Source organism: Avibacterium sp. 21-599 (assembly GCF_026226765.1).
In the GTDB taxonomy this organism is placed as follows: Bacteria; Pseudomonadota; Gammaproteobacteria; order Enterobacterales; family Pasteurellaceae; genus Avibacterium.
Map to the genome: position 1 here is coordinate 762,501 of NZ_JAKKOB010000001.1, position 57,671 is coordinate 820,171.

50 protein-coding genes and 3 pseudogenes (2 of these 53 cut by a window edge) are annotated in these 57,671 nt (G+C 40.8%); 24 read left to right on the plus strand and 29 right to left on the minus strand.

Translation table 11 applies throughout. The annotated features are described in order from the left end of the window. Positions 1-256: the start of a D-glycero-beta-D-manno-heptose 1,7-bisphosphate 7-phosphatase gene (gmhB, locus tag L5B83_RS03745; protein WP_250351140.1), read on the minus strand. 299 nt of this gene lie to the left of the window's left edge; 256 of the gene's 555 nt are visible here — the first part of the coding sequence; the start codon lies at positions 254-256; the stop codon falls past the left edge of the window. A gap of 167 nt (positions 257-423) precedes the next feature. Here gmhB and metN point away from each other — a divergent pair, with 167 nt between their 5' ends. From metN to gdhA, 5 genes are all read left to right on the plus strand, one after another. Beyond that, positions 424-1,461, plus strand: a complete 1,038-nt coding sequence (gene metN / locus L5B83_RS03750; RefSeq protein ID WP_265777623.1) for a methionine ABC transporter ATP-binding protein MetN — start codon at positions 424-426, stop codon at positions 1,459-1,461. Next, positions 1,451-2,140: a methionine ABC transporter permease gene (locus L5B83_RS03755; RefSeq protein ID WP_250351142.1), complete on the plus strand. Its 690-nt coding sequence runs from the start codon at positions 1,451-1,453 to the stop codon at positions 2,138-2,140. The genes metN and L5B83_RS03755 overlap by 11 nt, the downstream gene beginning before the upstream one ends. A 39-nt stretch (positions 2,141-2,179) precedes the next feature. Beyond that, a complete protein-coding gene (locus L5B83_RS03760) occupies positions 2,180-3,013 on the plus strand; it encodes a MetQ/NlpA family lipoprotein (RefSeq protein ID WP_265777624.1) in 834 nt (277 codons plus the stop codon). A 135-nt stretch (positions 3,014-3,148) separates the two neighbouring features. Further along, entirely contained in the window at positions 3,149-3,775 is a 627-nt protein-coding gene (locus tag L5B83_RS03765) for a YchE family NAAT transporter (RefSeq protein ID WP_250351144.1), read from the plus strand. 246 nt (positions 3,776-4,021) lie between these two features. After that, entirely contained in the window at positions 4,022-5,371 is a 1,350-nt protein-coding gene (gdhA, locus tag L5B83_RS03770; protein WP_250351145.1) for an NADP-specific glutamate dehydrogenase, read from the plus strand. 188 nt (positions 5,372-5,559) lie between these two features. Here gdhA and ilvA read toward each other — a convergent pair whose 3' ends face one another. From ilvA to ilvG, 5 genes are all read right to left on the minus strand, one after another. Continuing rightward, a complete protein-coding gene (gene ilvA / locus L5B83_RS03775; RefSeq protein ID WP_265777625.1) occupies positions 5,560-7,107 on the minus strand; it encodes a threonine ammonia-lyase, biosynthetic in 1,548 nt (515 codons plus the stop codon). Between the two features lie 10 nt (positions 7,108-7,117). Beyond that, positions 7,118-7,795 (minus strand): DUF1345 domain-containing protein, encoded by a 678-nt coding sequence (locus L5B83_RS03780; protein ID WP_250351147.1) that lies wholly within the window; start codon positions 7,793-7,795, stop codon positions 7,118-7,120. A 91-nt stretch (positions 7,796-7,886) separates the two neighbouring features. Then, a complete protein-coding gene (gene ilvD, locus L5B83_RS03785) occupies positions 7,887-9,728 on the minus strand; it encodes a dihydroxy-acid dehydratase (RefSeq protein ID WP_265762954.1) in 1,842 nt (613 codons plus the stop codon). A 71-nt stretch (positions 9,729-9,799) separates the two neighbouring features. After that, complete coding sequence (gene ilvM, locus L5B83_RS03790) at positions 9,800-10,030, minus strand: acetolactate synthase 2 small subunit (protein WP_250351149.1); 231 nt, start codon at positions 10,028-10,030, stop codon at positions 9,800-9,802. A gap of 22 nt (positions 10,031-10,052) precedes the next feature. Next, complete coding sequence (gene ilvG / locus L5B83_RS03795) at positions 10,053-11,699, minus strand: acetolactate synthase 2 catalytic subunit (RefSeq protein WP_265777626.1); 1,647 nt, start codon at positions 11,697-11,699, stop codon at positions 10,053-10,055. 369 nt (positions 11,700-12,068) lie between these two features. Here ilvG and L5B83_RS03800 point away from each other — a divergent pair, with 369 nt between their 5' ends. Both L5B83_RS03800 and crcB read left to right on the plus strand, forming a co-directional pair. Then, positions 12,069-12,887, plus strand: coding sequence for a Cof-type HAD-IIB family hydrolase (locus L5B83_RS03800; RefSeq protein ID WP_265777627.1), 819 nt, complete (start codon positions 12,069-12,071; stop codon positions 12,885-12,887). Positions 12,888-12,913: 26 nt separating this feature from the next. Next, on the plus strand, positions 12,914-13,297 hold the full coding sequence (gene crcB / locus L5B83_RS03805; RefSeq protein WP_265777628.1) for a fluoride efflux transporter CrcB: 384 nt from the start codon (positions 12,914-12,916) through the stop codon (positions 13,295-13,297). Here crcB and L5B83_RS03810 read toward each other — a convergent pair. Continuing rightward, entirely contained in the window at positions 13,257-14,246 is a 990-nt protein-coding gene (locus L5B83_RS03810; protein WP_265777629.1) for an alpha/beta fold hydrolase, read from the minus strand. The two genes, crcB and L5B83_RS03810, sit on opposite strands and share 41 nt — an antisense overlap. A gap of 502 nt (positions 14,247-14,748) precedes the next feature. Here L5B83_RS03810 and L5B83_RS03815 point away from each other — a divergent pair. From L5B83_RS03815 to L5B83_RS03825, 3 genes are all read left to right on the plus strand, one after another. Continuing rightward, entirely contained in the window at positions 14,749-15,060 is a 312-nt protein-coding gene (locus L5B83_RS03815; RefSeq protein ID WP_265777630.1) for an ArsR/SmtB family transcription factor, read from the plus strand. Between the two features lie 188 nt (positions 15,061-15,248). Next, positions 15,249-15,929 carry a DsbA family oxidoreductase gene (locus L5B83_RS03820; protein ID WP_265777631.1) on the plus strand — a complete coding sequence of 227 codons (681 nt, stop codon included), beginning with the start codon at positions 15,249-15,251 and terminating at the stop codon, positions 15,927-15,929. Then, on the plus strand, positions 15,905-16,579 hold the full coding sequence (locus tag L5B83_RS03825; RefSeq protein ID WP_265777632.1) for an alpha/beta hydrolase: 675 nt from the start codon (positions 15,905-15,907) through the stop codon (positions 16,577-16,579). The genes L5B83_RS03820 and L5B83_RS03825 overlap by 25 nt, the downstream gene beginning before the upstream one ends. 125 nt (positions 16,580-16,704) lie before the next feature. Here the strand turns inward: L5B83_RS03825 and L5B83_RS03830 are convergent, their stop codons facing one another. Together L5B83_RS03830 and L5B83_RS03835 are read right to left on the minus strand one after the other, a co-directional pair. Next, the gene (locus L5B83_RS03830; protein ID WP_265777633.1) at positions 16,705-16,920 is read right to left on the minus strand and encodes a tyrosine-protein phosphatase; all 216 of its coding nucleotides are present in this window, start codon (positions 16,918-16,920) and stop codon (positions 16,705-16,707) included. A 65-nt stretch (positions 16,921-16,985) separates the two neighbouring features. Then, positions 16,986-17,954, minus strand: coding sequence for a DMT family transporter (locus tag L5B83_RS03835; protein ID WP_265777634.1), 969 nt, complete (start codon positions 17,952-17,954; stop codon positions 16,986-16,988). 112 nt (positions 17,955-18,066) lie between these two features. On the opposite strand from L5B83_RS03835, the gene L5B83_RS03840 reads away from it, so the two are divergent. Next, positions 18,067-18,900: a LysR family transcriptional regulator gene (locus tag L5B83_RS03840; RefSeq protein ID WP_265777635.1), complete on the plus strand. Its 834-nt coding sequence runs from the start codon at positions 18,067-18,069 to the stop codon at positions 18,898-18,900. A 231-nt stretch (positions 18,901-19,131) separates the two neighbouring features. Beyond that, complete coding sequence (locus tag L5B83_RS03845) at positions 19,132-19,473, plus strand: hypothetical protein (RefSeq protein WP_265777636.1); 342 nt, start codon at positions 19,132-19,134, stop codon at positions 19,471-19,473. 603 nt (positions 19,474-20,076) lie between these two features. Here L5B83_RS03845 and L5B83_RS03850 read toward each other — a convergent pair. Genes L5B83_RS03850 through L5B83_RS03860 form a run of 3 tightly spaced genes read right to left on the minus strand, consistent with a single transcriptional unit; the run spans position 20,077 to position 23,503 of the window. Continuing rightward, positions 20,077-21,381 carry a sodium ion-translocating decarboxylase subunit beta gene (locus L5B83_RS03850; protein WP_265777637.1) on the minus strand — a complete coding sequence of 435 codons (1,305 nt, stop codon included), beginning with the start codon at positions 21,379-21,381 and terminating at the stop codon, positions 20,077-20,079. 13 nt (positions 21,382-21,394) lie between these two features. Further along, positions 21,395-23,224, minus strand: a complete 1,830-nt coding sequence (gene oadA, locus L5B83_RS03855; RefSeq protein WP_265777638.1) for a sodium-extruding oxaloacetate decarboxylase subunit alpha — start codon at positions 23,222-23,224, stop codon at positions 21,395-21,397. A gap of 24 nt (positions 23,225-23,248) precedes the next feature. Continuing rightward, on the minus strand, positions 23,249-23,503 hold the full coding sequence (locus tag L5B83_RS03860; RefSeq protein WP_250351214.1) for an oxaloacetate decarboxylase subunit gamma: 255 nt from the start codon (positions 23,501-23,503) through the stop codon (positions 23,249-23,251). Between the two features lie 187 nt (positions 23,504-23,690). Here L5B83_RS03860 and L5B83_RS03865 point away from each other — a divergent pair, with 187 nt between their 5' ends. Continuing rightward, complete coding sequence (locus tag L5B83_RS03865; protein WP_265777639.1) at positions 23,691-25,610, plus strand: ABC transporter ATP-binding protein; 1,920 nt, start codon at positions 23,691-23,693, stop codon at positions 25,608-25,610. Positions 25,611-25,791: 181 nt separating this feature from the next. On the opposite strand, the gene L5B83_RS03870 is transcribed toward L5B83_RS03865, so the two are convergent. The 9 genes from L5B83_RS03870 to L5B83_RS03910 form a co-directional block, all read right to left on the minus strand. Then, positions 25,792-26,148: a diacylglycerol kinase gene (locus L5B83_RS03870; protein WP_265777640.1), complete on the minus strand. Its 357-nt coding sequence runs from the start codon at positions 26,146-26,148 to the stop codon at positions 25,792-25,794. Between the two features lie 85 nt (positions 26,149-26,233). Beyond that, on the minus strand, positions 26,234-28,465 hold the full coding sequence (relA, locus tag L5B83_RS03875) for a GTP diphosphokinase (RefSeq protein WP_265777641.1): 2,232 nt from the start codon (positions 28,463-28,465) through the stop codon (positions 26,234-26,236). Positions 28,466-28,481: 16 nt separating this feature from the next. Beyond that, a complete protein-coding gene (gene rlmD, locus L5B83_RS03880) occupies positions 28,482-29,795 on the minus strand; it encodes a 23S rRNA (uracil(1939)-C(5))-methyltransferase RlmD (RefSeq protein ID WP_265777642.1) in 1,314 nt (437 codons plus the stop codon). A 3-nt stretch (positions 29,796-29,798) separates the two neighbouring features. Beyond that, a complete protein-coding gene (gene recO, locus L5B83_RS03885; RefSeq protein ID WP_265762983.1) occupies positions 29,799-30,509 on the minus strand; it encodes a DNA repair protein RecO in 711 nt (236 codons plus the stop codon). A gap of 175 nt (positions 30,510-30,684) precedes the next feature. Beyond that, positions 30,685-31,812 (minus strand): sugar ABC transporter permease, encoded by a 1,128-nt coding sequence (locus L5B83_RS03890; RefSeq protein WP_265777643.1) that lies wholly within the window; start codon positions 31,810-31,812, stop codon positions 30,685-30,687. Positions 31,813-31,814: 2 nt separating this feature from the next. Next, complete coding sequence (xylG, locus tag L5B83_RS03895) at positions 31,815-33,329, minus strand: D-xylose ABC transporter ATP-binding protein (protein WP_265762934.1); 1,515 nt, start codon at positions 33,327-33,329, stop codon at positions 31,815-31,817. A 73-nt stretch (positions 33,330-33,402) separates the two neighbouring features. Further along, positions 33,403-34,401 carry a D-xylose ABC transporter substrate-binding protein gene (gene xylF / locus L5B83_RS03900; protein ID WP_265777644.1) on the minus strand — a complete coding sequence of 333 codons (999 nt, stop codon included), beginning with the start codon at positions 34,399-34,401 and terminating at the stop codon, positions 33,403-33,405. A gap of 213 nt (positions 34,402-34,614) precedes the next feature. Next, positions 34,615-36,030, minus strand: coding sequence for a Na+/H+ antiporter NhaC (nhaC, locus tag L5B83_RS03905; protein WP_250351103.1), 1,416 nt, complete (start codon positions 36,028-36,030; stop codon positions 34,615-34,617). 11 nt (positions 36,031-36,041) lie between these two features. After that, a complete protein-coding gene (locus tag L5B83_RS03910) occupies positions 36,042-37,208 on the minus strand; it encodes a MalY/PatB family protein (RefSeq protein WP_250363722.1) in 1,167 nt (388 codons plus the stop codon). A 275-nt stretch (positions 37,209-37,483) separates the two neighbouring features. On the opposite strand from L5B83_RS03910, the gene xylA reads away from it, so the two are divergent. The 4 genes and pseudogenes from xylA to L5B83_RS03930 all read left to right on the plus strand — a co-directional run bounded on the left by xylA (position 37,484) and on the right by L5B83_RS03930 (position 42,891). After that, positions 37,484-38,803, plus strand: a complete 1,320-nt coding sequence (xylA, locus tag L5B83_RS03915; RefSeq protein WP_265777645.1) for a xylose isomerase — start codon at positions 37,484-37,486, stop codon at positions 38,801-38,803. A gap of 84 nt (positions 38,804-38,887) precedes the next feature. Beyond that, positions 38,888-40,333, plus strand: coding sequence for a xylulokinase (xylB, locus tag L5B83_RS03920; RefSeq protein ID WP_265777646.1), 1,446 nt, complete (start codon positions 38,888-38,890; stop codon positions 40,331-40,333). Between the two features lie 129 nt (positions 40,334-40,462). Next, positions 40,463-41,644 carry a XylR family transcriptional regulator gene (locus tag L5B83_RS03925; protein ID WP_250363725.1) on the plus strand — a complete coding sequence of 394 codons (1,182 nt, stop codon included), beginning with the start codon at positions 40,463-40,465 and terminating at the stop codon, positions 41,642-41,644. 250 nt (positions 41,645-41,894) lie between these two features. Continuing rightward, a pseudogene (locus tag L5B83_RS03930) lies at positions 41,895-42,891 on the plus strand (IS30 family transposase). A 98-nt stretch (positions 42,892-42,989) separates the two neighbouring features. On the opposite strand, the pseudogene tnpA reads toward L5B83_RS03930, so the two are convergent. The 3 genes and pseudogenes from tnpA to L5B83_RS03945 all read right to left on the minus strand — a co-directional run. Then, a pseudogene (gene tnpA, locus L5B83_RS03935) lies at positions 42,990-43,509 on the minus strand (IS200/IS605 family transposase). Between the two features lie 185 nt (positions 43,510-43,694). Then, a complete protein-coding gene (rpoH, locus tag L5B83_RS03940; protein WP_265778370.1) occupies positions 43,695-44,540 on the minus strand; it encodes an RNA polymerase sigma factor RpoH in 846 nt (281 codons plus the stop codon). 188 nt (positions 44,541-44,728) lie between these two features. Beyond that, positions 44,729-45,415 (minus strand): annotated as a pseudogene (locus L5B83_RS03945) (dicarboxylate transporter/tellurite-resistance protein TehA); the annotation flags it as partial. A gap of 52 nt (positions 45,416-45,467) precedes the next feature. Here L5B83_RS03945 and L5B83_RS03950 point away from each other — a divergent pair. After that, positions 45,468-46,031, plus strand: a complete 564-nt coding sequence (locus tag L5B83_RS03950; protein ID WP_265777648.1) for an IS1595 family transposase — start codon at positions 45,468-45,470, stop codon at positions 46,029-46,031. On the opposite strand, the gene L5B83_RS03955 is transcribed toward L5B83_RS03950, so the two are convergent. From L5B83_RS03955 to narQ, 4 genes are read right to left on the minus strand one after another with little or no spacing between them, the layout of a single operon-like run. After that, a complete protein-coding gene (locus L5B83_RS03955; RefSeq protein WP_265777649.1) occupies positions 46,032-46,319 on the minus strand; it encodes a hypothetical protein in 288 nt (95 codons plus the stop codon). After that, the gene (locus L5B83_RS03960) at positions 46,319-46,642 is read right to left on the minus strand and encodes a DUF2322 family protein (RefSeq protein WP_265777650.1); all 324 of its coding nucleotides are present in this window, start codon (positions 46,640-46,642) and stop codon (positions 46,319-46,321) included. The genes L5B83_RS03955 and L5B83_RS03960 overlap by 1 nt, the downstream gene beginning before the upstream one ends. Before the next feature lie 33 nt (positions 46,643-46,675). Continuing rightward, the gene (gene murB, locus L5B83_RS03965; protein ID WP_265777651.1) at positions 46,676-47,710 is read right to left on the minus strand and encodes a UDP-N-acetylmuramate dehydrogenase; all 1,035 of its coding nucleotides are present in this window, start codon (positions 47,708-47,710) and stop codon (positions 46,676-46,678) included. Between the two features lie 15 nt (positions 47,711-47,725). Then, positions 47,726-49,429 (minus strand): nitrate/nitrite two-component system sensor histidine kinase NarQ, encoded by a 1,704-nt coding sequence (narQ, locus tag L5B83_RS03970; protein WP_265777652.1) that lies wholly within the window; start codon positions 49,427-49,429, stop codon positions 47,726-47,728. A 314-nt stretch (positions 49,430-49,743) separates the two neighbouring features. On the opposite strand from narQ, the gene L5B83_RS03975 reads away from it, so the two are divergent. Genes L5B83_RS03975 through L5B83_RS04000 form a run of 6 tightly spaced genes read left to right on the plus strand, consistent with a single transcriptional unit; the run spans position 49,744 to position 55,249 of the window. Continuing rightward, positions 49,744-50,034, plus strand: a complete 291-nt coding sequence (locus L5B83_RS03975; RefSeq protein WP_265777653.1) for a chaperone NapD — start codon at positions 49,744-49,746, stop codon at positions 50,032-50,034. Between the two features lie 26 nt (positions 50,035-50,060). After that, on the plus strand, positions 50,061-52,541 hold the full coding sequence (gene napA, locus L5B83_RS03980; RefSeq protein ID WP_250351411.1) for a nitrate reductase catalytic subunit NapA: 2,481 nt from the start codon (positions 50,061-50,063) through the stop codon (positions 52,539-52,541). 45 nt (positions 52,542-52,586) lie between these two features. Continuing rightward, positions 52,587-53,339 carry a ferredoxin-type protein NapG gene (gene napG / locus L5B83_RS03985; RefSeq protein WP_250351412.1) on the plus strand — a complete coding sequence of 251 codons (753 nt, stop codon included), beginning with the start codon at positions 52,587-52,589 and terminating at the stop codon, positions 53,337-53,339. Then, positions 53,339-54,202 carry a quinol dehydrogenase ferredoxin subunit NapH gene (napH, locus tag L5B83_RS03990; protein ID WP_265777654.1) on the plus strand — a complete coding sequence of 288 codons (864 nt, stop codon included), beginning with the start codon at positions 53,339-53,341 and terminating at the stop codon, positions 54,200-54,202. Before napG ends, napH begins: the two co-directional genes overlap by 1 nt. A 1-nt stretch (position 54,203) precedes the next feature. Further along, a complete protein-coding gene (locus tag L5B83_RS03995; RefSeq protein WP_250351414.1) occupies positions 54,204-54,635 on the plus strand; it encodes a nitrate reductase cytochrome c-type subunit in 432 nt (143 codons plus the stop codon). Positions 54,636-54,646: 11 nt separating this feature from the next. Next, complete coding sequence (locus L5B83_RS04000) at positions 54,647-55,249, plus strand: NapC/NirT family cytochrome c (RefSeq protein ID WP_250351632.1); 603 nt, start codon at positions 54,647-54,649, stop codon at positions 55,247-55,249. Between the two features lie 515 nt (positions 55,250-55,764). Here L5B83_RS04000 and gyrB read toward each other — a convergent pair. Then, a protein-coding gene (gene gyrB / locus L5B83_RS04005) for a DNA topoisomerase (ATP-hydrolyzing) subunit B (RefSeq protein WP_250351248.1) crosses the window boundary here: on the minus strand, positions 55,765-57,671 show its 3' portion. The gene runs 526 nt beyond the window's last position; 1,907 of the gene's 2,433 nt are visible here — the last part of the coding sequence; its start codon lies beyond the right edge, outside the window; the stop codon is at positions 55,765-55,767.

A 57,671-nucleotide genomic window follows, 5' to 3' on the forward strand; every position in this document is an offset into this window, starting at 1 on the left:
TACCATCGAGATCAACACCGCGATCTGCCAGCGACCAATCCATCCATTCGGTGAGTTGTAGAAATTGTTGTTCTGTAAAATAGCCTCTTGCAATGCCCGATTGATTCGTTACCAACACCAATAAATAGCCCATTGCCTTAAGTTGTTGCAATGCCTCAATGCTTCCCTCAATAAATTGAAAGTCATCAATTTGATGGACATAACCGTGATCAATATTGATCGTCCCATCTCGATCGAGAAAAATCGCTTTATTCACCTTCTTATCCTTATTATATTAATGCTTGCTATTTTGTTGCATTATGACGTAATTTTATTCTAACTAATAGCGGAACATTCTAAAAATCTTGTGAATAAATATTGACACAGCATTCTAGACGTCTAAAATACCAAAAACTTAAATTTAAGCATATAAAAAGGGCTTATATGATTAAGCTAGAAAACCTTAGTAAAATTTTCGACATTGCGGATAAAAAAATTACCGCACTTGATAACGTCAATTTGCACGTTCCGAAAGGGCAAATTTGCGGTGTGATTGGTGCCTCAGGTGCAGGGAAAAGCACACTAATCCGCTGTGTCAATTTATTAGAACGACCAACTTCTGGTTCTGTGATAGTAAATGGCAAAGCATTAACCCATTTATCCGATAACCAACTGATTCAAGAACGACGCAATATTGGAATGATTTTCCAACATTTCAATTTGCTCAGTTCACGCACCGTCTATGGCAACATTGCCCTGCCACTAGAATTAGCAGGTGAAAGCAAAGCTGACATTAAACAAAAAGTGGAACAGTTGCTTACTTTAGTTGGATTAAGTGAAAAACGTGATGTTTACCCTGCCAATCTTTCAGGTGGACAAAAACAACGTGTTGCTATTGCGCGCGCCTTAGCCAGTGATCCTAAAGTACTCCTCTGCGATGAAGCAACCAGTGCGCTAGATCCCGCCACCACGCAAGCAATTTTAAAATTATTAAAAGAAATTAACCGCACTTTAGGTATTACTATTCTATTAATTACACACGAAATGGACGTAGTAAAACGGATCTGCGATCAAGTGGCGGTGATTGACAAAGGACGACTTGTTGAACAAGGTTCGGTGAGCGAAATTTTCTCAAATCCCAAAACTGAATTGGCACAACAATTTATTAGCTCAACATTCCACATTAATTTGCCGGAAGAATATTTGGAAAAATTATCACCAACCCCAAAACACCCGAATGCTTGGCCAATTATTAAATTTGAATTTACAGGGCGTTCCGTAGATGCCCCGTTACTTTCACAAGCTTCCAAACGTTTTGGCGTGGATTTAAGTATTCTCACCTCACAAATTGACTATGCAGGTGGGGTAAAATTTGGTTTTACCATCGCAGAAGTGGAAGGCGATGAAGACGCGATTACGCAAGCCAAAATTTATCTAATGGAAAATAATGTTCGTGTGGAGGTATTAGGTTATGTGGACTGAGTTTAGCGCTGAATTTTCCCGTCAGCTTACCCCACAAGTTTGGCAACTGATTGCCAACAGCTCTTTTGAAACAGTTTATATGAGCCTTGTGGCAACCTTTTTTGCTGTATTATTTGGCTTGCCATTGGGCATCATCACCTTTCTAACCAAAGAAGGGCAAACCCTAAATAATAAAAAATTGAACCGCACTTTAGAAATCATTATTAATGTTGGGCGTTCAATTCCTTTTATCATTTTATTATTTGACTTAATGCCCGTAACGCGTTTTCTGGTTGGCACCACCTTAGGCACCACAGCGGCAATTATTCCATTAAGTGTTGCGGCCTTGCCTTTTTACGCACGCTTAACCGTAAACGCCTTGGGCGATATTCCTACGGGGCTAACAGAAACCGCCAAAGCAATGGGAACAAACGTTTGGCAGTTAGTTACACGCTTTTATTTACCCGAAGCCTTACCAATTCTGATTAAAGCAATGACACTCACTTTAGTCACACTGATTGGTTATTCCGCAATGGCTGGCGCAGTGGGCGGTGGCGGTTTAGGTAACACCGCAATTTCTTTCGGATTACACCGCAATATGCCTTATGTGCTTTGGGTTTCAACCATTATCATCGTACTTATCGTTATGTTATGCGAAAAATACGGTAACAAATTAGCGGATCATTTCGATCATCGTTAATCTCAACATCCACTTAACTCACTAAAAAGGAAAGTAAAAATGAACTTTAAAAAATTATTCACGGTAGCCACACTTTCATCGGTTTTAGCACTAACCGCTTGTAAAGATGATAAAAAAGCAGAAACCACCGCCTCAGCACAACCTGCTACACAAAAAATTAAAGTGGGCGTAATGTCAGGGCCAGAACACCAAGTGGCGGAAATTGCGGCAAAAGTAGCGAAAGAAAAATATGGTTTAGATGTCGAATTTGTCGAATTTAACGAATATTCATTACCAAACCCAGCGGTAAGCAATGGGGATTTAGATATCAATGCAATGCAACACAAACCTTATCTTGATAAAGATTCGCAAGAACACGGCTATAAAAACCTTGTTATCGTGGGTAACACCTTCGTTTATCCATTAGCTGGTTATTCGAAAAAAATTAAAAATGTAAGCGAATTAAAAGACGGTGCCATCATTGCTGTGCCAAATGATCCAAGTAACCTTGCGCGTGCATTAATCTTATTAGAAAAACAAGGTTTAATTAAACTTAAAGACAACACAAATCTATTCGCAACCTCTTTAGACATTGTAGAAAATCCAAAACATCTACAAATTAAAGAAGTGGATACCTCTGTGGCAGCCCGTGCATTAGATGATGTTGATTTGGCGGTTGTTAATAACACTTACGCGGGTCAAGTTGGTTTAAATACGCAAGAACACGGTGTGTTTGTTGAAGATAAAGATTCGCCTTATGTAAACATTATCGTAGCGCGTGAAGACAACAAAGACAGCGACGCGGTGAAAAACTTCGTAAAAGCGTATCAAACCGATGAAGTGTACCAAGAAGCAGTAAAATACTTCAAAGACGGCGTAGTTAAAGGCTGGTAATTTTAACCCCTTTTTTCACCTTGCCCCTGACCATTCAGGGGCATTATTTTCTCATCGAAAAAACACCGCACTTTTCTTGTTCAACAAAAATGAACGCTCTATAATAGCAACCCCTTTACTTATTCCAAAAAACGTATGGACATTGCAATTTATATCCAATTTTTCGTAGGACTGATCGCACTAGTCAATCCACTGGGTGTCATTCCTATTTTCTATTCAATGACATCGGATCAAACACCAGCACAGCAAAATCGCACGGGGCTTATTACCTGCTTTTCTGTTACCGTGATTTTGTTGGTCAGCTTCTTCTTTGGCAATATGATTTTAGATGCCTTCCATATTTCCATTAACTCTTTCCGCATTGCGGGAGGTATCTTGGTGGCGATGATCGCACTGACAATGATCAACGGTAAAATCGGTGATCATAAAATCAATAAAGAAGAAAAAGCAGAAAACTTTGACGATTACAACAACATTGCCGTTGTGCCATTGGCAATGCCAATTATGGCAGGCCCCGGCTCAATCAGTGCCACCATCGTATTTGGCTCAAATCAGCATACCATTATGGATTATATTTACACCTCTCTCACCATTGCCATTTTCGGGCTATGCTGTTTTATCTTATTAAAATATTCTGAGCCATTGATTAAAAAATTAGGCAAAACAGGTTCCAATGTGATTACCCGTATTATGGGGTTAATTTTGATGTCTCTCGGAGTTGAAATTATTGTTGAAGGGATCAAAAACCTTCATCTCTTCTGATTTATTTTTTAAAGTGCGGTAGTTTATTTAGAATTTTTTCATAAACCACCGCTTTTTTTTGATAATCATCTAATCTTTTATAAAAAACCATTTTTTTACAAAAAAATATTTGCAATAGATCCCCTTTTTGTTGCATAGTAATTCCCAAGCCAACTTTCTAAGGCTTACCTAAAGACTGTACAACAGGACTTTAGCCATTCTAATAATAAATTTATCAACATCATACACACATAAAGGAAGTAAATTATGTCACAAGTTACCTCATTAGAAGAATTCTTAGCCAAAGTTGAACAACGTGATGGACACCAACCAGAGTTTTTACAAGCTGTGCGTGAAGTGTTCACTTCGATTTGGCCATTCTTAGAGAAAAACCCACAATATCGCTCACAAGCTCTTTTAGAGCGCCTTGTTGAGCCTGAGCGTTTAATCCAATTCCGCGTAGCGTGGACAGATGACAAAGGTCAAGTGCAAGTAAACCGCGCTTTCCGTGTTCAATTCAGCAGTGCAATTGGGCCATTTAAAGGCGGAATGCGTTTCCACCCTTCTGTAAACCAATCAATCCTAAAATTCTTAGGCTTTGAACAAATCTTCAAAAATGCCCTCACCACATTGCCAATGGGCGGTGGTAAAGGGGGTTCAGACTTCGATCCTAAAGGTAAATCTGATGGTGAAGTAATGCGTTTCTGCCAAGCATTAGTGAGCGAGCTTTATCGCCATATTGGCCCTGATACAGACGTTCCTGCAGGCGACATTGGTGTTGGTGGCCGTGAAGTGGGCTATCTTGCTGGGATGATGAAAAAATTATCTAACCAAGCAGGCTGTGTGTTCACAGGGCGTGGTTTATCATTCGGTGGTAGCTTAATTCGTCCAGAAGCGACAGGCTATGGCTTAGTGTATTTTGCACAAGCAATGCTTGAAGAAAAAAATCAATCTTTCCAAGGTAAAACCGTGGTTGTGTCAGGTTCAGGTAACGTTGCACAATATGCGATTGAGAAAGCCTTACAACTTGGCGCGAAAGTCGTTACTTGTTCTGACAGCTCCGGCTACGTTTATGATGAAGCAGGTTTCACCCCAGAAAAATTAGCTGCGTTGATGGAAATCAAAAATGTACAGCGCGGTCGAGTGAAAGATTATGCGGAAAAATTCGGCTTACAATATGTTGCGAACGAGCGTCCATGGAGTGTGAAAGCAGACATCGCCTTACCTTGTGCAACACAAAACGAATTAGACCTTGCTGATGCACAAAAATTAATCGCTAATGGCGTACAACTTGTGGCAGAAGGTGCAAATATGCCAACAACGATTGAAGCAACTGACGCATTACTTGAAGCTGGCGTATTATTTGGTCCGGGTAAAGCGGCAAATGCAGGTGGTGTGGCCACTTCAGGCTTAGAAATGGCACAAAGCTCACAACGTCTATACTGGACGGCTGAAGAAGTGGACGCGAAATTAAAACAAATTATGCTCGACATCCACGCTAACTGTAAAAAATACGGCACAGTGGAAGGTCAAGCTAACATCAATTATGTCACTGGTGCAAACGTCGCTGGTTTCGTAAAAGTTGCTGATGCAATGTTAGCGCAAGGGGTTTACTAATAATCCTTAAAGTGCAAAACACATTATGGACTAAGCAAGCAGAGCAAAAGGACATTAATGTATTTATTAAGATAAAGGGGGTTAAGCGCCCCCTTTATTTTCTCTGCTAATCATTTATAAACAGGTAAAAATTCATAAAAAAACCACCGCACTTTTTTACGATGGTTTTTCTTTTCCCGAGTTTTCACTTATCCTAAAAAATACTTATACGCCGGGCTATCCGTTACATCTTGATAGGTGTAAGCCAGTTCTTCCAAATGTTCGTTAAAACGAATTTCATCATTTTCATCTAATTGGAAGCCAGCAAGCACATTGCCATAATCTGCACCGTGCGCACGATAATGGAACAAGGAAATATTCCAATGTGTGCCAAGCATTTCAAGGAATTTAAGCAATGCACCTTTCTGTTCTGGGAACTCAAAACTGTATAAACGTTCTTTAGCTTGGCTTGATGAGCGTCCACCAATCATATAACGAATATGGGTTTTCGCGACATCATCATCAGACAGATCCATCACAGCATAGCCGTTTTGTTGTAGCTGGGCGATGATTTCATTTTTTTCCTTTTCACCACTGATACGCACCCCAACAAAGATACAGGCTTGCGCTTGATCGGCATAGCGGTAATTAAATTCTGTTACCGCACGATCGCCAAGCAAATGACAAAAACGCAAGAAACTGCCTTTTTCTTCGGGAATCGTTACCGCGAGCATCGCTTCGTGTTTTTCACCAATTTCACAACGCTCAGAGACATAACGTAAAGTATGAAAATTCAGGTTTGCCCCAGATAAAATATTGACTAAGGTTTCCCCTTGAATTTGATGTTGTTTGACATATTTTTTAAGCCCAGCCAGAGAAACAGCGCCTGAAGGCTCCGCAATTGCACGAACATTTTCAAAAATGTCTTTCATTGCCGCACAAATTTCATCGCCGTCCACCAACACCACATCATCAAGATATTGCTGACATAAGCGGAACGTTTCATCACCAATGCGTTTTACTGCCACCCCATCGGCAAATAATCCCACTCGTTCTAGATCCATGGGTTGCCCTGCTTTTAACGCTTGATAGAGGCACGCCGAATCTTTGCTTTCCACGCCAATCACTTTAATTTCTGGCATTAATTGTTTAATTAACACGGCAACTCCCGCTGCCAAACCGCCACCGCCAACGGGGACAAAAACCCGATCGATATTAGAAGATTGTTGTAATAATTCCAGTGCTAAGGTGCCTTGCCCGGCGATCACTAAAGGATGATCGAAAGGGGGAATGAACGTCATATTTTTCGTTTTAGCCAGTTCAATCGCTTTACTTTTTGCTTCATCGAAGTTTGCACCATAAAGCAACACATCGCCACCAAAACGACGCACTGCTTCAACTTTAATGCTTGGCGTATTCTGTGGCATCACAATTAATGCCTTTAAGCCAAGATGCTTGGCGGATAGCGCAACGCCTTGTGCGTGGTTACCTGCGGACGCGGCAATGACCCCAGCTTGACGTTGTTGTTCGTTTAATGCGGCGATCATTGCGTAAGCACCGCGTAATTTAAAACTATGCACTGGCTGGCGATCTTCACGTTTAATTAAAATGTGATTAGCTAAGCGAGAAGAGAGTTTTTCCATCGGCTGTAATGGGGTGGTTTGCGCTACTTGATAAACCACTGAACCTAATTTTAAAATGGTTTTTAAATAATCGTCCCCGCTGGGTGTTGGGCTGTTGAATGAAAGGGTTGTCATTTTATTATCCTTAAATAAAACCTGAAATAATATTAATCAGTAAAGAAAGCACGGTAACGTTAAAAATAAAGGCAACAATGCTATGAATCCCGCCTAAAATACGCCCTGCTCTTGATGAAAACATAACATCGGCGGTTTGCGCTGACGTGCCTATAATCAAGGCTGTATAAATAAAATCATAATAATTTGGCTCGGTTTGATAACCATTTTTCCCATCACTTTGGGGAATTTGTAATGGCATTGGCTCACCGCTTATTTTGCTATGGTAGAAAAGATGAGCATACCGAATGGCGAATAAAATATGAATGACTAGCCAAGAAAGAAAAATAGAAATAATAGCCACACTGATATACCACATTTTTTCCATAACGGGCAAATTTTGTGCAATACTCACTAAACGGACTAAGGCAACAAGACAAGCGACAATAATAATGCTCACAATGGCAAACATCGCTTTTGTTCCTGTTTGGCGTTCTTGTAAAAGTGCGGTCATTTTTTCGCGATGACGATGTTGCTGGCGAATTGTCCAAAATGTCCAAAATAAATACAGGCTCATTCCTATATCCCAAGAATAAATCAGATCAATGCTGATCTCGCCCTGAGAAAGCAGGCGAAAGCCTAAAAAAGCAAACACAACAAGGATCAAGCTGGTATAAAATTTAATGTGTTGCTTTAACATTTTTAGCATAATGTTTCCCTTCACGACCTAAGATTATCGGCACGATGATAAAAAATAGGTGAAAAAATGACCGCACTTTATTCCGTGCAGTCATTTTTCTTTAATCGGCTAATTTAGTGCGATCTCTCACCGCACCTTTGTCCGCAGAGGTGGCGAAGTGGCCATAAATTTTCAGTGCTAACGACACTTCACGCTGACGATTCGCTGGTTTCCAGCCTTTTGCATCTTGCTCTGCACGACGGACCGCCAATTCTTGTTCAGATACCATTAATTGAATAGAACGGTTTGGAATGTCGATCTCAATGGTATCGCCATCTTTCACTAAGCCAATTACGCCACCTGCTGCCGCTTCTGGCGAACAATGTCCGATAGATAAGCCTGATGTTCCACCAGAAAAACGCCCATCGGTTAATAATGCACAAGCCTTGCCTAGCCCCATTGATTTTAAGTAACTGGTTGGATAAAGCATTTCTTGCATACCCGGCCCGCCTTTTGGCCCTTCGTAACGAATCACCACCACGTGGCCCGCTTGCACTTTTCCACCTAAAATGCCATTAACCGCGTCTTCTTGGCTTTCAAATACAATGGCGTTTCCGGTGAATTTTAAAATCGATTCATCTACCCCAGCGGTTTTTACAATGCAACCATCTAAGGCGATATTACCTGAAAGCATTGCAAGTCCACCATCTTGGCTATAAGCAAATGCTTTACTGCGGATACAACCGTTTTCTCTGTCATCATCAAGGCTTTCCCAACGGCAATCTTGCGAAAAGGCTTGCGTGGTGCGAATGCCAGCCGGCCCTGCACGATAGAATGCTCGAATTGCTTCGTCTTGAGTTAGCATAATGTCATATTTGGCTATTTGCTCTGCCAAGCTTAACCCTAATACGGTGCGAGTTTGGTTATCCAGCAGATTCGCACGATCTAATTCACCTAAAATGGCCATTATACCGCCTGCTCTATGAACATCTTCCATATGATATTTCGCAGTATTTGGGGCAACCTTGCTTAAACAAGGCACACGGCGAGAGAGGCGATCAATGTCTGCCATCGTGAAATCCACTTCGGCTTCTTGCGCTGCCGCCAATAAATGCAGAACGGTATTGGTTGATCCCCCCATTGCAATATCTAAGCTCATCGCATTTTCAAAAGCGGCTTTCGTGGCAATCGAACGTGGTAATACAGATTCATCATCTTGTTGATAATAGTTGTGGCAAAGTTCAACAATTTGTTTCCCTGCATCTAAAAATAATTGTTTACGATCTTTATGCGTTGCCAAACAAGAGCCATTACCCGGCAAGCTTAAGCCTAATGCTTCCGTTAAACAGTTCATTGAGTTTGCGGTGAACATTCCAGAGCAAGAACCACAGGTTGGACAAGCTGAGCGTTCAATGGCTTCAACATCAGAATCGGACACATTTTTATCCGCACTTTGTACCATTGCATCGACTAAATCTAATTTAATCAATTGATCAGAGAGCTTGGTTTTTCCGGCTTCCATTGGACCGCCAGAAACGAAAATGGTTGGAATATTTAAGCGTAATGCTGCCATTAACATTCCTGGGGTAATTTTATCGCAGTTGGAAATACACACCATTGCATCGGCACAATGTGCATTCACCATATATTCTACGCTGTCGGCAATTAAATCACGAGAAGGTAGGGAATACAGCATTCCACCGTGTCCCATTGCAATGCCATCATCAACGGCAATCGTGTTAAATTCCTTCGCCACACCACCAGCTTGTTCGATCTGCTGTGCAACTAATTGCCCAATATCTTTCAAGTGAACGTGTCCCGGTACAAATTGTGTAAATGAGTTCACCACCGCAATAATGGGTTTTCCAAAATCATTTTCTTTCATTCCTGTTGCACGCCATAAGGCGCGTGCGCCCGCCATATTGCGACCTTGTGTACTGGTTGCTGAACGTAATTTAGGCATAATCTCTCCAAACTTTGACAAATTTTTAAATTAAATACAATGCGATAAAACGCAATGAGGCATTTATTTCTTCAGTTAGCCGATGAATTTAACGCAATGACATCAGGTAATTTCACTAATTGATTGACTAATAATTCCACTGCTCTTTCACTTTGCACGATGACTTGCAAGGTGATTTCTTGTTGCTGGCTTTCGGTTTGTAATTTTACCACTTCAAAACCACGATGACGCATTACGCGCAATAAACGCTCTAAGGTTTCTGGCCGTCTATTGGCACGAATTGATAATTCATACTGTTGCATAATTTTCCCCACAATTCTTTTTTTATTCTTCCAGCATATCCACATTGCAAGCATTTGGCGGAACAAGTGGCCACACGTTTTCTTCTGCTGGGATACAAATATGTAATAAATAAGCCCCTTCTGATCGGAATAAACGATCTAATGCCCCTTGCACTTCTTCCCCTGATTCAATGCGTTCACCCTGAATATCAAAGGCAGAGGCAAGGGTAACGAAATCAGGGTTATCATCAAGAATGGTATTACTATGACGAGCTTGGAAAAATAAGGTTTGCCATTGGCGTACCATACCTAAGCGTTGGTTGTCTAATAAAATGATTTTTACTGGTGTTTTGCCACGTTTAATCGTGCCAAGTTCTTGCACGTTCATCATTAATGAGCCATCACCCGTAATTAAAATCACCTCATCATTGGGACGAGCTTTTTTCGCCCCAATCGCTGCGGGCAAGCCAAATCCCATTGTGCCAAATCCTGCTGAGGTAATAAAATTTTCTGGGGCATAATGTTGCATATGCTGTGCTGACCACATTTGATGCTGTCCGACATCAGTAACCACAATGGCGTTTTTTGCTTTTTGCTGAGAAACCGTGTTAAGCAACCACCAAGGATTAATCGGCTGTTTCCCCTGATTTTCTGCATAGCGAAAATCAAACGCTTGTTTGAGTTTATTGATTTCTTTATGCCAATCAGCCAATGCTAATTTCATTGCTAAGGCGTGAAAAATCGCATTTAAATCACCACGTAAAGCCACATCAGGACGACGTAATTTACCGAGTTCAGCAATATCAATATCGCAATGAATCACTTTTGCCTTAGGGGCGAAGGTATCTAATTTTCCCGTTACACGATCATCAAAGCGCGCTCCGAACACGAGCAATAAATCTGACTCTTGAGTGGCTAAATTGGCGGCTTTGGTGCCGTGCATACCGATCATTCCCATATAATAAGGCGTATCAGGCAAAATTGTGCCTAATCCCTTTAAGGTGGAAATACTTGGGATTTCGGTGATAGCTAAAAATTCATGCAAGGCAGGAACCGCATTCGCCATTCCTACTCCGCCGCCAACATACACCACAGGACGTTTCGCATTTTTCACTAATGCCAATGCTTTTTCTAATTCGACAGGATCAAGTGCGGTTGGTTTTTCCACAGGAAGGGTAAAAGGCTGTAAATCGGTTTCAGCAAATTGCACATCTTTTGGAATATCAATCAACACAGGACCGGGGCGACCACTTTGCGCGATTTGAAAGGCTTTGGCGATAATTTCTGGTAATTCATCAATATGTTGCACAATAAAACTATGTTTCGTGCAAGCAAGAGATAACCCTAATACATCGGCTTCTTGAAAGGCATCCGTACCGATTAATGAGGACGCCACTTGCCCCGTAATCGCCACAACTGGAATGGAATCCATTAACGCATCACCTAGCCCAGTGATTAAATTGGTTGCCCCCGGGCCTGAAGTGGCAATACATACGCCTGTTTTACCGCTGGCTCTGGCATAGCCAATTGCCGCCATCGCAGCGCCTTGCTCATTACGACAGAGTAAATGTTCCAACCCTGAATCATAAATGGCGTCATAAACTGGCATTATCGCCCCACCGGGATACCCAAACACCACATCCACCTGATGCGCCTTTAAACATTCGGTTACTAATCTTGCACCGTTCATTTTTCACCTATCCTATATCATAAATTAGTTATAAAAAAAGCCTCTCAGCAATCTCTGCGAGGGGCTCTCTAATAAGTATAAATCAGGGTTAATTATTCTAGTTATTAGCAAGCCAACACCTCGCAGTGATAATCACCACGAGGTTAATAATAATGCTAATAAGAGAATAATGTTTTGTCATTGTGTGAATAAAATCTGAATAATTACCGTTACTGGCTACTATTGATACCACATTGAAAATAGAAATCAAGGAATTTTTCTATTTAGCAATCGTTTTCTTATAAAAGAGAAAACGTGAAAGAAAAAGTGCGGTCATTTTTTCGTATAATTTGCTATGATATTCGCTGTTTTTGTTGAAGGAGCTTAATTATGCAAAATCAACCCTTTCGTGCCATTGTATCCGATTTAGATGGCACATTGCTCAATGGAAATCACGTGATTGGTGATTTCACAATTGAAACCCTCGAAAAATTATCCCAAAAAAAGATTGATATTATTCTCGCCACAGGGCGGAAATATGAAGACGTGGCACATATTGTAGGCAAAGTGAAACTGGACAACGCCGTGCTCATTACTTCAAATGGCGCAAGAGCGCATAATTTGCAAGGTAAATTGCTGTTAAGCAACAGTTTGCCCGATGCAATCGCAATGGAAATAATGCAAACCCCTTATGATAAAAAAAATGTGTTTGTAAATAGCTATCAAGAAGAGGGTTGGTTCATTAGCCTAGATATGCCCGAATTAGCAAAATATCATCAAGATTCTGGTTTTATGTATCAGGTTGTGGATTTCAACCAACATCACGGGCGTGAAACAGAAAAAGTCTTCTTCATTGGCAGAACGCCCGCCGATCTCGCCCCAATTGAAGCACATATCGCACAACATTTTGGCGAGCACGTTTATATGACCTATTCCACCCCACAGTGTTTAGAAATTATGAATAAAAATGTGTCAAAAGCCACCGCACTTGCTAAAGTTGTAACAAATCGCGACTATGGCTTAAATGCTTGTATTGCCTTTGGAGATGGAATGAACGATGTGGAAATGCTCAGCGAAGTAGGAAAAGGGTGCATTATGGGCAATGCTGATCCACGTTTAGTGCAAACTTGCCCGCAGTTAGAACAAATCGGTTTTAACCGTCACGAAGCTGTCGCAAGTTATTTACGCGCCACCTTTGGCGTGTATTAGAGCAAAATAAGCGGGGATCAGGCGAAATGGCAATTTGGCAAACATTACTCATCATCAGTACTGGCGCAGCACTAGGCGCTTGCACTCGTTGGGGCTTGAGTGAGTTATTAAACCCACTGTTTTCATTTCTCACGTTTGGTACACTGATCGCCAATTATCTCGGCTGTTTTTTAATTGGCATCTTACTCACTCTCGCTTGGCAATCCCCCCAGTTTTCTGGCGAATGGCGATTATTTTTAATCACAGGATTTTTAGGCAGTCTCACCACCTTTTCTTCCTTTTCAGCGGAGGTCATTAATAATTTCTTAAATGAAAAATGGCTGTCCGCACTGACCATTATTGCCTTACATCTTGCTGGCAGTCTATTATTTACGCTGTTGGGCGTGTTGTTGTCTCGTTATTGGCGATAAAGGCTTGTACTGTATTTAAGGCTTCGGCACGAATTTTATCCCGTTCAAATAAAATCTCGTGCTTGGCATTTTCCAGTGTAATTAACTTTCCTTGTGGCAAGCAGGCAACTAATTTTTCCAACTGTGCATTTTCTACAATTTTTTCTTTGCCAGCTTGCAAAACCAAGACAGGAATTTCAATGCGCGACAAAATTTTTTCCAACCCTTTAATTGCCGTTAAACACAAATGCACCCAGCGGAATGTTGGCCCGCCAAGACTTAATTCAGGAAAATAGCGATTAATACGATTCATCCATTTCATTCTGGTTTTGCAGAAACTGAGTTCATTTAACTCAAGATTGGTGGGTTTATAAGCGGTTTTGCCGAATACATAACGCTGTCCTTGTCCAACTAACATCATCAAATTAATGATCAACTCATCACGCAATAAATGTTTGGTCGGCAAGCCAAAAAATGGCGAAGAAAGCACCGCACGTTGAATCTGATGATCATAATTCGCCAAATAATAGGCCGAAATCAGTGATCCCAACGAATGGGCAAGCAGGTATTGTTGCGAATAGTCGTTGTGGCAAGTGATCTGCTTGATTACCGTATCCATATCCTCACAGTAAAAGCGAAATTCATCAATATAACCTTTGTCTTTATCCGTTAATAAACGTTGAGAATACCCCTGTCCACGGTGATCAAAAAGCAATACATCATATCCCCATTGATAAAAATCATAAGCCAACTCCGACCATTTCAACATATTCTCCGCCCGTCCATTGACTAAAATCATCAATTTTCGCTCCGCACTTGGCGAGGTTTCTGCGTGCAAAAAATGGCGATAGGCAATTTGGCAACCCTGCTTCCCCATTAAATATTGGATAGGAAATTGATCGACAAAGGGCATTAATTGCTGTAACGCAAATCGACAAAAATGAGGTTCTCGGTGTAGGCAATTTGGCATTGGATTACCCTCAATAAAACAAAGATATCACGATCATAAAGGAAAGCTGATAAGAAAGATAGAACATAATGCCACATCAGAGGTTCTGACTTTTGATAAAACTTCATATTTTTAAAGTGCGGTGTTTTTTTCGTTATTTTTATACAACAGCCCTATTGCTAAACATTCAAGGGAAAATAAAACATTTGGCTATTCAAATTCACTAAAAAACCCACAAAAAAGCACCGCACTTTAAAATACATGACAAAAATTTCCGCTGCTAAAACAGCTTAGCGCTAAATTTCATATTATTTTATATTGCTTGCAATACGTATCAATATAACCCTAGCTATTTGTTTTACTTTTCCTTTAATAACAAAGAGTCATCTTTTTCACTGTATTTTCATAGCCTACAAAATTGTTCAATTTTTCATTCTTATCTGCATTTTATTTGAATAACATATTTACAAATCTATTTTTATAGATATAATATTCCCCATCTACTAACTAATCAGACAACACTATGCCAATTACCGATACCCTTAAAGTGCTTGCCAACGAAGGCCGCCTGCAAATGCTGCAATGGCTCAAATCACCGCACGCCCATTTCACCTCTGCCGAATTTTCCGCTGAAGCCATCAATGCCGAAGGCGGTGTCTGCGTGCAAGCGGTGGTCATCAAAAGCGGTTTGGCACAATCGGTGGTTTCTGCTTATTTAAACAGCTTAAAACAAGCAGGATTGCTGACCATGAAACGGGAAGGCAAATGGACGTATTACCGCTATGATGCCAACGCCGCCGCACAGTTTTTAAGTCAGTTACAGCAAGTTTTGTAAGCATTTAACCGCCCTTTACGGGGCGTTTTTACAACCTAATATTCAAACAAATTTACAGTAAGACAAGGAAAACGAGCGAAGCTGTATGCCGTAATACTGCAAGCGAGTTTGACACCGTATTACTTTAAATTTGACAGAATATATCTAAATTTCTAGATTTAACGAATTAAAAAATATAGGAGCAACCCATGCAAATCACCCTCTTTTCCGACTATGCTTGTCCTTTCTGCTACATCGGCAAACGCTATCTTGAACAGGCACTTGCCCAATTTGAGCATGCCGACCAAGTGCAAATCCATCACAAAGCCTTTGAACTCTATCCGCTGGCAGGCAAAACCGTTACCAACACCACGCAAGGACGGATTGAATGGAAATACCAAAAAAGCCCAAGCGATGCCCTCGCGATGATTCGCGGCATTGAACAAAAAGCCAATCTTGCAGGCATCAATATGCGTTACGCCGAAGCCCAAAACACCAATATGTTTGATGCCCACCGCTTAACCAAACTGGCCGCCGCGCTGGGCAAAGAAGAACAAATGGCCGAACGCCTGTTTGCTGCCTATTTTACCGACAGCCTGATTCTTGCCGACCACGAAACGCTCTGCCGCCTTGCCGAAGAAGTGGGCATTGAACGCAGCCGCGTAGAGCAAATGCTTACCTCTGATGAATTTGCCGAAGCAGTGCGTGCCGATGAAATCGCCGCCCAGCAAAAAGGCGTACACTCAGTGCCATATTTTGAAGTGGACGGCATACCCATCAACGGTGCTTTGCCAGCATCACATTTCTTGGCGGTGCTACAAGACGCTTGGCAGCAGCAAAATCAGCAAACTATTGAAGGGGCTTCATGCGGAGTAGACGGATGCCATTAATCCCACGTGCTAAACCGCTTATCATTGCCCCCGACGCCGCCCAATCCTGCATCATTTTTCTGCACGGATTGACCACAAGCGGACAACATTTCCGTTCGCTGGCTGAATATTTGCAGCAAAAACTGCCGCATACCACCTTTATCCTGCCGCACGCCCCGATTCGCCCAGTTACTTGGGCTGGCGGCAACACTTCAGGCTGGTATGACTTACGCGGTGATAATTTTTTGCACAATGAGGATAAAGACGGATTGCAAGAGGCAGCCGCCTACGTGCATCGCCTGATTGCAGAAGTGCAGCAACAAGGCATTGCCAGTCAAAACATCGTGCTGGGCGGTTTTTCGCAAGGCGGTGCGGTTTCCTTACTGGCAGGACTGACTACCGCACAGCCGCTTGGCGGATTGTTTAGCCTATCGGGCTACCTGCCGCTTGCAGAATCCCGCAAAGATTATGAAACGGCCGCCAATCTGCACACGCCGATTTTTATGGCACAGGGGCAATACGATGAGCTTATCACCGAAACGCAGATACAGCCTGCCGTCAATGCCCTTGCCGAACGGCAAAACTTCAGCTACCGCAGCTATCCGATTGGTCATGAAATCAGCCAGATGGAAATTGATGATTTAGCGACGTGGCTTCAGAAATTATTGTGAATGATAATAGAAAAGATGCAATAGAAAGGAATAAGGCGATGAGATCGCCTTATTTTATATTCATTTTAAGGGATGACACTCATAACTAGAGAGATTTAAAATTTATTCAGCTCATCCTTGAGCTACTAGACGGTTTTTTCGTTTAATAGCTTATCAATATTGACCCAAATAGGGTGATGGCCATAACCGCCATATTTCATCTCATAACGTGCTTGTTCTACGGTTTGATTTTCAAAAATAATGCGATACATCGCTAAAACAATGCCTGTACGATCAGCGCCATGATAACAGTGTACCAAGACTGTACGACCATTATTTTGTGCAGTTTTGAGGGCTTGCATGGCTGCCAGTAAGTCGTATTTATTGATTTAACCAACTGAAAAACTGCATCATTTCCCACCGCTCTTTAATCCCCTTTTTTGATACAAGGGCTTGCCGCAGAGAGCGAAATGTCCACTTGTTTACGGGATTTTTTGCCATGCAGGCTTGCGGTTTTGGGCAGCCGTTTCACACGGTAGAGCAGCAACGCAAGCAAAATCAGCACGCAGCCGATGATTTTTGACGTGCCAAGCATTTCTTGCATAAACATCACGCTAAGCAGCATTGTCCAAACAGGTTCTAAAATCATGATTAACGCCCCATTGCCGACATCGCTTAATTTTTGCCCAAAGGTTTGCAGCAAAAAGCGGGCATTGGTACCAATCAAGACGCTAAGGGCAAGCCAAAGCCACGTCATCGAGCCAACAGAAGACGGCATATCTTCTGCCAACAGTGCATAAAAGCCGCTTGACAGCCCAACCATCGCAAGCTGGATAAAGGTCAGCGGCAAAATCGGCACCGACTTTGCGCAGCGGCTGTTTAACACAAACTGAATGCCCGCCCAAAGTGCCGTCAATAAAAAGAACAGCGTATCAAGCCCCAATCCGCCGCCCGAAGAAAGACCGCTTGCTGCCAAAAAAATCATGCCCAAAACGGCAATCGGCAGGGCAAGCCAAAACCGCCTTATGGGCCGCTCTTGATAAATCAGCCACGCAATCAACGGGGCGGCAAGCATCGCAAGGCTTAACAAAAACGCCCCCTTGCCCAGCTCTTGGGTGTGCTTGACGCCAAGCACCCAGAAAAAAAGATACAGGCTAAAAGATAAGCCAACAAGCAGGCTTTGCTGCCACTGTTTACGGCTTAACCGCCCAAGTCCACGAAAAGCAAAGGGCAAAAAGATGAGGGCTGCCGCACCAAAACGCAAGCTCACAAAGGTTACCGCTGGCAATTCGGCGATTGCACTTTTGGAAAACAGCCAGCCAAAGGCGGCGGCAAGGGTGGCAAGCAGCAAAATCCACTCACCACGGTAATGTGTAAAGTCATGTTTTAAGGACATGGTTTTTCCTATTTTAAATAAAAATCAGGGATTTGGGTGTATTTTATCCGTTGTTTTTTCACATAAATAGGCTTAAAATTGACAGTAATGTTTATTTTTTCACGATTAAGCGATGGATTTAGACTGGAACGATGTGCATTATTTCATCTTACTGATGGAAAAAGAGACCCTAACGGCGGCGGCAAACGCCCTAAATGTCGAACATGGCACGGTATCACGGCGGATTGAACGGCTGGAAAAACAGCTTGGACTGCACCTCTTTGACCGCATCAACAAGCGTTATCTGCCGACCGATGACGGCAGAGAGCTGTACCAAGAAGCCAAAAAATTGCAGCTAAACATCAAGCAATTTGCTCAAACGGCACAGGATAAGCGGGAATCGGTGGGTGAAGTGGCGGTTTCCGCACCACCCTTTGTCGCCAACAGCCTGCTGGCACCGACCCTTGCCGCCTTTTATCAGCGGTTTTCGCATATCCGCTTGATTATCCAGAGTGATTCGGTCATCAGCAATCTGCACGCCCGCCAAGCCGACATCGCCCTAAGGATTGCCGAGCCGCTGCAAGAAGACTTGGTGGCACGCCGTTTGTGCTACGTCAAATACCGCTGGTTTGCCCATCGCTCCTATCTTCAGCACGAGCCGCAAGAAAGCTGGCAATACTTAAGCCTACAGCTTGCTGGCACGCACGAAAAATGGCTGCAAACCGAGCTTAACGGCAAGCCGATTCGCTTTGCCTGCAATGATTTTCAGGTGATGAAGGCGGCGATTGCCCAAAAAATGGGCATTGGTTTATTGCCGATTTGCCATGCCGACCACCCTGATTTTGCTGCTGTTGAGGAGATGGAGGACTTCACCGCACCGCTTTATTTGGTGATGCATGAGGACGTTCGTGCATCAAAAAAAGTGCGGACGGTGGCCGATTTTCTGATTGAAATGCTTGCCGATTAGCTTTGTGATGGGGCGAAAAGCATCAAGGCTAAATGAAGGGACTGGGTGAAAGCCTTTAGGTAAGTTTTTATGGCAAAAGCCATGTTTTCCCTTAAAAAGCAATAAAAACTTCAAAATTTTTGACCGCTTTTTTTTATCAAAAATAACCCAAAACCCATCTAAATTTTCAGGCAGGCTGATTGAAAAATACGTTTTAAAATAGCGTTTTTTAGAATATCCATTCCCACCGAAATGATTGAACCAATTACTCAACGAGTAAAACCCCAAAATGGACAAAATAGCAATGAAAATGTCAGGATTTCCCACCGCACTTTTTTAATCCCCTTTTCAATTTCATCAGTATTTTTCTCATATTCGTCTATTGCTAGCCATCGCTACCTGTATCAGCGTCAGGCAGATATTACCCTAAGGATTACCCTGCCCGAGCAAAGTAGCCTTGTTACCCGCCGTCTATGCACCAGTGGTTATCACTGGTATAGGCATCGGGATTATCTTGCCAATACACCCAAAGTCGCTTGGACAATTTCTGTACACCATTTGCGTTGCTTTAAAAAGGCTTGGGATAACGCGTAAAAAAAGACACTAACACATCTTCAAGCAAATGTAGAAAAACACGCCTCTTTCTTAATAAACTCAAATCATTTGAAAAAATGGAAGAAAATCATTTATCGAGATAAAATCAGTTTCAAAATGCAGAATAACATTGTATATGACTATACTCCAAAAGGTCAGCCTTGCCTGAACCAAGATAACGAGCAGTTTAAGCACTAGAGTAATGCCATTGGTGCGCTGTTCAATCAACAGTTTTTGCTGTGGTGCTTTATGATTGCTGTATCAATAGTGATATTTTTCATAGCTGGGTCACACAGGTATTGCCTCCAATAACAGCATCATCGTAATGGATAATGTGGTGTTTCACAAATCTTACAAGCGTGTTAATAGAAGCTGCGGGTTATAAGATTTTCCACCTTACAGCCCAGACCTTAATCTGATTGAGCTTACTTGGGCTTGAATAAAGCAAAAACGTGAAGAATATCGGTTAAATTGCATCGACCGCCTTGTTCTTTTATCTGGTTGCGTGGCGATTATTAATATTTTTACTGAGTGAATAATCTTTATTTTAAAAAGAGAAAAAAGCCACTTTTAATAGTGGCTTTATTGTTCATTAGATTGCTATCACATCAGTGCTGAAATATATTTCAACATTACCCCTGCTGCAATCGCTGAGCCAATAACACCAGCGACATTTGGTCCCATTGCGTGCATTAACAGGAAGTTTTGGTGATCGGCTTCTAAACCAATTTTATTCGCAACACGAGCCGCCATTGGTACGGCAGATACGCCTGCGGCACCAATAAGCGGATTAATTGGATTTTTGCTAAAGCGGTTCATCAATTTCGCCATTAACACGCCAGATGCGGTACCGATAGCAAAAGCGATCATTCCTAATAATAAAATCCCAAGGGTTTGTGGTTGTAGGAATTTATCCGCGACCAATTTTGCCCCGACAGAAAGCCCTAAGAAGATTGTTACGATATTAATGAGGGCATTTTGTGCCGTATCATTTAAACGTTCAACCACACCGCTCACACGCATTAAATTACCAAAGCAGAACATACCTAATAATGGTGCTGCATCAGGTAAAAGCAATGCGACAAGCACTAATAACACGATTGGAAACAAGATTTTTTCGCGATTACTCACCGTACGCATTTGCACCATTCTAATTTTACGCTCTTGTTGTGAGGTAAGGGCTTTCATTATTGGCGGTTGAATAAGTGGAACTAATGCCATATAAGAATAAGCGGCAACTGCAATTGCGCCTAATAATTCAGGGGCGAGTTTGCTGGCGAGATAAATGGCGGTTGGGCCGTCTGCTCCGCCAATAATGCCGATTGCGGCGGCTTGTGGTAGGGTAAAGTCAATAATACCAAGCCAGTTTAACCCTAATGCCCCTAATACTGTGGCAAAAATCCCAAATTGAGCTGCTGCCCCTAAGAGTAATGTTCGTGGATTAGCAAGGAGGGGGCCGAAATCCGTCATTGCCCCTACGCCCATAAAAATAATGAGGGGGGCAACGCCATAACCAATCGCTACTTTATAGAATAATGCTAACACCCCAGCACTATAACCCATATCGCCTGCTATGACTTCTAATTCATTTTGTACAGAAGGTAAAGCATTGTTAAGTGCGGCTTTAATGGCAATAGGATCGGCAATAGTACCTAATTTACTGGCAATAATCGCAAGCTGTTGGCTTGTTCCATTATGTAGCAAGTTATCCAACGCAGTCATGGCTAATCCAGCTTCTGGAATATTAGAGAGCAGTCCACCAAAACCAATAGGCAATAATAACAAGGGTTCAAATTTACGGGCAATGGCAAGCCATAAGAGCAGAAGGCTGACGCCAATCATCACCGCCTGCCCCCATTCTAGGTGCATAATGCCCATTCCTCGTAGTAAAGATAAAATACTTTCCATTTTTCCCCCGCACTTATGCTAAGGTTAATAAGGTATCGCCCACAGCAACGGAATCACCGGCTTTCACGCTGATGTTTTGCACTGTTCCTGCTTGCGAAGCACGGATTTCCGTTTCCATTTTCATCGCTTCAAGAATAAGCAATACATCACCCTCTGCCACTTTTTGCCCCTCGGTTGCCACCACTTTCCAAATTGTGCCAGCCATTGGTGCGGTCACGGCAGTGCCTGAGGCTGTTTGCGGAGCGGGTTGAGACGCGGGAGATGGCTGTGGCGCAGTTTGAACAGGTTGTGGGGCAACAGGCGTGATTTGATTAATATCACCACCCTCGCTTACTTTCACCACAAAGGCTTTGCCTTCTAACTCCACAGTATAAACTGCGGAACCTGAAGTGCGTTGTTTTTCAAGTGCGGTTGTTTTTTGTGATGTTTTTTCACTGGCTTGAGCTTCACTTGGTGCCGGTTCAAAGGCATCAGGATTGCCTCGATTTTCGAGGAATTTCAAGCCAACTTGTGGGAATAATGCCACGATCAGCACATCATCAATTTCATTATCAGAGAGCTTAATGCCTTTTTCTTTCGCCTGTTGTTTTATTTCTGAGATCAATTTTTCCATTTCTGGCTCAAGATGATCCGCGGGGCGATCGGTAATTGGTGCGCCACCCTCTAATACACGGGCTTGTAATTCTGCATTTACCGGCGCTGGTGTACGACCATATTCGCCTTTTAAAATCCCAGCGGTTTCTTTCGCAATGGTTTTATAGCGTTCACCCATTAATACGTTAATCACCGACTGTGTGCCGACAATTTGAGAGGTTGGAGTAACCAATGGAATATAGCCTAAATCTTCCCGCACTTTTGGAATTTCTTGCAATACTAAATCCAATTTATCGGAGGCATTTTGTTGTTTTAATTGGCTTTCAAGGTTGGTGAGCATTCCGCCCGGCACTTGTGCCACCAAAATACGGCTATCAACGCCTTTTAATTGCCCCTCAAATTTATGATATTTTTTACGAACATCGCGGAAATAAGCAGCAATTTTCTCTAATTTTTGAATATCTAATCCCGTATCATAAGGTGTGCCTTTTAAGGTGGCGACCAAGGCTTCTGTGGCTGGATGTCCATAAGTTCCACTCATTGAAGAAATGGCCGTATCCACGCCATCTACGCCTGCTTCAATGGCTTTTAACAATGCCATTTCTGCCATTCCCGTTGTGGCGTGGCAGTGAAGGTGAAGTTGAACATCAAAGCGGGATTTTATCTCACTGACTAAGTGGTATGCTTCCATTGGAGAAAGAATGCCGGACATATCTTTAATTACCAGAGAATCAATGCCGATCGCTAATAATTGTTCTGTGGTGTCAAGCCAAGTTTGTAAAGTATGCACAGGGCTAGTGGTATAACTGAGCGTACCTTGTGCGTGTCCGCCATTTTTACGCACAGCTTGTAAGGCTTGTTTCATATTACGTGGATCATTCATTGCATCAAAGACACGGAAGACGCTCATACCATTTGCGACAGCACGTTCCACAAAACGATCGACCACATCATCAGCATAATGGCGATAGCCTAGCAAATTTTGTCCGCGTAATAACATTTGTAATGGCGTTTTTGGCATTGCTTTTTTTAATTCACGCAAACGTACCCAAGGATCTTCACCTAGAAAACGAATACACGCATCAAAGGTTGCGCCCCCCCACGCTTCAAGCGACCAGTAACCAATTTCATCAAGCTCGGCGGCGATAGGTAACATATCCTCAAGACGTAAACGCGTCGCAAAAAGAGATTGGTGAGCGTCACGTAAAACAACATCAGTTACAGCAATTTTTTTCTTTTCAACAGTCATTGTCTTTTCTCCAACGTAATCAATTTAATGCCCTTGGTTACGGCGATGGTGTGCAATCGCCGCCACAATAATTGGGCGTAATCTTTCTAAATCATCTGTTTGAGTGGGTTGTGCTTTTATCGGTGCAGGTGGGCTGAGAACTGGCTCAGGAAAAAAGCGATTTACCAGTTTCGACATTAATCCAATCGCAAAAATTAGGATTAATAAGAAAACCAGTACAAACCCCATCCCCGAAAGCATCAAGTTTATGCCTTCTTGCATAAGTTCAGCGTTTGTCATTTTTATACCTCAAAGATGTAAAACAGCGTTTCATATCATAGCTTTTTTAATATACAAAAAAATTGAACTAGATCACAGAGTTGAAAACAGATTTTAAAAGTTTTCTAATTAAAAACCGCACTTCTTGGCAATTTCTATAAAAACGTGGAAAATATTCCTATTGATAAGCATAGATGATCGAACTTTAATGATTTTATTTACCAACCTTTCGTTAAAACGTGGGCAAACTACGTTGCTAGAAAATGCCAATGCAACCATTAATCCCAAGCAAAAAGTCGGCTTGGTAGGCAAAAATGGCTGTGGCAAATCCTCGCTACTCGCGTTACTCAAAAAAGAAATTAGTGCAGAGGGCGGAGAGGTGAGCTATCCCTCAAATTGGGCAATCTCTTGGGTGAATCAAGAAACCCCAGCGCTTGCTATTTCTGCTCTGGATTATGTGATTTTAGGTGATCGCCAATATGTCGCGTTACAGCAACAGCTAGAACAAGCTAATCTAAACAATGACGGCAATGCGATTGCGCGCATTCACGAACAGTTAGATACCATTGATGCGTGGACAATCCAAGCGCGAGCGGCGGCATTGTTAAATGGATTGGGCTTTAGTCAAGATGCCCTTAGCCAGCCTGTGAGTGCTTTTTCGGGTGGTTGGCGTATGCGTCTGAATTTAGCACAAGCCTTGCTATGTCCTTCCGATCTGTTGTTACTTGATGAACCCACCAACCACTTAGATTTAGATGCAGTGATCTGGCTTGAGCGCTGGTTACAACAGTATCAAGGTACGCTAGTTTTGATCTCTCACGATCGCGATTTTCTTGATCCTGTGGTAGATAAAATTCTGCATATTGAAAATCAAAGAATTAATGAATACACCGGGGATTATTCCTCTTTTGAAAAACAACGTGCGGAGAAATTAGCACAACAAAGCGCACTTTATCGCCAACAGCAACAAAAAATTTCACATTTACAAAAATATATCGATCGTTTTAAGGCGAAAGCCACCAAAGCCAAACAAGCACAAAGCCGAATGAAAGCTTTGGCGCGTATGGAGCTTATCGCACCCGCTTATGTGGATAATCCCTTTACCTTTGAATTTCGTGAACCGTTCGCATTACCTAACCCATTGCTTTCAATGGAAAAAGTGAGTGCTGGTTATGAAAATAGCGGACAAATCACAGAAATTCTTAAACAAATAAAATTAAATCTGGTACCCGGTTCACGTATTGGTTTGCTAGGTAAAAATGGCGCGGGGAAATCCACCTTAATCAAATTATTAGCGGCAGAAATCACCGCTCTTTCAGGCAATATTCAGCTTGCAAAAGGCGTGCAGCTAGGTTATTTCGCCCAGCATCAATTAGATACACTTCGAGCAGAAGAAACCGCCTTATGGCATTTACAAAAACTTGCCCCACAGCAAACAGAGCAACAACTGCGCGATTATCTCGGCAGTTTTGCTTTCCATGGTGATAAAGTTAATGAGCCAGTGGTTAATTTTTCAGGTGGGGAAAAAGCGCGCTTAGTATTAGCATTGATTGTTTGGCAACGCCCAAATTTACTTTTATTAGATGAGCCGACGAACCATTTAGATTTAGATATGCGTCAAGCCTTAACGGAAGCATTGGTAGATTATCAAGGTTCGCTCGTCATCGTTTCTCACGATCGCCATTTATTACGCAATACGGTAGATGAATTTTATCTCGTTCACGATGGGCAAGTAGAAGAATTTAAAGGTGATTTGGCGGATTACCAAAAATGGCTTAACGAACAAAACAGCCAAAGCCAGCCTTCTGCCAAAATAGAAAGCAATAAAGAAAGCAGTCAAAATCGCAAAGAACAAAAACGCAAAGAAGCAGAACGCCGTCAGCAACTTGCTCCATTGAAGAAATTGCTTACGCAATGGGAAAACAAAATGGATAGCATTGCTCAACAACTTGCAGAGATAGAACAACAACTTGCCAATAGCGATCTGTATCAAGCAGAAATGAAAGAAAATCTTACCGCACTTTTAAAAGATCAGGCGGAATATAAAAAGCACCTTGAAGAAATTGAAGGTGAGTGGTTTTTGGTACAAGATCAGATCGAACAAATTTTAGCCGAGGAAGTTGAATAATAAAAAGGGGGTAATCCCCCTTATTTCAATAAGATAATCAACTGAAGTCATCGTGAGCATATAGCAAAGTTATCGTATTTTAAAATACAACCTCAAATGGTTATAAGATTGCCAACCCTACCACAATAAAAAGTAAGATGTCGAAATTCAAATTTTTTCATTCCTTTATGTACTTCACAGCTTACAAAAACAAAATTCCGCCCCATGTAATCACGACAATAACGAGTGCAATAAACACAGCAGCAGATCCCTGATCCTTTGCTCTTCCAGATAATTCATGATGTTCTGTACCGATGCGATCAACTACTGCTTCAATCGCACTATTTAGTAATTCTGCAACTAACACCAATAATACCGAACCAATCATTAGAATGAGTTCAATTTTGTTGCTAGCTAGCCAAAAAGCAAGAGGAATTAAAAGACAAGCTAAACTTACCTCGTGGCGAAACGCAGCTTCGTTTTTAAATGCACTTTTTAGTCCTTTTAATGAATAACCTGTGGATTTAATTAAATGGGTTAAACCCGTTGTTTTTTCCAATTTTCTTTCCTTATTAAATACGTTGAGTGTGATGGTTATATTTGTGCCGCGTTAATACAACGCAAAACAATTACGTTTTATTTAGTTATAACCGTTTCGCTTCAATCACATCATCTAATTTTGCTAAACGCGCTAAGACTTTGCTTAATATTTGTACATTGTTTAACTCAATTTCCATATCAATGGTTGCAAGTTGTTTTTTGTTATCTGTACGGCTCGCTACCCCTGAAACACTGATTTTTTCATTGGCAAGCACGGTGGTAATATCACGCAACAAACCGTGGCGATCACTGGCGATAATACGAATACTAATACGGAAACCACTCGCATAATTATCTCCCCAAATGGATTCCACCACGCGCTCTGGGTGGCTTGCTTGCAATTCTAAAAATTGTTCGCAGTCGCTACGGTGAATAGAAATACCGCGTCCCATTGTGATGTAGCCCACGATGTCATCTCCGGGAATTGGCTGGCAACAGCGTGCAATGTGGTGCATTAAATTGCCCACACCTTCTACGATCACATAGCCCTTTGAGTCATTTTTTTGCGCAGAATTTACCGCACTTTTCTGTGTAACGTGGCGTAAAATCTGTTCATCGGTTTCTTGTGGCGTGGTTTTAATCAGTTTACTTTGCAAAAAGTTAATGAGCTGATTAAGGCGAATATCGCCCCCACCGATGCCAGCATATAAATCGTCTAAATTTTTGAGGTTGTAACGTGGTAAAGCATACTGTTCCACTTGCTTGAGCGCAATGCCTAAACGCGTAATTTCATTCTCCAGCATTTCTTTACCTGCTGGAATATTTTTATCGCGATCTAATTTCTTAAACCACGCTGCAATTTTGGCACGAGATTTACTCGTATTGGTGAAACCTAAATTCGGATTAAGCCAATCTCGGCTTGGGTTTGGCGTTTTTTGCGTGATGATTTCAATTTGATCGCCCATTTGCAGCTGATAAGTAAAGGGCACAATGCGTCCGCCCACTTTCGCGCCAATGCAACGATGCCCGATTTCACTATGAATGGCATAAGCAAAATCCAACGGCGTTGAGCCAGTTGGCAGGTCGATCACTTCGCCTTTTGGGGTAAACACATAAACCCGATCATCAAACACTTGGCTGCGTAACTCGGCAATCACTTCGCCAGAATCCGTAATATCATCTTGCCACGCTAATAATTTACGCAACCACGCAATTTTATCTTCATAGGCAGAACGCCCTGTTACGCCCTCTTTATATTTCCAGTGCGCCGCCACGCCAAGCTCCGCATCATCGTGCATTTGTTGGGTGCGAATTTGCACTTCCACGGGTTTACCGCCTTTGCCCAACACCACGGTATGAATGGATTGATAGCCGTTCGGTTTCGGGTTTGCCACATAATCATCAAATTCTTTCGGTAAATGTTTAAAGTGGGTATGCACAATTCCAAGGGCAGAATAACAATCTTGCAGCTTTTGGACGATCACACGCACCGCGCGAACATCATATAAATCACTAAATTCTAAGTGTTTTTTCTGCATTTTTCGCCAAATGCTATAAATATGTTTCGGGCGACCATACACTTCCACTTGGTCGATATTTTCTTGTAAATAGCGAGTGAGATCTGCCACAAAATCCGCAATATATTGCTCACGATCTAAACGGCGTTCTTTCAACAACTTGGCAATCATTCGATACTGTTCAGGGTGCAAATAGCGGAAGCAATAATCTTCCAGCTCCCATTTCAGCTGCCCAATGCCTAAACGATTGGCAAGAGGCGCATAAATATTGACACATTCTTTTGCTGCCAGCACTTTCTCTTCTTCCGAACAGCAATTTTCCGCATCACGCAAAAAGGCAATGCGTTCAGCCAGTTTGATAATCACGCAACGGAAATCATCCACCATCGCCAATAGCATACGGCGCACATTGTCCACTTGCAGGGAATTGGCAGAATGGCTCGCATTTAACTGGCGAATGTTATCCATTTCCAGCACGCCTTTCACCAGCTTGCTAATCGCTGTGCCAAAATCTTCGCTAATTTGCTCCAGCGCAACAATATTATGGCTCACCACGGGATAAATCATTGCCGTGATAAGGCTTTCACTATCCATATTCAGGCTGTGCAAAATTTCCACCATTTCCACCCCTGAAAATAGCGAACAATGCAACTGCGGATTTTCCACCGTGTTTTGGTGCTGCTGGATTTTATCTTGCGAATAATGCCAAGCCAGCACCAACTTCTCTGCCAGCTCAGAAGAAAGCCCTAAGCTTTCACTCCATTGCTCAATCACAAAATCTTTCGGGTTAAGTAGGTGTGAACCTCGAACAGCAACCATAACGCCTTCCTATTTATTATTTCCGTTCAAAGAGAGTAATGCTCTCCAAATGCCCCGTATTCGGGAACATATCGATCATTGCCACTTGGGTTAATTGATAGCCTGCTTGCAACAACATTTGTGCATCGCGCACGAGCGTTGCGGGATTACAAGACACATACAGCACTTTTTCTGCCTGTAACTGACACAAAAATGGCATTGCAAACGCCGCGCCCGTGCGTGGGGGATCGAGCAAAATTTTGCTAAATGCTTGGCTTGCCCATTGTTGTTCAGCAAAAGATTGTGCCAGATCGCCTTGATAAAATTGGACATTTTTACAACCATTTCGTTCCGCATTTTGTGTCGCTTTCTGCACCATTTCCGCCACGCCTTCTACGCCCACCACTTGCTTGGCTTGAGCGCTTATTGGCAAGGTGAAATTGCCCATTCCGCAGAACAAATCCAGTACCTGATCTTGATCAGTTAAGTCGAGCCAATTCAATGCGGTATCAATCATCACCTGATTGAGTTGCGGATTAATCTGAATAAAATCACGTACATCAAAATGTAGCCGTTGCCGATTGTTCAATTCATAATAAGGGCTTTCACCATAAAGTTGCTGAATTTGCTCATCATCTTGCACAAACAGCATTAAATGTTCTTTTTGGGCAAATTCAATTAACAAAGTGCGGTCTTTTTCTGCCAAATTTTTTTGATGACGTAACAATAATGCCACACCGTTATCCGCGCGTACCAGCTCAAGATGCCCTAAATTTTTCGGGTTAGACCACTGTTGTAAAAGTGCGGTGATTTTTGGCAACAAATTATCCAGAGGCTTTTCGATCACAAGGCAAGATTGCACAGGTTCAATATTTTGCGAATTTTTCTGCCGAAAACCAATGCGCAAACCGTGTTTTTTATCCCAATAAAGACTTAATCGTAAACGGCGACGATAATGCCATTGTTCTCCGACAATTCTTGGCATTAATGCGATAGGTTCGCCTTGCAGTTTGCTTAAACGTTGGAATAATGCTTGCTCCTTTATCTGACGCTGCATTTCCAATGGAATATGCTGGGTTTGACAACCGCCGCATTTTTCATAATAAACGCAGGCAGGCGATACACGTTGCGCACTGGCTTCCAACCATTTCTTCACCACCCCTTTGCCATATTGACGCTTTTCTTCCAACACCGCAACCAGCACCTTTTCATCGGGTAACGCATTTTCAATAAACCAGGTTTTCCCTTCAATTTTCGCCACGCCTAGCCCTTGATAATCCAAGCCTTGCACCTTAGCGGTAAAAGTGCGGTGGTTTTTTTCAACTTTTTTTGGGGTATAAAGTAATGCCATAGGTTATTTCTGATATAAAATATGTTGAGTAAATAATTCCCGACTTTTCAAAGGTTTACTGCCCAAATAAGGCTTCAAGGCAATGCGCGTAAAACGTTTTGCTGCTTGCAATACCGCTTGATCGCGAAATTCTCGCCGTTCAAATGCCAGCAATTCTCTGCCATAAAAAGTCAGATTATCTTTAATTAGGGAAGCAATAAAGCCTTTTTCCTCACGATAACGATAAGTCATATTTTCATCAACCGGCTCACCTGACCCTGCACAGTGGCAAAAGTCAATCCCATAGCCCATCGCAGTCAGTAATTGAAATTCAAAGGTACGCAGGCTTGGCTCAACAGAATGAGACACACTAGCCAACCCTGTAATACATTTTAAATAATCTTGGAAAATATCAGGATAAGGCGTTTCCACTGCTAATAAACGCATCAGGAGTTCATTGACATAAAAACCACTATAAAGTGCAGTAGGCTGCATAGGTAAGGTAAGCGAAGCGGCTTCAGCTTTGGTTAAAGTTTTCACCTCGCCTCGCCCAGTCCAGCGCAACAGCAAGGGGGTAAACGGCTGCAAAATGCTTTTCCACGCTGAACGTTTCGTTCTCGCGCCTTTCGCCATCACGGTTAAACGTCCTGTTTCTTCCGTAAACAAATCCACCAATAAGCTTGTTTCACTGTATGCCCTACGATGTAAAACAAAGCCCCGCTGCCAGTTTTCGATAACATTATCCTTAGCTAATCATTCGTTGAAGTGCGGATATTTTAACAGATTTTTTGCAAAATGAGGGGGAAAAGTGCGGTGGGATTTTTTTGTGTTTTTTAATAAAAATTTCATAAAAAAGCACCGCACTTTATGATTATCACAAGTACGGTGGCATTATAAGAGCGTTTTTCAATTACATTTTCTTTTTACTCATTGTATCCATCCAAACAGCAAGTAGTAAGATACCGCCTTTGACAATATATTGCCAGAATGTAGGGACATCTAGCATACTCATTCCATTATCTAACAGGGCGATAATGAATGCGCCAATGACGACCCCATAAACACTGCCGATACCGCCGGCTAAACTTGCCCCACCAATGACACAGGCCGCAATGGCATCAAGTTCTGCATTTTGTCCTGCGGAGGGCGCGCCTGCACCTAGACGAGCGCTTAAAATAAGCCCTGCAATTGCAACCATAAAGCCATTTAAAGAAAAAATAATTAATTTGACTTTCTCAACACTAATGCCTGACAATCGGGCAGCGTCAATATTCCCACCAATTGCATAAATATGACGGCCAAATGCGGTTTTTCTTGCCATAAACATTCCTATTACGGCTAACAATGCCAGTAATAAAACAGGGAATGGAATACCGCGGTAGTCATTTAATAGGTAAATGGCGCCCAAAATCGCTAAGGCAAATAACGCATATTTTAAGGTTTCTTGTGCGTTAGAAGGGACGGCTAAGTGTAAGTGCTTTCTTGCTTTTCTTTGGTAGATTCCCCAGCTTATAAAACCTAAAATCGCGATTGTACCAATCAAGAAGCCAGCGAGATCAGGCAAATAACCTTGTCCGATCATCGTCATCTCTGTGCTAATTGGGGAGACGGTTGTACCATTTGTTAAGCCAATTAAGATTCCTCGGAACGCTAACATTCCCGCTAAGGTAACAATAAATGAGGGGACTTTGCGATATGCAACCCACCAACCATTCCAAGCACCAAACAAAATGCCGAGCAAAATAGTGGTAATGATCGTTAAAGACAGAGGCCAATTCCACCAAACATTTGTAATGGCAGCAAAGCCTCCCAATAAGCCCATTAATGACCCCACTGAGAGATCAATTTCTGCGCAAATAATCACAAAAACCATTCCAATAGCGAGGATTCCTGTGATGGAAGTTTGACGCAATAAGTTAGAAATATTTCTTGCACTTAAATAGGCCCCATCGGTGGCGAATGAGAAAAATGCCATAATCACAATAATGGCAATGAGCATAATATAAACTTGTAGATTAATAGATTTTAGCTTAGACATAATTACTCCTTAAGTGCGGCTTCCATCACTTGTTCTTGCGTTAAATGATCGTTGATGAGATCGGCTTTGATTTGTCCTTGGTGCATCACTAAAACACGATCGCTAATGCCCAATACTTCAGGTAATTCAGAGGAAATGACGATAACCGCCACACCTTGTTGTGCTAATTGACTGATGAGTTTATAAATTTCATATTTCGCCCCAATATCAATGCCACGAGTAGGCTCATCTAAAATCAGAATTTTAGGATTGAGCAATAAGCATTTTGCTAAAATCGCTTTTTGTTGGTTTCCTCCACTTAAGCGACCAATTGCTAAATCAGGGCTAGCGGTTTTTACGGTTAGTTTCTCAATAGATTGCTGAATGATGGTTTCTTCTAGTGGTTCATTAATGATATTGCCGAGCATACAATATTTTTTTAATGAAGAAAGCGTAATGTTTTTTCCTACTCCCATAATGGGAATAATGCCGTGTTTTTTACGATCTTCTGGCACCATAACAATTTGCTGTGCAATGGCATCAGCACAATGGCGAATATGAATAGAATGGCCTTGTAAAAAAATTTTTCCTTGATATTTCCCTTGATATGAACCAAATAGGCATTGTGCCATTTCAGTACGACCTGAGCCAACTAATCCTGCAACGCCTAATATTTCTCCTTTATGCAGACGGAAACTGACATTATCAACACGTTTAATATGGCGATTAATCGGATGCCAAGCCGAAAGCTGTTCAACGCGTAACATTTCTTCTCCGATAGGACGCGCTTCATAAGGGTAAAGTGAGGTAATTTCACGACCGACCATCATAGTAATGATGTCATCTTCTGTCATCAAGGCAGCAGGTTGCGTACCAATATGCTCACCATCACGGATAATACAAATTTTGTCAGAAATCGCTTTTACTTCATTTAATTTATGAGAAATATAAATACAAGCAATATTATGGGCTTTAAGATCTTGAACTAAGTTAAGCAGTATCTCGGTTTCTTTTTCAGTTAAACAGGCACTGGGTTCATCAAGGACTAATAAACGAACTTGTTTATTTAATGCTTTTGCAATTTCCACTAATTGTTGTTGCCCTAAACCTAATTCAGCAACCTTAATATTCGGATCGATGTCTAACTGAACTTGTTGTAAAATGGTTTTACAGCGTAGATACATTTCATTATCGTCCGTAATACCTAATTTTGTTCTTTCATTACCTAAAAACATATTTTCCAAAATGGTCATATTTTTAACTAATGTCAGTTCTTGATGAATAATTGCAATGCCTTTTTCTTCCGTATCTTTAATAGTTTTAGCGATTAAAGGTTCATTAGAAAAATAAATTTCACCAGAATACTCACCATAAGGATAAATACCACATAACACCTTCATTAAGGTAGATTTACCAGAGCCATTCTCGCCACAAAGAGAAAGAATCTCTCCTTCATTCAGCTCAATAGAAATATGATTTAATGCAGTAACATCACCAAACTTTTTAGTAATATTTTTCATTGATAATAATGTTGGCATACTAGAACCTCCTGATAAAGTGCGGTCTTTTTTTACCGCACTTTTTATACCGCTTTATTTCGCAGAAGTGAGATTATTTTTCAATTTGTGCTTTACTGTGGAATCCATCTTTAATAATGGTTTCTTCAATATTTTCTTTTGTTACGGCAATTGGATCTAATAAATAAGCCGGAACGTCTTTTAAGCCATTATTTAATACGGCATTTGATTCTGGTGTTTCATTTTTGGCTAATTGCACGGCAATTTCAGCTGCTTTATCCGCTAATTTAGTAATCGGTTTATAAACTGTCATCGTTTGCGTACCTTGAACAATACGTTTAATTGCAGCAAGATCCGCATCTTGTCCTGAAATAGCCACTTTTCCTGCTAACCCTTGCGCACTCAAGGCTTGAATTGCTCCGCCTGCCGTTGCATCATTAGACGCGACTACGGCATCAATATTATTTTTATTTGCAGTCAAGGCATTTTCCATAATTTGCAGGGCTTTTTCGGCTAACCAAGAGTCCACCCATTGATCGCCTACAACCTTAATTTTTCCACTATCAATCAATGGTTGTAAGACTTTCATTTGTCCTTTACGGAATAATTTTGCATTATTATCAACAGGCGAACCTCCCATAAGGAAATAATTTCCTTCAGGTTTGACTTCAATAATACTTTTTGCTTGTAATTCACCCACTTTTTCATTATCAAAAGAAACATAAAAGTCTAAATCAGCATTATTAATAAGACGGTCATAAGCTAATACTTTAATGCCCTCACGTTTTGCTTCACCAATAATATTACCTAATACTTCCCCATTGAATGGAATAATTACTAAGACATCGACATTACGGTTAATCATATTTTCAATTTGTGATATTTGTGCTGTTGCATCGCCATTGGCAGATTGAACAAAAACTTTTGCCCCTAAACTTTCTGCTTTTTTCACAAAAATATCACGATCTTTTTGCCAACGCTCCAAGCGTAAATCATCAATGGACATACCTATGGTGAGATCTTTAGCGAGAATAGGATTGGTTAATAACGTTAAAGAAGCTGCAAGGGAAAGGAAAAGATGTTTGATTTTCATAATAGCACCTCATATTAGGTTAAATTAATGATAGTTGAGCGCAACAACTTATTCACTCAATCCCTAGTTTGCTGAGGTTAAATTAATAATTCAATTATCAGATTTATTAATCCTATTATGTTTTTTCTTTTTTGTGATGAAGTACACAATAATAAAAAAATCGTTATTTCTTATCAAAGAGATAACGATTTTTACTTATTTTACCTATTTAACTTATGCTTTATTTAATTTAGCAATACCAAATCCGGTGATCCCCCATAACATCGCAAATACGATACCACTCCAGCATAAAATTGCCCAAGGAAGATAAGATAGGGTCGCCACGCCAAGCGTTCCTGCCATATAAGCACCGGCTGCGGTCCAAGGTAAAATCGGCTCAATAATGGTTGCGGAATCTTCAGCCGTACGGCTTAAATTTTTTGGATGTAAGCCACGTTCTATATAAGCTTCGCGTAACATTTCGCCCGGAATTAAGATAGAAATTTGTCCATTACAAGTTACCCCAATCATCGTTAAACCACAAAGAATGGTGGTAAAAATTAAAGAGGCGGTTGAACGCACTAATTTTAATAAGTGTTTAATAATCACTTCTAAGGCACCGCTAAGAGATAAAATACCTGCAAATGAAAGCGCACAGAAACAGATCAATAATGTGCCCATCATTGAATTCATACCACCACGATTTAATAGGCGAGCTAAATCACTACTAACCTGAATATCATTAGGAATCATCGATACATTAAAACCATTCACTGCACTATTCACCACATCTGCTAAGGCAAACTTCTGAATAAAAATCGCATTGAGTATGGCAACAAAGGCAGACAGTAACATAACTGGAATGGTTGGTTTTTTGCTGATAGACCCCCATAAAATAATGGCAACAGGGATAAGTAATAAAATGACATTAAAGTGATAAACTTGTTCTAAACCTGATATCATTTCAACCACTTTTGCGGGTGTGGCGACATCGTGTAAATTACCAGACATACCGTAAAAAATATATACAATAGCGGCAACGATAAAAGAAGGTAACGTAGTATAAAGTAAGTGGGCAATATGCTCATATAAATCCACTCCCGCAGCGGCTGAGGCAATATTTGTGGTATCAGAAAGCGGAGAAAGTTTATCACCAAAATAAGCCCCAGCAACGACGGCACCGGCGGTTGCCGCAAGATTCGCATCTAGACCTATTGCCACTCCCATAAAGGCGACCCCGACTGTTCCTGCGGATCCCCAAGAGGTCCCCGTACAAACAGACACAATAGAGGTGAGTAATAAGGCAGTAATATATAAGAATTTAGGATCGATGACTTTTAAGCCATAATAAATCATCATTGGAATCGTTCCACCAGCAATCCACGTGCCAATTAACAGTCCCACTGTAATTAAAATTAAAAGTGCGGGCATTGTTTTGGCAATTTTTCCTGCAATTGCCCCGAGCATTTCATCATAACTATAGCCAAGATACTTCACTAATCCACCGGCAAAAACACAAGAAATGATCATTAATGGCTCAGGTGGTAAATCGAAAAAGGCATAACCTAATCCGAGTAAGATAAGCATGACCAAAATTGGTGATAATGCTTCCATTAAACTTGGTGTTCGATGTAATTTAGTTGTACTCATCGTTATTCCCCTTATGCTTGTTGTTTTAACCCATCTCGAAGTTGAATTAAAGCCTGTTGCAATAAAGCCCGTGGCATTGCAATATTCATTCGGAAAAATCCCATTCCTTCGATCCCAAAATCTGTTCCCCAAGCCAGCTCCAGTTGTGCAAGGTTGGTTATGCGATTTTTTAATGTTGCTTCATCTATCGCTAATTTTTGATAATTCACCCATAGCAAATAAGTTCCTTCAGTACAAACCACATCGAATTGTGGTATTTCTTGGGCAAAAAAATGTTTTACGAATTGTTTATTTTCAGCTATTTCATTTTTAATTTGTGTTATCCAGCTATCACATTGTTGATATGCCACCATAATAGCTGGAATAGAGAAATAATTAGGATTATGGATGCCAAGCTGCAATAAAGTGCGGTGTAATTTTTCTCTAATTTTACGATTATGAATTAACAGATTTGCAATTTCTAATCCCGGAATATTGAATGTTTTTGCTGGAGAGGTGCAAATCATAGAATGATTTTTCACATAAGGCGTAATGCCCGCAATAATTTGGTGTGCTTGTTGGGTAAAAGTAAAATCAGCGTGAACATCATCAGAAATAATAAAAACCTGATATTGTTCGGCTAATTGTGCAATTTTTTGTAATTCTTCAAATGTCCACACTCTCCCTGTTGGATTATGAGGGGAAAGTAAAATAAATGTTTTAGCTTGCTTAAAGCAGTCTTCCAATTTTGGAAAATCAATATGATAACCATTATTTTTATAGACTAAAGGACAGGTTAGTAGCTCACGTTGGTTATCGGTTATGATATTGGTAATAGGGGAATAAGATGGCGTGAATAAGCAAATTTTATCAGCCGGTTGTGTGAATTCCCGTAAATAAATGGCAATGCCCTGAATAATTCTGGGACAAAATACAATCTCATTTTTATCAACGGGATAATGGTAATGGCGTTTAATATAGTTTGCGACCACGTCAAAATAATTTTCAGGTAATAATGTATAACCATAAATTCCCGTTTTATTTGCTTTATCAAGTGCTTCAATCAATGCTTGAGGGGCAGGTAAATCCATATCAGCCACGGACATTGAAATATAGTTTTCGCCTCGATAATTATGCCACTTCGCACTATATTGTTCGATGCGTTCAGCTATTTGTTTTTTATAGGCTTTATGTGTCATATTCTTCTCCTTGTTTTAGAATTAGAAATACCAAGCTGATTACATAGCAAATTTAAACGCACTAAACGCATTTTTATTTTCTCCTAAGGTTAATTTAAAGTTTGTTTCTTTGTTTTACTATTCAGAAAATTAATATTGCTATTATGTTTTTTCTTTTTTGTGATCTTCTGCACAATAAAGAATAATCTTAATGAATAAATAAAATAACGTAATTGCTCCCTTTGCTTTTTTAGTGAATGATGCGAATGAACTTAATGCAATAAGGAGAAAGAACGATGACAAACTATTTTGATAAAATTGATAAAATCCGTTATGAAGGGATAAACTCAACCAATCCCTTGGCATTTCGTTATTATGATGCCAATCAAGTCATTTTAGGCAAAACAATGGCTGAGCATTTGCGTTTAGCAGTTTGTTATTGGCATACCTTCTGTTGGAATGGTAATGATATGTTTGGTGCTGGCTCGCTTGATCGTCATTGGCAAAAAAATAGTGATCCGCTTGCTGGGGCAAAACAGAAAGCGGATATTGCGTTTGAATTTTTTACTAAATTAGGTATTCCTTACTATTGTTTCCATGATGTTGATATTGCGCCAGAAGGAAACTCCTTTAAAGAATATTTATATAATTTCCATACCCTTGTAGATGTTCTGACTCAAAAACAAGCAGATACAGGCATAAAATTATTATGGGGAACAGCGAATTGCTTTACTAACCCACGTTATATGGCGGGGGCTTCGACCAATCCAAATCCAGAAGTCTTTGCTTGGGCCGCCGCACAAGTTGTCAATGCAATGAATGCAACCCAAAAATTAGGTGGTGAAAACTACGTATTATGGGGCGGTCGAGAGGGCTATGAAACCTTACTTAATACCGATCTAAAACGGGAACGTGAGCAAATAGGACGTTTTATGCAAATGGTTGTTGATCACAAGCATAAAATTGGTTTTAAAGGCACATTATTGATTGAACCAAAACCGCAAGAACCAACCAAACATCAATATGATTATGATGTTGCAACGGTTTATGGATTCTTAAAACAATTTGGTTTAGAAAATGAAATCAAAGTGAATATTGAAGCGAACCACGCCACACTTGCCGGCCATACATTCCAACATGAAATTGCAAGCGCTTATGCTTTAGGTATTTTTGGATCTATTGATGCAAACCGCGGTGATCCTCAACTTGGCTGGGATACCGACCAATTCCCAAATAGTGTTGAAGAAAATACATTAATTATGTATGAAATCTTGAAAAATGGTGGCTTTACTACAGGGGGATTTAATTTTGATGCCAAAATTCGCCGCCAAAGTTGCGATCCTTATGATTTATTTTATGGGCATATTGGTGCTATTGACGTACTTGCTTTATCACTCAAACGCGCAGCTAAAATGCTTGAAGAACAGCAATTAGAAAAAATTGTTGCGCAGCGTTATGCAGGTTGGGAAGGTCAATTAGGACAGGAAATTCTCTCTGGTCAAGCCTCTTTAGCAAGCCTTGCTGAACTTGTTGAACGCCAAAATCTAAATCCTCAACCAATTTCAGGTCAGCAAGAATATTTAGAGAATTTGGTTAATCGTTATATTTATGACTAATATTAAGGATTAAGAAACGCGAATAATAAGGCTTGTAGGATATATAGCAATCTGCAAGCCTTTGTCCTATCAAAAGGAGTGATTATGTATATTGGTATTGATCTCGGCACCTCTGGAGTAAAAGTTGTATTACTTGATGAACAACAGCGTATTCTCGCCACCACACATCATCCTTTATCTGTTTCTCGCCCACATTCACTGTGGTCTGAACAAGATCCTGAAACTTGGTGGCAAGCAACAGAGCACGCAATGCTTAACTTAGCACAACAATATCCGCTGAATGATGTTAAAGCCATTGGTTTAACCGGGCAAATGCACGGTGCAACATTACTTGATAAGCAAGATCAAATTCTTCGCCCAGCTATTTTATGGAATGATGGGCGTAGTGCAAATGAATGTCAGGAATTAGAACAAAGCGTTCCCGAATCTCGTCAAATTACTGGCAATTTGATGATGCCGGGGTTTACCGCGCCTAAATTAAAATGGGTAAAAAAGAATGAGCCTGCATTATTTGCCAAAATTAACAAAGTATTATTGCCAAAAGATTATCTCCGTTTAAGAATGACGGGGGAATATGCCTCTGATATGTCAGATGCCTCAGGAACAATGTGGCTTGATGTTGCACAACGCCAATGGAGTGAGCCTCTTCTCAATGCTTGCGAACTCAGTATTGAACAAATGCCGAGATTATTTGAGGGCAATCAAATTACAGGCTATTTACGTCAAGATATTGCTCAACAATGGGGAATGAAATCCGTTCCTGTTGTGGCAGGTGGTGGCGATAATGCAGCAGGTGCAATAGGAATAGGGCTGTATCAAGCTGGGCAAGCAATGTTGTCATTAGGAACATCAGGGGTTTATTTTGTAGTAACGGATCAATTCAGCGCCAATCCACAAAAAGCCGTGCATAGTTTCTGTCACGCCCTCCCTGAACGTTGGCATCTGATGTCGGTGATTTTAAGCGCCGCTTCTGCGATTGATTGGGTAAAAAATATTACGGGAATTCGCGATATCGCACAACTCTTCAACCAAATAGAGCACTGTAAAACCCCTTCCGATACGCTTTTTTTACCTTATCTTTCTGGTGAACGTACGCCGCATAACGATCCTTATGCCACAGGAGTATTCTGGGGACTCAACCACAATGATGATGCGATTACTATGGCGAGAGCAGTGCTTGAAGGCGTTAGTTTCGCCCTTGCTGATGGTATTGATGTTTTACACGAAACAGGCGCAGAAGCAACGAGTATAAGTCTTATTGGCGGGGGAGCCAAAAGTGCCTATTGGCGACAATTATTAGCAGATATTACGGGGAAAGTATTTGAATATCGCACAGGAGGAGATGTTGGACCAGCTCTTGGGGCTGCCAAATTAGCCCAAATTGCATTAAATCCAACGCAACCGCTTGCTGACTATTGTAAGCCACTCCCGCTTGAAAATATCTATCAACCAAATAGTCAAATTTATCAGCAATATCAACAAAAACGAGAAAAATATCATCAACTTTATCAACGATTAAAAGGGCTTTAAGTCAGTAAAATCAAGTGCGGTGTAAAAATGGGCTAAATTTATACCGCACTTCAAATGAAAACAAACGGTTTAATTTTTTCTAAATTTCGTTATGCTATTCATCAAATGGAGATAGGTAGGAACGGAAATATGCAACATACAGGAAAGTTTTATCGTATCGCACTACTTTTTAATGCTAATAAAGTTTATGATCGCCAAGTTGTCGCAGGTGTCGGTCAATATTTACAGGCCTCTCAATGCACGTGGGATATTTTTATGGAAGATGATTTTGTTTACCATAAAGAAACCATCCAACGCCTTTCCATTGACGGAATTATTGCTGACTTTGATGATCCAGAAACCGCCGAATTACTGAAAAATATAGATGTTCCCCTTGTCGCCGTGGGCGGTTCTTACCAAAATCCTGATTTTTATCCACATTTCCCTTATGTTGCTACCGATAATTACGCATTAATTGAAACCGCTTTTTTACATCTCAAACAAAAAGGATTAAATCACTTTGCTTTCTATGGCTTACCCACAGAAAATCAGCAAAAACATTGGGCGATTGAACGGGAAAATGCGTTTATTCACTTAATGCAAAAATACGCTTATCCTATCCGCCTTTATCAAGGCGAACAAACCAATTCACAAAATTGGCGCACAGCACAAGAAAAGTTAATTCAATGGATTCAATCACTTCCACAACATACGGGGATTATTGCGGTTACCGATGCAAGGGCAAGGCATCTGTTACAAGCCTGTGAAACAGCAAGAATGGCAGTGCCTGATCAATATTGTGTAATTGGTATAGATAATGAAGAAATTATACAATATCTCTCTCGCATTTCACTGTCATCCGTCTCTCAAGGCACAAAACAAATTGGTTATCAAGCAGCAAAACTATTACACCATCAACTGAATCACCTGCCTGTTAGTAATAAACCCCTACTTATTCCCCCATTAGGCGTTGAAGAACGCAATTCTACTGACTACCTTTCTTTATGTGATCCTCTCGTTATACAAGCGATGCATTATATTCGACAACGTGCGTGTCAAGGGATAAAGGTTGAGCAAGTACTAGATCATTTAAGAGTTTCGCGTAGTAATTTAGAACTCCGTTTTAAAGCGGAAATGAATAAAACCATTCATCAAATTATTCATCAAGAAAAAATGAAAAGAGCCATTCATTTACTACGATTTTCTGATATTGCAATTACTGAGATTGCCGAAGTATGCGGTTACCCCTCCTTGCAATATTTTTATTCCGTATTTAAAAAAGAACAGGGCAATACGCCCAAAGCATTTCGGGCATATTGGCAAAATAAATAACAGCATAATGAATTAAAAATACCGTGCTTTAATCTACTTTAATCAGGAGAAATAATGCTGTTGCTCCTGAGATTACTCACCATCACCGTCAAATTCCCTGTTTCTTTCATAGATAAATCCCTCAACAAAAAAGTGCGGTGGGATTTTTTTGTTTTTCGCTTGAATTTACAATCTCACTGCAACAAATAAAAAAGTATTCATAAGGAAATCGACGATAATTTGTTTGAGACAACAAAATTACTAATGAGAAGTGATGAACACCTACAAACATCTTACCCTTTATGAACGCGAAAAGATAATGGTTTTCGGAAACTCCGCCTCACGCATTAGGCAAAACAATCACCCAGATTGCTCAGCGATTACAGCGACATAAATCGACCATTTCACGAGAATTGAAGCGCTGTCAGGGCGAATATGCGGCATTATCGGCGCAACAACACTATCAACAACAACGGATAGAATGCAAACCCAAGTGAAAATTAGCCGACCCGAAATTGTTTGATTTTGTTAAGCAAAAATTCTTGCAAGAGAATTGGTCGCCAGAGCAAATTGCCTCTCGGTTGAAATATGAACAAAGTGTGCTTTCTATTAGCTTTGTCGGCATTTACCGAGGAATTTATGCCGGGTGGTTTGATGAGAAAGGGTTATCGCACGGGGCAAGAGGGACTATTCGGAAACTCCGTCATCGCGGGAAAAGGCGGCATACCAATGACTATGTGGAAAAACGCGGGAAAATCCCTATTAGTTATCATTTAACCGAACGACCAAGCGAAGCCGAAACTCGAAGCCGTTTAGGTGATTGGGAAGCAGATACAGTGTTGGGCGCGGCAGGCAAAGCTTGTTCATTGACTTTGACGGATAGAAAAAGCCGTTTTTCCATCATCAGAAAATTGCCTGCAAAGCGAGCAGAAAGCGTTGCTAAGGCAATGAGTGAAGCCTTGCACAATGAGCCTTTAGAGAGCATTACTCTAGATAGAGGGAAAGAATTTGCAAAACATCAGCAGGTAACGGAAAGACTTCAGGTTGAATTTTACTTTCTATTGCCCCACCAACCTTGGCAAAGAGAAACAAATGAAAACACGAACGGTTTACTAAGGGAGTATTTTCCGAAAGGTCAAGACATTACGCCCTTTTCGGAGGCACAAATACAAGCCGTGGTCGATAAATTAAATCACCGACCACGCAAATGTTTAAACTGGAAAACCCCTTATGAAGTTTATTTTGATAAAATATTGCAGTTAGTTTGACAATTTACGCTATAAAAATAGTTCAGAACCTTCATGCCATAAATCAATAACAATCCGCACGTGAAACGTGCGGTTTTGAGGCTACCCTATAAGGGCTTTTACTTCACACATCCCTCAAGGGATGTGTAAAAAGACCGATAACCGTGTTTAGAGATCCCCTTAAAGGGGTCCACATATTCTTTCGTACTTAAATTATCTTGTACCATATCTTCTTTTTCTTGGTTACGTATATATTCCTCTACCACCTTGGCATTTAAGCCCACGGTACTTACATAATAGCCTTTTGCTCAAAAGTGTCTATTGCCATATTTATATTTTAGATTTGTATATTTTTCAAAAATCATCAATGATGATTTTTCTTTCAAATATCCCATAAAACGTGAAACTGTTAATTTCGGTTGGTATTTTTACAGGCATATGGATATGATCTTTCATTGCATGAGCTTCTACAATTTCTACGCCTTTATAATCACATAAACGCCTTAAAATACGCCTTATATCTGTTCTTAGCTTACCGAAAATAGCTTTCCGTCTGTATTTAGGTATAAATACTAGGTGATACTTACCGTTCCACTTTGCGTGTGATAAACTTGAATCGTCATTCGCTTTATTTGCTATGAGCTATCCTCCTATATGTTGAATTTTGGTTGTCAGCCTTGTTCATTATATAGTGAGGATTTTTCTTTTCATCGCTTAAGCTCTTTAACACCATACGCATAGCGTATGGTTTTTATAGCCACCCTTTGGCTGGCTATAAATAAAAAAGCACTGATGTAATCCAGTGCTTTTTATGTTGTTTGGCTTTAGAACGTTACCGCACTTTTAAGTTTTTTCAGTGCATTGGTTTCAAGCTGGCGAACACGTTCAGCGGAAATATTATATTTCGTAGCTAAATCTTGTAGCGTTGCTTTATTTTCATCTAACCAACGTGCTTTGATAATATCTTGGCTACGTTCATCTAAACCTTCAAGCGCTGCGGCAACCTGATCTGCAGCTTGAGTTTCGTAATTTTCATTTTCTAATTCTGCGGCAAAATTTGAGTTTCTGTCCTCAAGATAAAGCGCTGGAGCATAACTTTCATCATCGTCATCATTAGAAAGATCAAAGCCAACGTCCGCTCCTGTCATACGGCTTTCCATTTCAATGACATCTTGTTTTGATACGCCTAGTTCCTCGGCCACCATATCCACTTCATTATCATTGAACCAACCTAAGCGTTGTTTAGTTTTGCGTAGGTTAAAGAATAATTTACGTTGTGCTTTCGTCGTTGCCACTTTGACGATACGCCAGTTACGTAGTACATATTCGTGAATTTCTGCTTTAATCCAATGTACAGCAAAGGAAACAAGGCGAACGCCCACTTCAGGGTTAAAGCGTTTTACCGCTTTCATTAAGCCAATGTTACCTTCTTGAATTAAATCCGCTTGTGGCAATCCATAACCAGAATAACCACGCGCAACGTGGATCACAAAGCGAAGATGAGACAAAATCAATTTTTTGGCTGCCTCAAGATCTTCTTTATAATACAAACGTTCCGCTAATTCCTTTTCTTCCTCTGCAGTTAGCATAGGATATTCGTTTGCAGCACGGATATAGCCTTCTAAGCTACCTTGAGGAACTAACATTAGAGCTTGTGTATCTTTGTTCATCATATTCCTTCTTATTTTATGCCCACAATGTGGGTCTATTTATAACATAATTTATTATAAGGTCAATCGATTATAACGATTAATTTATCCTTTTCTTGTAAATTTAGACTATTGTGAGATCAGAAAGTTCATTTCTTTTGATTAAATTTTTACGCAATAAAATAAATCTATTTTAGTCAATTGCAAAGCTAGGGAATTTGCTTTGTTATGATTAATCTAAGTGTTGCCACAATGAGAAATCCGATGCACAAGCTGGCAACGATGAACATCGTTAAACCTAAATGTTGTAGGGCAAGGCTGAGGTTCTCACCTTTGCCGTAAAGGCGAATGCCTACTCCAGCCATTGAGGCTAAGCCAAATGAAAATGCCCAATAAGTGAGACGGAATTGTTTGCCGATCCAAGGCAGTAGGCGAATTAAAAATAATAATTGTAGCAAGCCGTATCCGATCAAACTTTTCACTATCCAATCAATATGACCGCCATTTAAGGCAAGATAGGCTGAACAGCAAACAAAAGCAGGCGCAAGTTGGATACCAATCGTTGGGCGAATTGCTGTTGGCAATTCAGTTAAATTGCGTAAACGTTGTTGCACGGCGGGTTCAAGCATAATCCACGCAATCACTCCTGCACCGAAAAATAACATTCCTAATTCTGAATAACCTAATAAGCCTAATGCCGTTGCACTGACGAAATTTGCTGCAACGGTTGGCAAATATAGCACGGGGGTCGTGGCATCTTGTGGATGAATACCACGCCATAATCCACCGTAACGGTAGGTAGAAAATGCAAGTTGTGCCACAATGCCAAGCCCAACTAAATATTGTGCCAATCCTTTACTATAAGGTGATAATCCCATCGCGATTAATAAAAGTGTAGGGGCTGTCCTAGATAACGACTAAAAACTCTATTTAGGTTAGAATGAACCAATGAGAAAAAGTCGTCTAAGTCAGCATAAACAAAATAAACTCATTGAGCTATTTGTCGCAGGGATTACAGCAAGGACTGCTGCGGAGTTGGTCAATGTAAACAAAACAACAGCAGCATACTACTTTCATCGTTTACGCCTGCTCATCTATCAAAATAGCCTACACTTAGAAATGTTTGAAGGTGAAATTGAAGCCGATGAAAGTTATTTTGGTAGTGCCCGCACAGGTAAACGTGGTCGTGGCGCGGCAGGGAAAATCGCGGTATTCGGGCTCCTTAAACGCAATGGCAAGGTTTATACCGTTGCGGTTCCGAATACTCAATCAGCCACCTTGTTACCTATTATTCGAGAGAAAGTAAAGCCTGATAGTATTGTTTACACCGATACTTATCGTAGTTATGATGTGCTTGATGTGAGTGAATTTAGCCATTTTCGCAAATTTAATGGTATTCCTAAAGCCCATTTTGAGCTTTATTTAAAGGAATGCGAATGGCGTTTTAATTACAGTGACATAAAAACTCAAATTTCCATTTTAAAACAACTAGTTAAAGGAAGTTTAGTCTAGTTATCTAGGACAGCCCCAAAGTGTAATTGGGATCAGGCTGACGAAACAGCCTAAAATTGGGTGATGCAATTCGGCTTTAGCTTGGGTGGGATAGCGTATCCATTTATACACATAAATCGAAAATAGTATCCCCCAAAGCAAGGCTGCAAAGCCGATCAAGGTTTCTGCGATAAGCGTTGGCACAGCCAACACATTAGCACTATAACGCCACGCCAAACCGAGTGCAGAAATGCCCAATACAATGCTGAAATAGTTTACCCCAATAGGAAAAGGCTTGGCTTTCGACATTATTTTCCCTCTGCTATTTCAGGTACAAGGCGGTATTCTTTTCCTTCTGTTATCACAGCAAACAATAAATCAATATTGGGATGTTTGCCGGGGAATTGTTTCGCATCTGCAGTATGTTCAGCGAAAAGTTGTAAGCCTTTCTCTGCGCAAGTGCGGTCTAATTTTCCGTTAAATTCTTGCGCAAGGGCATTATATACGCGTAATGAGCCAAGTTTGCCAGCAATGGCAGGAATGTGATGAAGTGGTGTTTCACCGTCAAATACGCTTAAGCCCGAAAGGTGATCGATAGTAGGTAACGTTTCTAAAATTGTTTTGAAATCCATTTTGTTTCCTTTTTAGTTAAATGAGAATAATGATTAATGTTGCGATGAAATAAATTGTTCGCTGTCAATTTCGCCTTTCGCACCGACAAAACGAACTTCAGGTTGTAAATACACCGCAAATTTTTCTGCCACAGTTTGACGAATATGATGGGCAAGGTTCGCCACATCTTTACCACTTGCTTGTGCTTTATTAATCAGTACCAACGCTTGATTTTGATGCACTGCCGCACCACCAAGTTGATAGCCTTTTAAGCCACATTGATCAATCAGCCAACCGGCGGCTAACTTCACCGTGCCATCTGGCTGCGGATAGTTCGGTATCTCGGGGTATTGGTGTTTTAATTGTGCAAAAAGTGCGCTGGAAATAACGGGATTTTTGAAAAAACTTCCTGCGTTGCCGAATTCTTGTGGATTAGGCAACTTCGCACGGCGTACCGTACAGACTTCATTGAAAATGTCTTCGGCTTTTACCGTGGCAGGATCAAAACGCGAAAGGGTGCCATAACTTAATACAGGCTGCCAATCTTTAGCTAATTTTAATCCGACTGCAACAATCATATACCCCTCTTTATATTGATGTTTGAAGAGGCTTTCACGGTAGCCAAATTGACATTCAGCCTTGTTTAAACGGAAGATTTCGCCTGTATTAAGGTTAAGTACCTCTACATAATCGCACAGATCTTTAAATTCTACCCCGTAAGCACCGATATTCTGGATTGGGGCGGAGCCGACACAGCCGGGGATTAATGCCAAATTTTCCAAACCATAAATACCTTGTTCCAAGCTCCATTGAACCAGCTCGTGCCAATTTTCGCCCCCTTGGACGTGAAGATAATGAAAGTGCTCATCTTGGTGATGTTCAATGCCTTTTAATGCATTTATCAGTACGATTCCGTTAAAATCTTCCACAAATAACACATTGCTACCTTGCCCAAGAAAAAGCACGGGAAGCTGTTGCTGTTGGGCTTCTTGCCAAAGAGGGAGGATTTGTTCAAGTGCGGTGATTTTTTTTACCATTTTTGCTTGCGCATTTATTCCAAGTGTATGAAATGGTTGAAGATTTTCCATTTTATTCCTTAACGTCTATAATTTATTTGGCAGTGTCATTTTCACTTCTGTACCGCCTTCAGGGCGATTATTGATGCTTAGTATAGCATTGAGTTGGGCGCTGCGTTCATTCATTATATTTAAACCGTAATGCCCAGCTGGTTCATCGAGGCTAGGAATACCCACGCCATTATCGCGCACCAACAGCTCATATTCTCCGTCTTCATTGGTGTGAGCAACCACTTCAATTTCTGTACCTTGAGAATGTTTAATCGCATTTAATGCTGCCTCGCGGACAATTTGCAAGGCGTGTACGAGCTGTTGCGCGTTGAAAGTGTGAGACGGCAAACTACATTCCACGCGCATTTTCATTGTTGTTTGATTGCGTAAAGAGTCAATCACTTGTTCAAGTGCAAGCTGTAAATTTGCTTCTTGCACTGTTAAACGGAAGGTGGCAAGCAATTCGCGCAGTTGAACATAACCATCATTTAAGGCTTGTTCAAAATCACGAATAATTGTCAGGCTTTTTTCTTTATTTTGCTCGCCATCCTTGTTCAGATTGTGCTTTAGCAAGGTGAGTTGAATTTGTAAATACGCCAGCACTTGTGCCAATGAATCGTGTAATTCTCGTGCAATAATTGACCGTTCTTCCATTAATAAAAGCTGTTGTTGCTGACGTTGCGTATAGTGGAAATACAGTGAACGGCTCAACATTTGTGAGACATTTTGCATTGTGCGTAAATCAGGGCAGGGTAATCCTGCTTGCCAAGATAGTAGCCCAAGTTTATCCCCTTCAACACAAAGTTCCATTTGTTGTGTCGAGAGTGGGGCTTCTTTCTCACCAAGCTGGATATTCCAATGTTCTGCGCCATATACCAGTAATTCAATATAGCGTAAATGTTCATTGACTTTTATTTGTTTTAAGACTTGCTTGAGTAACGTAGGATCGATATTATTCGTGGTAACTAATTGAGAACATTGGTAAAGCATTGAAAGAGAGCGGTTAGCTTGGCTCAATTTTTGCGTTTTTTCATTGACCTTTTCTTCCAGCCCTGCATACAGCTTTTTCAAATCACTCGCCATTTGGGTAAAAACTAAAGCAAGTCGTCCGATTTCATCATTATTATTACTATCTAGTGGAATGTGGTTGAATTGCCCAATTTGCACTTGGGTACTTGCTAAGGCTAATTTTTCCAACGGTTTTACCATTTGTTTTTTGGTAAACCACACCACATAAGACACCATTGCGACAATAGAAAGCATTGCAAAAAGAATGCAATATACTGCAAGATAAAGTTTTTTCTCAGCAAAATGTTGTAAATCTTCAACAAATTGGTTCACTTCAGCAACGTAGTTTGCTACTTCTTTTTGATAGGAAGGATAATTCATTTGTTTGGCATAATTCTCCATTTCCTTCCAACGTACAATCAGATGTTGATAAGCCTGCTTAATATCATTGGGCATAAAAAACTGATGGTTAATATCCGTTAAGGTAGAGGAATGTAAGGTGGAACGGTATTGAAGTAAATTTTTTGACACTAACTCAGGTGCATGTTCCATTTCGTATAAAATACGATAACTTTGCATTCGTAATGAACCGGATATATTGATTAATTCGGCATCAGATTTATTACTTAGCATAATAATTAAACTTAATACACTAATCACCGTTGCAAAAATAATAATAAGTAGCAAGTAATTAGCAATTTTGGTGGCAACAGAGTGTTTTCTTATTTTCACGAATTTTTAGTATCAAATATAATTCTAATCTTTCAGCATTTTAACAAAAAAATTCTTTTTTCATAGAAATGTTAGTCAATGAGTTAAAGAAAGTAATTTATCGCCTTATCTGATACTGGAATAATTTTGATCTAAAACAATAAATTAGTTTTTAATCGGATAAATACTTAATTTAGGTTATTAAAAATAGACCAATCCCTCAAGAGAATAGTAAGCCTAGTAAAAGTTATTTGAGTCGTGGTCAATATCACCATTTAAATAAAATTGAGTGAACCTACTAGCGCTCAATATATGATATATCCACAGGAATAAAAATGTTAAATAAACACTCGACTATCCCAATGGATAAAGCGGAAGATTGGCACGTTTGTGGCGTGATTGTTCAATGTAATCCGCAAAAAATTGAAAAAATTAAGACCGCACTTTTAGCTGTACCTTATACCGAAGTGCCTGCCGAAGATGTTGAAAAAGGCAAGTTGGTGGCGGTGATGCAATCGCACGATCAACATCTTTTGCTCGAGCAAATGGAGCAAGCGCGCAATATTGATGGCGTGATTACCGTATCTTTAGTCTATCATCAACAAGATGAAGGCAATGATGAATAATTAATCATACTCGTGGGGGAAATGAGATGAATTTAAGTCGCCGAGACTTTATGAAAACCAATGCAGCCGTTGCCGCTGCGGCGGTTGCTGGATTAACCATTCCAGTAAAAAATGTGGAAGCCACACAGGATAACAGTATCAAATGGGACAAGGGTGTTTGCCGTTTCTGTGGTACAGGCTGTGGAGTATTAATTGGTACGCAAAATGGACGTGTTGTGGCATCACAAGGGGATCCTGATGCGGAAGTAAACCGTGGATTAAACTGTATCAAAGGTTACTTCTTACCAAAAATTATGTATGGAAAAGACCGTTTAACTCAGCCAATGTTACGTATGAAAGACGGCAAATATGATAAAAATGGTGATTTCACGCCAGTAACTTGGGATACTGCTTTCAAAACGATGAAAGAAAAATTCTTGGCGGCAATGAAAGAACGTGGACCGAATGGAGTGGGAATGTTCACCTCTGGGCAAAGCACCATTTTTGAAGGTTACGCGAAAGCCAAACTTTGGAAAGCCGGTTTCCGTTCTAATAATATTGATCCAAATGCGCGTCATTGTATGGCTTCTGCGGCGGTTGCATTTTTGCGTACCTTTGGTATTGATGAGCCGATGGGTTGCTATAACGATATTGAAGAAGCGGAAGCTTTCGTGTTATGGGGTTCAAATATGGCAGAAATGCACCCAATTTTATGGTCGCGTATTTCTGATCGCCGTTTATCTAATCCTGATGTTAAAGTGGCCGTGCTTTCTACCTTTGAGCATCGTAGTTTTGAACTTGCCGATAATGGAATGGTTTTCACACCACAATCAGATTTAGTGATCTTGAACTACATCATTAATTATTTAATTCAAAATGATGCCATTAATTGGGATTTCGTTAATAAACATACTAAATTTAAACGTGGTGAAACCGATATTGGTTATGGCTTGCGTGATAGCGATCCGCGCCAGAAAGCAGCAAAAAATGCTAATAGCGGTAAAATGTATGACAGTAACTTTGAAGAACTCAAAGCCCTTGTGTCTGAATATACCCTTGATAAAGCACACGAAATGTCAGGCGTACCAAAAGAGCAACTTGAAAGTTTGGCGCAGCTTTATGCCGATCCAAAACGCAAAATTGTTTCGTTCTGGACAATGGGCTTTAACCAACATACGCGTGGTGTGTGGGCAAACCACTTGATTTATAACATTCACTTATTAACTGGGAAAATCTCCATTCCGGGCTGTGGACCATTCTCATTAACCGGTCAGCCATCTGCTTGTGGTACCGCGCGTGAAGTAGGTACCTTTATCCACCGCTTACCCGCTGATATGGTGGTAACAAAACCTGAACATCGTGCTAAAGCAGAGAAAACGTGGAAAATTCCAGCAGGTGTGATCACCGATAAACTAGGCTATCACGCTGTGGCACAAAGCCGTGCATTAAAAGATGGCAAAATGCGTGTGTTATGGCAAATGTGTACTAACAATATGCAAGGTGGCCCAAATATCAATCAAGAAACTTTCCCGGGTTGGCGTAATCCTGAAAACTTTATCGTGGTTTCCGATCCCTATCCAACAGTCTCCGCATTAGCTGCAGATTTAATGTTACCAACCGCAATGTGGGTAGAAAAAGAAGGGGCTTACGGTAATGCCGAACGCCGCACACAAGTATGGCGTCAGCAAGTGAAAGCACCGGGTGAAGCAAAATCTGACTTATGGCAATTAGTAGAATTTTCAAAATACTTCACAACGGATGAAGTCTGGCCCGCTGACATTTTAGATGCAAATCCAGAATTTAAAGGCAAAACATTATATGAGGTGTTATACCGTAACGGTAATGTAGATAAATATTCTAATGCAGAGCTAAATGATCGCCTAAATGATGAAGCTTATGATTTTGGTTTCTACATTCAAAAAGGATTATTTGAAGAATATGCCTCTTTCGGTCGTGGACATGGGCATGATTTAGCAGATTATGATCTCTATCATAAAGCGCGTGGTTTACGTTGGCCTGTGGTTGATGGCAAAGAAACATTGTGGCGTTATCGTGAAGGCTATGATCCTTATGTCAAAGCTGGTGAAGGCGTAGCATTCTATGGTCAGCCTGACAAACGTGCCGTGATCTTAGCGGTTCCTTATGAGCCACCAGCGGAAGTGCCTGATGAAGAATATGATTTATGGTTATCTACGGGGCGTGTATTAGAACATTGGCATACTGGCACAATGACTCGCCGTGTTCCTGAATTACACCGTTCATTCCCGAATAACGTCGTTTGGATGCACCCAAATGATGCGAAAAAACGGGGATTACGTCACGGTGATAAGATCAAAGTGTCTTCACGTCGCGGTGAAATTATTTCTTATGTGGATACCCGTGGACGTAATAAATGTCCTGAAGGCTTAGTCTTTACCACTTTCTTTGATGCAGGTCAGCTTGCTAATAAACTTACGTTAGATGCAACCGATCCTATTTCTAAAGAAACGGACTTCAAAAAATGTGCCGTTAAAGTGGAAAAAGCTTAAAAAAATAACCGCACTTTGATATAGCTAAAGTGCGGTGAAAAAACGATGAAAAAATTAACCCAAACACCGGAACGCCGTAAATTTTTTAAAGACGCTGCTCGTACTGCGGGCGGATTAGGAGGTCTTGGCATTTTACTCGGACTTCAACAAGAGCAAAGCCTTGCACGTCAAGGCGTGGCATTACGTCCACCGTTTGCCCTTGAAGATGAGAAAAAATTCGCCGCTGCCTGTATTCGCTGCGGACAATGTGTGCAAGCCTGTCCTTATGAAATGTTACACCTTGCTTCCTTGCTTTCACCTATGGAAGCTGGCACACCTTACTTTATCGCACGGGAGAAACCTTGCGAAATGTGTGAAGATATTCCTTGTGCAAAAGCCTGTCCAAGTGGGGCGTTAGATTCTACACAGGATAATATTAATGACGCTCGAATGGGCTTATCGGTGTTGCTAGATCACGAAACTTGCTTAAATTGGCAAGGCTTACGCTGTGATGTGTGTTATCGCGTTTGTCCGCTTATTGACAAAGCGATCACGTTAGAAATGCAACGTAATGATCGCACGGGTAAACACGCATTATTTATCCCAACTGTGCATTCTGATGCTTGCACAGGTTGCGGAAAATGTGAAGAGGCCTGCGTACTGGACGAGGCGGCAATTAAAGTGTTACCTCTCTCTTTAGCAAAAGGAATGTTGGGTAAACATTATCGCTTAGGTTGGCAAGAAAAAGAAAAGGCTGGGCATTCTCTTGCCCCTGAGGATATGATTTCTTTACCTGTACGCAAACCGGAGGGGCGTTAATGGCAAATTCACCGAAATATGCAGGAAGAGAAGCAAGAGAAAAGCTTGGTTTATGGCGTGCTAATCGCTTTTTGTTTTGGCGTCGTTTAACCCAGTTAAGCATTCTCGCAATGTTTCTAAGTGGCCCTTGGCTTGGTGTGTGGATTTTGCGTGGCAATTATAGTGGAAGTCTATTTTTAGATTTAATCCCAATGAGTGATCCCCTCATTACCGCAGAAAGCCTTGCAACAGGCCATTTACCAAACTTCAAAACGCTACTTGGTGCGAGTATTGTGATCGCCCTTTATGCTTTGTTAGGGAGCAAAATATTTTGTGGCTGGGTTTGTCCGTTAAACCTTGTTACCGATAGTGCCGCTTGGTTAAGACGTAAATTAGGCATTCGGCAAAATGCCAAAATCCCACGTGGATTACGCTACGGTATTTTATTGATGATTCTTATCGGCAGCGCAATGAGTGGCATTATGTTGTGGGAATGGATCAACCCAGTGAGTGCATTTGGACGCGCGTTAATTTATGGCTTTGGTGCAACGACGTGGTTGATTTTAGCGATATTTTTATTTGATTTATTGATTGCAGAGCATGGCTGGTGTGGGCATTTATGCCCTATCGGGGCGACTTATGGCTTAATTGGTGCGAAAAGCATTGCACGTATTAAAGTCATTGATCGCACACGCTGTGATAATTGTATGGATTGCTACAATGTTTGCCCTGAGCCACAAGTGTTACGTAGCCCATTGCACGGCAAAAAAGACGAAAGCCTGCTCGTGCTTTCTAAAGATTGTATCAGTTGCGGACGTTGCATTGATGTTTGTGCTGAAAATGTATTTACTTTTACCACTAGATTTAATCATTCGGGGGAATAAAATGATTAAAAAAACCTTAGTAATTTTAACCGCACTTTTCGCCACCAGCGTAATGGCTGCGGAAGATAAAATTGACAACTATTTACAAGGGGCGGCAGAAGATGTGAAGCCAGCTTTCCACAATGTACCAAAACAAAGTGAGCTGCCAGCACTTAACTATGTAAATCAGCCACCAACAATTCCACATAGTGTGAAAAATTATCAAGTGACGAAAAATGTCAATCAGTGCTTAAACTGCCACAGTGTTGAAGCATCACGCATTACAGGGGCAACACGCATTAGCCCAACGCACTTTATGGATCGCCAAGGCAACATTGTCGGCGGTGAAACCTCACCAAGACGTTATTTCTGCTTACAATGCCACGTTTCACAGTCTGATGTTGAGCCAATCGTGCCAAATGAATTTAAACCTATGAAAGGTTACGGAGAATAAAAATGTTGAAATTGATCAAAAAGTTTTGGCATTGGTTTCGCTCACCGAGTCGTATGGCAGTCGGTGTTTTAATCACGTTATCGTTTATTGCTGGTATTCTCTTTTGGGGAGGATTTAACACCGCTCTTGAACATACCAATACGGAAGAATTCTGTTCAAGCTGTCATATGAATGATGTTGTGCCAGAATATCGCCAATCTGTGCATTATATGAATCGCACAGGCGTGAAAGCCACTTGTGCGAACTGCCATTTACCGCACGAATTTATTCCTAAATGGGCAAGAAAAATCAAAGCAGCAACAGAAGTTTATGCACACCTTACAGGTAAAGTTGACACCAAAGAAAAATTTGAAGCTGCTCGTCTAGAAATGGCAGAACGTGAATGGGCAAGAATGAAAGCCAATAACTCACAAGAATGTCGCAACTGTCATAATTTTGAAGCAATGGATTTCACGCAACAAAAAACAGTGGCAGAGAAAATGCACGCGATGGCGATTAAAGAAGGGAAAACCTGTATTGATTGCCATAAAGGGATTGCTCACCACTTACCGAATATGAAAGACGTGAGATCAGGTTTCCTTCCAGAGAAAGCGGAAGGTAGCAAAGAACACTGATCTGTAAAAAATCGAACTTAATCTGACAGCCTCTGTTTAAAAACTCGTGCCTGTCAGGTTAATTTGAAATAAAGAAATTTCTCTCCAAACTGTTTATCTTTTTCTTTTTTGCATTATAGTGCTTTAAATTTAAGATAATACCTTGTTTTTCAAGAATATTTTCTAGCGCGTTCAGTTGTGGTTTAAAATTTGTGATAGTGTGTTTAAGTTAACCATCATTTATCCACAGAGCGAGAAAACAATGCTCCATTTTGTGATTTTATAACAATAAGGGCTATATGGCTTATAGCTCACAGAGAACTAACCGTTATTTAATAAGTGGACTATGAGGAAAAAGATGAGTGTTTCATTTTGTTTATGTCTGAGTTTTTGCTCATATTCTAAGCAAAAAATACTTTGACGCGTCAATATTAGATCTAATCTTTTGCAGCTGTTTGCTATTAAATCTAAACAAATACAAAGGGACTGAATCACAGAAAGATCTGACACAATCCCATCGATATAACTTAACTACATTAAATATCTAAGTTAGCTCGTAATGCATTAGATTCAATAAACTCACGACGAGGTTCAACTTCATCCCCCATTAAGGTAGTGAAGAGCTGATCGGCTGCCACGGCATCTTTAATGGTAACTTGCAACATTGTACGTGTTTCAGGATCCATTGTGGTTTCCCAAAGCTGCTCTGGATTCATTTCACCTAACCCTTTATAACGTTGTACCATTAAACCGCGACGCGATTCTTTTACTAACCATTCTACCGCTTGTTCAAACGTTGTTACTGGATACTGACGTTCACCGCGTGCGATATAAGCATCAGGCTCAAGTAAGCCGTTGAGCTGTGAACCCAATTTCACAATGCGAGCGTAATCATTGCCATTGATAAATTGGAAGCCAAATACATATTCTGTATCAATGCCGTGAGTACGCACGGTTAGCACAACTTCGTGTAAATGGCGTTCACTATTGAAATGCAGTTTATAACTATAATGATTACCGCTGCTTTCTTTTTCCGTTAAATTTTCAACCAAAGATTTTGCCCAAAATTCCACCGCACTTTCATTTTGCATTAAAGCGACGGTTAATTCAGGTTGATAAATCAAGGTTTTTAAAACACTTTCTGGATAATGGCGGCTTAAACGCGCAATCATTTTTTGCACGCTGTTATATTCAGACACCAATTTTTCTAATGCCACCCCACTCATTGCAGGAGCATCTTTCGTGGTATATAACGCTGCGCCATCTAAAGCAATATTCAATTCATATTGTGCCATTGCTTCATCATCTTTAATGTACTCTTCATTTTTACCTTTTTTCACTTTATAAAGTGGCGGTTGAGCAATATAAATATGACCACGTTCAATTAATTCAGGCATTTGACGATAGAAGAAAGTGAGCAATAAGGTGCTAATATGCGCACCGTCCACATCAGCATCGGTCATTATAATAATACTGTGATAACGCAATTTATCTGGATTATATTCATCACGCCCAATTCCACAGCCAAGCGCAGTAATTAATGTTCCCACTTCTTGGGAAGAAAGCATTTTATCAAAACGGGCTTTTTCTACATTTAGGATTTTCCCTTTTAATGGCAAAATTGCTTGATTTTTACGATTACGCCCTTGTTTTGCTGACCCTCCTGCAGAATCCCCCTCCACAAGGTAGAGTTCAGATAAAGCAGGATCACGTTCTTGGCAATCTGCTAACTTACCGGGTAACCCTGCAATATCCAATGCCCCTTTACGGCGTGTCATTTCACGGGCTTTGCGTGCGGCTTCGCGCGCGCGCGCTGCATCAATAATTTTACTTGCAATCATTTTGGCGTCATTTGGATTTTCTTCCAAATATTCTTGCAAGCGCTCATTCATGGCGGATTCCACCGCCCCTTTTACTTCGGAAGAAACCAATTTATCTTTAGTTTGTGAAGAGAATTTTGGATCAGGTACTTTCACTGAAATAATCGCGACGAGCCCTTCACGTGCGTCATCACCTGAGGTTTCCACTTTATCGTTCTTGCCTTTTTTATTCAGCCCTGATTTTTCCATATAAGCATTTAAGGTTCGCGTTAAAGCGGCACGGAAACCAGCTAAGTGAGTTCCTCCATCACGTTGTGGAATATTGTTGGTGAAGCAATGAATATTTTCCGATTGATAGCCTTCATTCCACTGCAAAGCAACTTCAACACCAATATCATCTTTTTCTGTGGAAAAATAAAATGGTTTTTGATGAATTGGATTTTTATTTTTGTTTAAATATTCCACAAAGGCTTGAATTCCGCCTTCATAATGAAAGTGATCCTGTTTATCATCACGTTCATCAATTAAACGAATGGATACCCCTGAATTTAAAAAAGAAAGCTCGCGCAAGCGTTTAGCCAAAATGTCATATTCAAATTCAATATTGGTGAAAATGCTTGGAC

What these genes read in the sequence shown, in the direction of transcription:
- metN (WP_265777623.1), top strand. Translation starts at nt 424, where the DNA reads ATGATTAAGCTAGAAAACCTTAGTAAAATTTTCGACATTGCGGATAAA.
- L5B83_RS03755 (WP_250351142.1), top strand. Translation starts at nt 1,451, where the DNA reads ATGTGGACTGAGTTTAGCGCTGAATTTTCCCGTCAGCTTACCCCACAA.
- L5B83_RS03760 (WP_265777624.1), top strand. Translation starts at nt 2,180, where the DNA reads ATGAACTTTAAAAAATTATTCACGGTAGCCACACTTTCATCGGTTTTA.
- L5B83_RS03765 (WP_250351144.1), top strand. Translation starts at nt 3,149, where the DNA reads ATGGACATTGCAATTTATATCCAATTTTTCGTAGGACTGATCGCACTA.
- gdhA (WP_250351145.1), top strand. Translation starts at nt 4,022, where the DNA reads ATGTCACAAGTTACCTCATTAGAAGAATTCTTAGCCAAAGTTGAACAA.
- ilvA (WP_265777625.1), bottom strand. Translation starts at nt 7,107, where the DNA reads ATGACAACCCTTTCATTCAACAGCCCAACACCCAGCGGGGACGATTAT.
- L5B83_RS03780 (WP_250351147.1), bottom strand. Translation starts at nt 7,795, where the DNA reads ATGCTAAAAATGTTAAAGCAACACATTAAATTTTATACCAGCTTGATC.
- ilvD (WP_265762954.1), bottom strand. Translation starts at nt 9,728, where the DNA reads ATGCCTAAATTACGTTCAGCAACCAGTACACAAGGTCGCAATATGGCG.
- ilvM (WP_250351149.1), bottom strand. Translation starts at nt 10,030, where the DNA reads ATGCAACAGTATGAATTATCAATTCGTGCCAATAGACGGCCAGAAACC.
- ilvG (WP_265777626.1), bottom strand. Translation starts at nt 11,699, where the DNA reads ATGAACGGTGCAAGATTAGTAACCGAATGTTTAAAGGCGCATCAGGTG.
- L5B83_RS03800 (WP_265777627.1), top strand. Translation starts at nt 12,069, where the DNA reads ATGCAAAATCAACCCTTTCGTGCCATTGTATCCGATTTAGATGGCACA.
- crcB (WP_265777628.1), top strand. Translation starts at nt 12,914, where the DNA reads ATGGCAATTTGGCAAACATTACTCATCATCAGTACTGGCGCAGCACTA.
- L5B83_RS03810 (WP_265777629.1), bottom strand. Translation starts at nt 14,246, where the DNA reads ATGCCAAATTGCCTACACCGAGAACCTCATTTTTGTCGATTTGCGTTA.
- L5B83_RS03815 (WP_265777630.1), top strand. Translation starts at nt 14,749, where the DNA reads ATGCCAATTACCGATACCCTTAAAGTGCTTGCCAACGAAGGCCGCCTG.
- L5B83_RS03820 (WP_265777631.1), top strand. Translation starts at nt 15,249, where the DNA reads ATGCAAATCACCCTCTTTTCCGACTATGCTTGTCCTTTCTGCTACATC.
- L5B83_RS03825 (WP_265777632.1), top strand. Translation starts at nt 15,905, where the DNA reads ATGCGGAGTAGACGGATGCCATTAATCCCACGTGCTAAACCGCTTATC.
- L5B83_RS03830 (WP_265777633.1), bottom strand. Translation starts at nt 16,920, where the DNA reads ATGCAAGCCCTCAAAACTGCACAAAATAATGGTCGTACAGTCTTGGTA.
- L5B83_RS03835 (WP_265777634.1), bottom strand. Translation starts at nt 17,954, where the DNA reads ATGTCCTTAAAACATGACTTTACACATTACCGTGGTGAGTGGATTTTG.
- L5B83_RS03840 (WP_265777635.1), top strand. Translation starts at nt 18,067, where the DNA reads ATGGATTTAGACTGGAACGATGTGCATTATTTCATCTTACTGATGGAA.
- L5B83_RS03845 (WP_265777636.1), top strand. Translation starts at nt 19,132, where the DNA reads ATGATTGAACCAATTACTCAACGAGTAAAACCCCAAAATGGACAAAAT.
- L5B83_RS03850 (WP_265777637.1), bottom strand. Translation starts at nt 21,381, where the DNA reads ATGGAAAGTATTTTATCTTTACTACGAGGAATGGGCATTATGCACCTA.
- oadA (WP_265777638.1), bottom strand. Translation starts at nt 23,224, where the DNA reads ATGACTGTTGAAAAGAAAAAAATTGCTGTAACTGATGTTGTTTTACGT.
- L5B83_RS03860 (WP_250351214.1), bottom strand. Translation starts at nt 23,503, where the DNA reads ATGACAAACGCTGAACTTATGCAAGAAGGCATAAACTTGATGCTTTCG.
- L5B83_RS03865 (WP_265777639.1), top strand. Translation starts at nt 23,691, where the DNA reads ATGATTTTATTTACCAACCTTTCGTTAAAACGTGGGCAAACTACGTTG.
- relA (WP_265777641.1), bottom strand. Translation starts at nt 28,465, where the DNA reads ATGGTTGCTGTTCGAGGTTCACACCTACTTAACCCGAAAGATTTTGTG.
- rlmD (WP_265777642.1), bottom strand. Translation starts at nt 29,795, where the DNA reads ATGGCATTACTTTATACCCCAAAAAAAGTTGAAAAAAACCACCGCACT.
- L5B83_RS03890 (WP_265777643.1), bottom strand. Translation starts at nt 31,812, where the DNA reads ATGTCTAAGCTAAAATCTATTAATCTACAAGTTTATATTATGCTCATT.
- xylG (WP_265762934.1), bottom strand. Translation starts at nt 33,329, where the DNA reads ATGCCAACATTATTATCAATGAAAAATATTACTAAAAAGTTTGGTGAT.
- xylF (WP_265777644.1), bottom strand. Translation starts at nt 34,401, where the DNA reads ATGAAAATCAAACATCTTTTCCTTTCCCTTGCAGCTTCTTTAACGTTA.
- nhaC (WP_250351103.1), bottom strand. Translation starts at nt 36,030, where the DNA reads ATGAGTACAACTAAATTACATCGAACACCAAGTTTAATGGAAGCATTA.
- L5B83_RS03910 (WP_250363722.1), bottom strand. Translation starts at nt 37,208, where the DNA reads ATGACACATAAAGCCTATAAAAAACAAATAGCTGAACGCATCGAACAA.
- xylA (WP_265777645.1), top strand. Translation starts at nt 37,484, where the DNA reads ATGACAAACTATTTTGATAAAATTGATAAAATCCGTTATGAAGGGATA.
- xylB (WP_265777646.1), top strand. Translation starts at nt 38,888, where the DNA reads ATGTATATTGGTATTGATCTCGGCACCTCTGGAGTAAAAGTTGTATTA.
- L5B83_RS03925 (WP_250363725.1), top strand. Translation starts at nt 40,463, where the DNA reads ATGCAACATACAGGAAAGTTTTATCGTATCGCACTACTTTTTAATGCT.
- rpoH (WP_265778370.1), bottom strand. Translation starts at nt 44,540, where the DNA reads ATGAACAAAGATACACAAGCTCTAATGTTAGTTCCTCAAGGTAGCTTA.
- L5B83_RS03950 (WP_265777648.1), top strand. Translation starts at nt 45,468, where the DNA reads ATGAGAAAAAGTCGTCTAAGTCAGCATAAACAAAATAAACTCATTGAG.
- L5B83_RS03955 (WP_265777649.1), bottom strand. Translation starts at nt 46,319, where the DNA reads ATGTCGAAAGCCAAGCCTTTTCCTATTGGGGTAAACTATTTCAGCATT.
- L5B83_RS03960 (WP_265777650.1), bottom strand. Translation starts at nt 46,642, where the DNA reads ATGGATTTCAAAACAATTTTAGAAACGTTACCTACTATCGATCACCTT.
- murB (WP_265777651.1), bottom strand. Translation starts at nt 47,710, where the DNA reads ATGGAAAATCTTCAACCATTTCATACACTTGGAATAAATGCGCAAGCA.
- L5B83_RS03975 (WP_265777653.1), top strand. Translation starts at nt 49,744, where the DNA reads ATGTTAAATAAACACTCGACTATCCCAATGGATAAAGCGGAAGATTGG.
- napA (WP_250351411.1), top strand. Translation starts at nt 50,061, where the DNA reads ATGAATTTAAGTCGCCGAGACTTTATGAAAACCAATGCAGCCGTTGCC.
- napG (WP_250351412.1), top strand. Translation starts at nt 52,587, where the DNA reads ATGAAAAAATTAACCCAAACACCGGAACGCCGTAAATTTTTTAAAGAC.
- napH (WP_265777654.1), top strand. Translation starts at nt 53,339, where the DNA reads ATGGCAAATTCACCGAAATATGCAGGAAGAGAAGCAAGAGAAAAGCTT.
- L5B83_RS03995 (WP_250351414.1), top strand. Translation starts at nt 54,204, where the DNA reads ATGATTAAAAAAACCTTAGTAATTTTAACCGCACTTTTCGCCACCAGC.